General features: G+C 57.2%; 48 protein-coding genes and 3 tRNA genes. 24 read left to right on the top strand and 27 right to left on the bottom strand.

Going from position 1 to position 43,887, the window contains the following annotated elements; all coding sequences use genetic code 11:
- Both AC5I5B_RS21320 and AC5I5B_RS21315 read left to right on the top strand, forming a co-directional pair.
- Window positions 1–182, top strand: a 182-nt coding sequence (locus tag AC5I5B_RS21320; RefSeq protein WP_495752797.1) for a hypothetical protein, incomplete at its 5' end; no start/stop codon positions are given.
- 80 nt (window positions 183–262) lie between these two features.
- A complete protein-coding gene (locus AC5I5B_RS21315; protein WP_004430610.1) occupies window positions 263–634 on the top strand; it encodes a DUF1515 family protein in 372 nt (123 codons plus the stop codon).
- 348 nt (window positions 635–982) lie between these two features.
- On the opposite strand, the gene AC5I5B_RS21310 is transcribed toward AC5I5B_RS21315, so the two are convergent.
- The 4 genes from AC5I5B_RS21310 to AC5I5B_RS21295 form a co-directional block, all read right to left on the bottom strand.
- On the bottom strand, window positions 983–2,308 hold the full coding sequence (locus AC5I5B_RS21310; protein ID WP_495752796.1) for a HEPN domain-containing protein: 1,326 nt from the start codon (window positions 2,306–2,308) through the stop codon (window positions 983–985).
- 172 nt (window positions 2,309–2,480) lie between these two features.
- Complete coding sequence (locus AC5I5B_RS21305; RefSeq protein ID WP_495752795.1) at window positions 2,481–2,714, bottom strand: hypothetical protein; 234 nt, start codon at window positions 2,712–2,714, stop codon at window positions 2,481–2,483.
- A 353-nt stretch (window positions 2,715–3,067) separates the two neighbouring features.
- Window positions 3,068–3,442 carry a hypothetical protein gene (locus tag AC5I5B_RS21300; RefSeq protein ID WP_495752794.1) on the bottom strand — a complete coding sequence of 125 codons (375 nt, stop codon included), beginning with the start codon at window positions 3,440–3,442 and terminating at the stop codon, window positions 3,068–3,070.
- 155 nt (window positions 3,443–3,597) lie between these two features.
- A complete protein-coding gene (locus AC5I5B_RS21295; protein WP_495752793.1) occupies window positions 3,598–3,906 on the bottom strand; it encodes a hypothetical protein in 309 nt (102 codons plus the stop codon).
- 417 nt (window positions 3,907–4,323) lie between these two features.
- On the opposite strand from AC5I5B_RS21295, the gene AC5I5B_RS21290 reads away from it, so the two are divergent.
- The gene (locus AC5I5B_RS21290; RefSeq protein WP_495752792.1) at window positions 4,324–4,914 is read left to right on the top strand and encodes a hypothetical protein; all 591 of its coding nucleotides are present in this window, start codon (window positions 4,324–4,326) and stop codon (window positions 4,912–4,914) included.
- Here AC5I5B_RS21290 and AC5I5B_RS21285 read toward each other — a convergent pair.
- Entirely contained in the window at window positions 4,859–6,175 is a 1,317-nt protein-coding gene (locus tag AC5I5B_RS21285) for a tyrosine-type recombinase/integrase (protein WP_495752791.1), read from the bottom strand. The genes AC5I5B_RS21290 and AC5I5B_RS21285 overlap by 56 nt on opposite strands.
- A gap of 131 nt (window positions 6,176–6,306) precedes the next feature.
- On the opposite strand from AC5I5B_RS21285, the gene AC5I5B_RS21280 reads away from it, so the two are divergent.
- Window positions 6,307–6,376: transfer RNA gene (locus tag AC5I5B_RS21280), tRNA-Ser, on the top strand.
- A 443-nt stretch (window positions 6,377–6,819) separates the two neighbouring features.
- Here AC5I5B_RS21280 and AC5I5B_RS21275 read toward each other — a convergent pair.
- Both AC5I5B_RS21275 and AC5I5B_RS21270 read right to left on the bottom strand, forming a co-directional pair.
- Window positions 6,820–7,689 (bottom strand): hypothetical protein, encoded by an 870-nt coding sequence (locus tag AC5I5B_RS21275; RefSeq protein WP_162695556.1) that lies wholly within the window; start codon window positions 7,687–7,689, stop codon window positions 6,820–6,822.
- Window positions 7,690–7,779: 90 nt separating this feature from the next.
- Entirely contained in the window at window positions 7,780–8,133 is a 354-nt protein-coding gene (locus AC5I5B_RS21270; RefSeq protein ID WP_003507612.1) for a nuclear transport factor 2 family protein, read from the bottom strand.
- Window positions 8,134–8,528: 395 nt separating this feature from the next.
- Here AC5I5B_RS21270 and AC5I5B_RS21265 point away from each other — a divergent pair, with 395 nt between their 5' ends.
- Window positions 8,529–9,131: a J domain-containing protein gene (locus tag AC5I5B_RS21265; RefSeq protein WP_003507613.1), complete on the top strand. Its 603-nt coding sequence runs from the start codon at window positions 8,529–8,531 to the stop codon at window positions 9,129–9,131.
- Between the two features lie 7 nt (window positions 9,132–9,138).
- Here the strand turns inward: AC5I5B_RS21265 and AC5I5B_RS21260 are convergent, their stop codons facing one another.
- Complete coding sequence (locus AC5I5B_RS21260) at window positions 9,139–9,747, bottom strand: DUF922 domain-containing Zn-dependent protease (RefSeq protein WP_111834753.1); 609 nt, start codon at window positions 9,745–9,747, stop codon at window positions 9,139–9,141.
- A gap of 158 nt (window positions 9,748–9,905) precedes the next feature.
- On the bottom strand, window positions 9,906–10,361 hold the full coding sequence (locus tag AC5I5B_RS21255; protein WP_111834754.1) for a PRC-barrel domain-containing protein: 456 nt from the start codon (window positions 10,359–10,361) through the stop codon (window positions 9,906–9,908).
- Window positions 10,362–10,524: 163 nt separating this feature from the next.
- On the opposite strand from AC5I5B_RS21255, the gene AC5I5B_RS21250 reads away from it, so the two are divergent.
- Entirely contained in the window at window positions 10,525–10,950 is a 426-nt protein-coding gene (locus AC5I5B_RS21250; RefSeq protein ID WP_111834755.1) for a DUF1801 domain-containing protein, read from the top strand.
- 27 nt (window positions 10,951–10,977) lie between these two features.
- Here the strand turns inward: AC5I5B_RS21250 and AC5I5B_RS21245 are convergent, their stop codons facing one another.
- The gene (locus AC5I5B_RS21245) at window positions 10,978–11,946 is read right to left on the bottom strand and encodes an alpha/beta hydrolase (RefSeq protein ID WP_111834756.1); all 969 of its coding nucleotides are present in this window, start codon (window positions 11,944–11,946) and stop codon (window positions 10,978–10,980) included.
- A gap of 256 nt (window positions 11,947–12,202) precedes the next feature.
- Here AC5I5B_RS21245 and AC5I5B_RS21240 point away from each other — a divergent pair, with 256 nt between their 5' ends.
- Window positions 12,203–12,736, top strand: coding sequence for a hypothetical protein (locus tag AC5I5B_RS21240; protein WP_223564864.1), 534 nt, complete (start codon window positions 12,203–12,205; stop codon window positions 12,734–12,736).
- Window positions 12,737–12,755: 19 nt separating this feature from the next.
- Here the strand turns inward: AC5I5B_RS21240 and uvrB are convergent, their stop codons facing one another.
- Window positions 12,756–15,722 (bottom strand): excinuclease ABC subunit UvrB, encoded by a 2,967-nt coding sequence (gene uvrB / locus AC5I5B_RS21235; RefSeq protein ID WP_111834779.1) that lies wholly within the window; start codon window positions 15,720–15,722, stop codon window positions 12,756–12,758.
- A gap of 266 nt (window positions 15,723–15,988) precedes the next feature.
- On the opposite strand from uvrB, the gene AC5I5B_RS21230 reads away from it, so the two are divergent.
- Window positions 15,989–16,342 carry a DMT family protein gene (locus AC5I5B_RS21230; RefSeq protein ID WP_020009373.1) on the top strand — a complete coding sequence of 118 codons (354 nt, stop codon included), beginning with the start codon at window positions 15,989–15,991 and terminating at the stop codon, window positions 16,340–16,342.
- A gap of 108 nt (window positions 16,343–16,450) precedes the next feature.
- Complete coding sequence (locus tag AC5I5B_RS21225; RefSeq protein ID WP_003507621.1) at window positions 16,451–16,873, top strand: GNAT family N-acetyltransferase; 423 nt, start codon at window positions 16,451–16,453, stop codon at window positions 16,871–16,873.
- Window positions 16,874–16,990: 117 nt separating this feature from the next.
- On the opposite strand, the gene AC5I5B_RS21220 is transcribed toward AC5I5B_RS21225, so the two are convergent.
- Window positions 16,991–17,374 carry a winged helix-turn-helix transcriptional regulator gene (locus AC5I5B_RS21220; RefSeq protein ID WP_003507622.1) on the bottom strand — a complete coding sequence of 128 codons (384 nt, stop codon included), beginning with the start codon at window positions 17,372–17,374 and terminating at the stop codon, window positions 16,991–16,993.
- Window positions 17,375–17,529: 155 nt separating this feature from the next.
- Here AC5I5B_RS21220 and AC5I5B_RS21215 point away from each other — a divergent pair, with 155 nt between their 5' ends.
- Both AC5I5B_RS21215 and AC5I5B_RS21210 read left to right on the top strand, forming a co-directional pair.
- On the top strand, window positions 17,530–18,141 hold the full coding sequence (locus AC5I5B_RS21215) for an NAD(P)-dependent oxidoreductase (protein ID WP_080864212.1): 612 nt from the start codon (window positions 17,530–17,532) through the stop codon (window positions 18,139–18,141).
- A 12-nt stretch (window positions 18,142–18,153) separates the two neighbouring features.
- A complete protein-coding gene (locus AC5I5B_RS21210) occupies window positions 18,154–18,630 on the top strand; it encodes a nuclear transport factor 2 family protein (RefSeq protein WP_003507634.1) in 477 nt (158 codons plus the stop codon).
- 68 nt (window positions 18,631–18,698) lie between these two features.
- On the opposite strand, the gene AC5I5B_RS21205 is transcribed toward AC5I5B_RS21210, so the two are convergent.
- The 4 genes from AC5I5B_RS21205 to rlmB all read right to left on the bottom strand — a co-directional run bounded on the left by AC5I5B_RS21205 (window position 18,699) and on the right by rlmB (window position 22,049).
- The gene (locus AC5I5B_RS21205; protein WP_111834758.1) at window positions 18,699–20,063 is read right to left on the bottom strand and encodes a PepSY-associated TM helix domain-containing protein; all 1,365 of its coding nucleotides are present in this window, start codon (window positions 20,061–20,063) and stop codon (window positions 18,699–18,701) included.
- A 47-nt stretch (window positions 20,064–20,110) separates the two neighbouring features.
- Window positions 20,111–20,515, bottom strand: a complete 405-nt coding sequence (locus tag AC5I5B_RS21200; protein WP_003507644.1) for a DUF2946 family protein — start codon at window positions 20,513–20,515, stop codon at window positions 20,111–20,113.
- A 177-nt stretch (window positions 20,516–20,692) separates the two neighbouring features.
- Window positions 20,693–21,085, bottom strand: a complete 393-nt coding sequence (locus tag AC5I5B_RS21195) for an acyl-CoA thioesterase (protein WP_003507645.1) — start codon at window positions 21,083–21,085, stop codon at window positions 20,693–20,695.
- 76 nt (window positions 21,086–21,161) lie between these two features.
- Entirely contained in the window at window positions 21,162–22,049 is an 888-nt protein-coding gene (gene rlmB, locus AC5I5B_RS21190) for a 23S rRNA (guanosine(2251)-2'-O)-methyltransferase RlmB (RefSeq protein WP_111834759.1), read from the bottom strand.
- A 209-nt stretch (window positions 22,050–22,258) separates the two neighbouring features.
- On the opposite strand from rlmB, the gene AC5I5B_RS21185 reads away from it, so the two are divergent.
- From AC5I5B_RS21185 to AC5I5B_RS21165, 5 genes are all read left to right on the top strand, one after another.
- A tRNA-Tyr gene (locus AC5I5B_RS21185) sits at window positions 22,259–22,343 on the top strand.
- A gap of 25 nt (window positions 22,344–22,368) precedes the next feature.
- Window positions 22,369–22,442, top strand: a tRNA-Gly gene (locus AC5I5B_RS21180).
- A gap of 253 nt (window positions 22,443–22,695) precedes the next feature.
- Entirely contained in the window at window positions 22,696–24,906 is a 2,211-nt protein-coding gene (locus AC5I5B_RS21175; RefSeq protein ID WP_111834760.1) for a sensor histidine kinase, read from the top strand.
- The gene (locus AC5I5B_RS21170; RefSeq protein ID WP_003507648.1) at window positions 24,899–25,354 is read left to right on the top strand and encodes a response regulator; all 456 of its coding nucleotides are present in this window, start codon (window positions 24,899–24,901) and stop codon (window positions 25,352–25,354) included. Before AC5I5B_RS21175 ends, AC5I5B_RS21170 begins: the two co-directional genes overlap by 8 nt.
- Window positions 25,355–25,367: 13 nt before the next feature.
- Window positions 25,368–26,360, top strand: a complete 993-nt coding sequence (locus AC5I5B_RS21165) for a sensor histidine kinase (protein WP_003507649.1) — start codon at window positions 25,368–25,370, stop codon at window positions 26,358–26,360.
- A 53-nt stretch (window positions 26,361–26,413) separates the two neighbouring features.
- Here the strand turns inward: AC5I5B_RS21165 and AC5I5B_RS21160 are convergent, their stop codons facing one another.
- Window positions 26,414–26,788, bottom strand: coding sequence for a response regulator (locus AC5I5B_RS21160; protein ID WP_060726369.1), 375 nt, complete (start codon window positions 26,786–26,788; stop codon window positions 26,414–26,416).
- A 208-nt stretch (window positions 26,789–26,996) separates the two neighbouring features.
- Here AC5I5B_RS21160 and AC5I5B_RS21155 point away from each other — a divergent pair, with 208 nt between their 5' ends.
- From AC5I5B_RS21155 to AC5I5B_RS21145, 3 genes are read left to right on the top strand one after another with little or no spacing between them, the layout of a single operon-like run.
- A complete protein-coding gene (locus tag AC5I5B_RS21155; protein ID WP_060726368.1) occupies window positions 26,997–28,451 on the top strand; it encodes a sensor histidine kinase in 1,455 nt (484 codons plus the stop codon).
- Window positions 28,448–28,885, top strand: coding sequence for a response regulator (locus tag AC5I5B_RS21150; protein WP_003507653.1), 438 nt, complete (start codon window positions 28,448–28,450; stop codon window positions 28,883–28,885). Before AC5I5B_RS21155 ends, AC5I5B_RS21150 begins: the two co-directional genes overlap by 4 nt.
- Window positions 28,886–28,889: 4 nt before the next feature.
- Window positions 28,890–29,930 carry a sensor histidine kinase gene (locus tag AC5I5B_RS21145; protein ID WP_060726367.1) on the top strand — a complete coding sequence of 347 codons (1,041 nt, stop codon included), beginning with the start codon at window positions 28,890–28,892 and terminating at the stop codon, window positions 29,928–29,930.
- An 85-nt stretch (window positions 29,931–30,015) separates the two neighbouring features.
- Here AC5I5B_RS21145 and AC5I5B_RS21140 read toward each other — a convergent pair whose 3' ends face one another.
- The 7 genes from AC5I5B_RS21140 to AC5I5B_RS21110 form a co-directional block, all read right to left on the bottom strand.
- A complete protein-coding gene (locus tag AC5I5B_RS21140) occupies window positions 30,016–30,726 on the bottom strand; it encodes an anti-sigma factor (RefSeq protein WP_003507657.1) in 711 nt (236 codons plus the stop codon).
- Window positions 30,723–31,265: a sigma-70 family RNA polymerase sigma factor gene (locus tag AC5I5B_RS21135; RefSeq protein ID WP_003507660.1), complete on the bottom strand. Its 543-nt coding sequence runs from the start codon at window positions 31,263–31,265 to the stop codon at window positions 30,723–30,725. The genes AC5I5B_RS21140 and AC5I5B_RS21135 overlap by 4 nt, the downstream gene beginning before the upstream one ends.
- A gap of 125 nt (window positions 31,266–31,390) precedes the next feature.
- Complete coding sequence (locus AC5I5B_RS21130; protein WP_003507662.1) at window positions 31,391–31,822, bottom strand: DUF2177 family protein; 432 nt, start codon at window positions 31,820–31,822, stop codon at window positions 31,391–31,393.
- A gap of 77 nt (window positions 31,823–31,899) precedes the next feature.
- Entirely contained in the window at window positions 31,900–32,277 is a 378-nt protein-coding gene (locus AC5I5B_RS21125; protein WP_003507664.1) for a DUF2147 domain-containing protein, read from the bottom strand.
- A gap of 27 nt (window positions 32,278–32,304) precedes the next feature.
- Window positions 32,305–33,537 carry an SAM-dependent methyltransferase gene (locus tag AC5I5B_RS21120; RefSeq protein ID WP_003507666.1) on the bottom strand — a complete coding sequence of 411 codons (1,233 nt, stop codon included), beginning with the start codon at window positions 33,535–33,537 and terminating at the stop codon, window positions 32,305–32,307.
- Window positions 33,524–34,342, bottom strand: coding sequence for a DUF1365 domain-containing protein (locus AC5I5B_RS21115; protein WP_060723326.1), 819 nt, complete (start codon window positions 34,340–34,342; stop codon window positions 33,524–33,526). The genes AC5I5B_RS21120 and AC5I5B_RS21115 overlap by 14 nt, the downstream gene beginning before the upstream one ends.
- Window positions 34,339–35,712: an NAD(P)/FAD-dependent oxidoreductase gene (locus AC5I5B_RS21110; RefSeq protein WP_111834761.1), complete on the bottom strand. Its 1,374-nt coding sequence runs from the start codon at window positions 35,710–35,712 to the stop codon at window positions 34,339–34,341. The genes AC5I5B_RS21115 and AC5I5B_RS21110 overlap by 4 nt, the downstream gene beginning before the upstream one ends.
- Before the next feature lie 189 nt (window positions 35,713–35,901).
- Between AC5I5B_RS21110 and AC5I5B_RS21105 the strand changes: the two genes are divergently transcribed.
- From AC5I5B_RS21105 to AC5I5B_RS21095, 3 genes are all read left to right on the top strand, one after another.
- Entirely contained in the window at window positions 35,902–36,690 is a 789-nt protein-coding gene (locus AC5I5B_RS21105; RefSeq protein WP_111834762.1) for a DUF1295 domain-containing protein, read from the top strand.
- Entirely contained in the window at window positions 36,687–37,712 is a 1,026-nt protein-coding gene (locus AC5I5B_RS21100; RefSeq protein WP_111834763.1) for an SAM-dependent methyltransferase, read from the top strand. The genes AC5I5B_RS21105 and AC5I5B_RS21100 overlap by 4 nt, the downstream gene beginning before the upstream one ends.
- A gap of 301 nt (window positions 37,713–38,013) precedes the next feature.
- A complete protein-coding gene (locus AC5I5B_RS21095; RefSeq protein WP_003507676.1) occupies window positions 38,014–39,864 on the top strand; it encodes an ABC transporter ATP-binding protein in 1,851 nt (616 codons plus the stop codon).
- 58 nt (window positions 39,865–39,922) lie between these two features.
- Here the strand turns inward: AC5I5B_RS21095 and AC5I5B_RS21090 are convergent, their stop codons facing one another.
- Both AC5I5B_RS21090 and AC5I5B_RS21085 read right to left on the bottom strand, forming a co-directional pair.
- Complete coding sequence (locus tag AC5I5B_RS21090; protein ID WP_003507677.1) at window positions 39,923–40,117, bottom strand: hypothetical protein; 195 nt, start codon at window positions 40,115–40,117, stop codon at window positions 39,923–39,925.
- Window positions 40,118–40,234: 117 nt separating this feature from the next.
- Window positions 40,235–40,561, bottom strand: coding sequence for a BA14K family protein (locus AC5I5B_RS21085; RefSeq protein WP_111834764.1), 327 nt, complete (start codon window positions 40,559–40,561; stop codon window positions 40,235–40,237).
- 297 nt (window positions 40,562–40,858) lie between these two features.
- Here AC5I5B_RS21085 and AC5I5B_RS21080 point away from each other — a divergent pair, with 297 nt between their 5' ends.
- Both AC5I5B_RS21080 and AC5I5B_RS21075 read left to right on the top strand, forming a co-directional pair.
- Complete coding sequence (locus AC5I5B_RS21080) at window positions 40,859–41,308, top strand: hypothetical protein (RefSeq protein ID WP_060726362.1); 450 nt, start codon at window positions 40,859–40,861, stop codon at window positions 41,306–41,308.
- A gap of 651 nt (window positions 41,309–41,959) precedes the next feature.
- Window positions 41,960–42,328, top strand: coding sequence for an MliC family protein (locus tag AC5I5B_RS21075; RefSeq protein ID WP_111834765.1), 369 nt, complete (start codon window positions 41,960–41,962; stop codon window positions 42,326–42,328).
- A 469-nt stretch (window positions 42,329–42,797) separates the two neighbouring features.
- Here AC5I5B_RS21075 and AC5I5B_RS21070 read toward each other — a convergent pair whose 3' ends face one another.
- Window positions 42,798–43,430, bottom strand: coding sequence for a TerC family protein (locus tag AC5I5B_RS21070; protein ID WP_003507682.1), 633 nt, complete (start codon window positions 43,428–43,430; stop codon window positions 42,798–42,800).
- Between the last annotated feature and the right edge of the window lie 457 nt (window positions 43,431–43,887).

Raw genomic sequence — 43,887 nt, 5'->3', positions numbered from 1 at the left:
ATATCGCCAATACTTTAGGAGATTTGATTATGGATAGACCAACGCTACGGGCGATTGAAGATCACCTGATTGCTGCTCTTCGGTTGGCTGAAAAGGCAGACATAGGACTGGTAATATACTTGATAAATGTGACCCTGATGGATGTACGGGATAGGCTCTCAGTCAAGATAAAAGAAAACTAACCGGACCATCTTCATTGACGCATCGCCCTCGACCTCTGGCCGGGGGCTTTCTTTTACTCGCATCGCAAGGGTTTTTGCCGATGGCACCTGAAATAGACGCTGCAGTTCATCGGCAGCTTGGAGAACTTGTCGCCGGCCTTCGTGGCATACAAGACGACATGCGCGAAATGAAGGCCTCGCTCCAGCGGTCAGAGGATAAATCAGCAGAAAGCCGCGCAGGGGTTCACAGGCGGCTTGATGAGGCAGTTGACAGGATTGCACGCGTAGAAAGCTCTGTCGCCTCTGTGAACGAAGATGTGGCTGAAATGAAGCCCGTCACGGATGACGTCCGACGTTGGCGGCTGATGGGTATAGGGGCTTTGAGCATGATCGGGATTGGCGGCGTTGCTCTCGGCGTGTCATTCGCTGACGCCCTCAAACGAATTGGTGGTCTCCTGATCGGCCGGATTTGATGCGAGGTGTGCGGCGGAAAGTCCGCGTGGGTGAGGTAGCCATTCCAGACCGTCACCGTCATAACCATCGTAGAACGGCTAGCGAACTATTTGAGAACGTCGGCGTCCATTAGTCTAAATTAGGTTTTTCTCAACGAGAACATCGGCTTGCCTCTATCAAAACCCGCTCCAGGCTGGTGTGTGACAGACGTTGACGACGAGGCTGGCATTGGCCGCTATGTCCGGTCACGCGGCTGCAGAAGCAAATACCCTAACTTCAAGGCCATCCAGCGAGGCGCAAGGGCGCTCGGTGGGCACCTCGAAGCTGCTTGGGATGAGTAGCGAGAAGACCAGTTATCGATAATAAAATCATGTCGCGCGACTGATGAAGCCTGAATGCATCCGCTGACCGACGCCGGACGTGGGAATCCCTACCTCTGCCATAATTGCGAGATGAGAAATGGCCTTAAGCGTCTCTGTGGCGTTCCAAAGGTTTGAGCCGGAAAGAACATGCTTATCAGGCTCAAGTCTGTGCACGAAATGGTTTCGCGTCGACACAGTTGCTTGGATGAACCTTGCTCTTTGCTTTGAATCGGAGAGGCCGACTAGTTCGGATTGGAACTGTTTCAAGTAGTCTTTAAGCCGATTCCTAAGCCCCGGATCGCTACTCATCGAGAGCATACCCTTTATCCGAGCGATAACGTCTGAAGATACCTTATTTTCCTGTAGAGATGCCTCGATCGGTGCGAAATCTACTGGAGAGCTCGGCGGCAGTTGGACGGTCTTCCTGTGAAGCGATTCAATCGCTTGCATGAAAGTTAGAAACCGCAGGCTTGGGACAATTTTTTGGGTAATCCCTTGCAACTGGAGATGCACCGCATCGGCAATCTTGTCAAAATTGACCAGCCACTGATCAATGCTCTCTGCCAACTGATCGGCAGAGGGATTTACTAGTGGATGGATTGGGAATTCCGCAAGATCGAGACGCTGAAAGCCTTGGACATTAATAGCATTCTCTATGCCTTCGATGCGAAAGGATATCCGCTTCAGACCCAGTTCCTTTCCGTAGCAAATAGAGAAAAAGGCGCGAAGCTTATAGAATAGCGCCTGAGCCTTGTTCAAATCGATCTGGGTTTCGGTCTCCACGATGAGTGGGTAGCCTAATTTAATATGCGCGCCTTCTTCTTCCAATCGATTTTGAGTTATTGACTGACAAAACGACAGCCTAACGCCAGCTTTGGTGCAATCAATCACCGCTGGATCAGGCAAACTATATTTCCATCCGTAACTCTGATGATCGTTTCCGTCTCTTTCAATAGTATGCTGCAAGCCGTTAACGCGGAAAACTTTATCGAGAGAATGTATTCCAATCACCCACCTGTCGCAGACTGCCTCTTTCACGTCATCCAAATGAACGTCTTCGAGTGACCAGCGACATACGAAAGAAACTCGCGCTCCTACCCCGAACCTCGTTTTATATCCCATTTGATGTAAATCGAGCAGCGAAACGAAGCGCCGCCCGCCGCGGAAGAGTGCGAGATCGATGCGTTCAGGCAAGGAAGGCCCAAAATCAGCATCGCGGTCAGTCACTTCCAGCCGAACGGATCCATCAGATCGAAGAGATAAACTGGCTGGTAGCTCTTTGCCATTGATGGTGATGTATCCGCTGTCTTCGTTGTTGTCGTGAACGGTCATAGGAAACGATCTCCAGCATGGTCCTTGAACCGATCAGCACGGCGCACATAGGTTTCGACGGTGCGCGGGTCGCGGTGTCTGGTTACTTCCATGATGCGGGAAATGCTGGCCCTGTTCTCGGCGGCCGAGGTGACAAAGCCAGCGTGAAGCGAGGTAGAGCGCGGCAAGGTGGTCAGCGAAGTTTTACATTGAAGTGTGCCGCCATTTGTCTCGCTTCGCTTGTGCCCTTGGCCACTTCACGCTCAAAACACTTCTCATAAAGTTCAGTACCTTTTTTGTCGCGGCAGGTCCGCTCGGCATTCCTTTCTACCGCCTTTTTCCAGTCGAACGGTTCTGACTTTACCAATGGCCCTTGCTGGCAGGCGGTCAAGGCCGTCGCCGAAATAGCGAGTAGTAAGTATTTCATTAAATCCCCATGTGATCGCCGCACGATAATTCTATCTTCCTTGAATCGCACGGATATAGGCTGGCGTTTTTTGGGTATAATCCCGGTAAGTTATTCGCTTGCTGGCCACAGCGTTGAAGAAGCGATTACAGAACGTTCGCGCCACATCGCTCTTCGGGCTGACCCCCATAACTCTTGCCATACTGGCGGCCTCGCTCGCTGGCGCCGTTTTGGTTTTGGAATAGCAGGTATTGATAACATCCTTCTTGATCGCTGGACTGCCGGCAATCAGTTCCTGCCCTTGATTGAACGTTGTTTCCGACTGGCAACCCGCGAGGATGAGTGCCGAGGCGAACAGGCGATAAGGCCAACTCTCATTTGGATGTTCCTTTGTGTCCCGGTTTGCTGGGCGCGGGCACGTTGCAGCTCTTTGCCTTCATGTTTGCCTCGATCGCATTGACCTTGCCTTTGGCAACAGCGACCTGGCCTTCCTTGTCACCACCGAACGTGCTCGACATCGGTACACCGACGAGGAAGACGCCGACTGCATCGCCGGTAGCGGCGTCGTGCTGTTGCTTCGAAACGGCAGAAAGCGATGCTTGTTCTTTCAGATATTCGCGAGCCAGGGCCTGACAATCGAGATTGCTGTAGGCAGCCATCGGAACGTCCACCGGGACAATCGCGTCTGGTCTTTTTGCGCACGAAGAAACGGCCAGCCCGCAAGCCAGCAAAGGTAAAATATATCTCATGTAGTCCCCTAGTCCCCTGACGACGTAATGCATCGCCAAGCTCAAGCTTCACTACAACCCGAAAAGAGAGTCAATAACTCTCGGCAACTTGTAATGAATATTTGCGCGTTCGGCGCGGGGGGCTCAAAGGCGCCCAGCAATACCACGTTCATTTATCATGGCCAATCTCTTTTTGCCCTTGCGAGGACAAAGCTGTTTTTCTCGCGGTTCTGGCATCCGAGACAACGCAACAGCGGTTTCATGGAAATGATCGATCTGAACTTTCCATGCCTCCGCTGGATTGCCCACCTATCCAGCATGCCGACCCGCTTGCACCGCCAACACTGAGCACCGAGAACATACCATTGAGGCAGATCGGCCAAGGTGGCGGAGTGGTCGCGCTGGGGGACGAAGATGCCCGTGGGCTTTGGCGGCAGATTGTCGTTGTTGCCGCCGGTAAGATCGATCCCGCGACGATGGCGCATGTCATTTCCGCTCGGCCTCGGGTTTCCACCCTCTTGTGAAACCGTTGCCCATTGCAGCGGTCGCCAGCGCTAGCTGCAACCTCAAATGCTGGATGTCTTCCATCAGGGTTTCTATCGCAGCGCGGCTGTCTCCGTCGTGCCATGCAATGATGTGGTCAATAGGATCGGCTTCCGGTTCTCGTCTTTCTGGGCGCACGTTCTCATTCTCCGGTTCAAGAGTTCAAAACTTTCCCTGATTTTCCGATAGGCACACGCCGCCATGCCACGCGTGTTCTTATTATGTTCTGGCTTAGTAAAGAGTCAAGTTGAGTCTTTTGACGCTAAATGTCTTTGCTCGACTTAGTGCCCGCGGCGCGGATATCGGATTGATGATATGTTCATCTCATGCTTTCATGGGACACCTTACGGAGGTGCGCCATGGATCTCGCTTATCATGCGAAGTATGCGCGCGTAGCTGCCCTCTCCAGAGAGCGCGCGCACAAAACTGGTTATGTCGGACACAACAAACTGTGGTCTGAGGCCGAGTATGAGATAATAAGAAAGCTTGCCCCGGACTACGACGCCATGGAAAAGGCGCTAAACCGTACCCGTGGTGCCATAGGCTGGCAGTGCGCCCAAATGGGGCTGAGAAAGCCCGCGCATCAATGGACGGCCGCGGAGATATCAAAGCTTCGGAAACTTTACCCATCGGGTAGCATCAAAGATCTATGTGAAGCGTTCCCACACTCCAGCATTGTCAATATACGGTACGTTGCTCGCTATCATGGGATGAGAAGAAGTCGTAAGCCCTACAAAGCGACAGGGATTGCGCTCTTAGATGAAATACGAAGGCGCTGCTTTGAGATCGGGTGGACGATGATTGACCTAGACAAGGCAGCTAAGACGAAGAAATATTTCCGTAAGTCGGAGTGGTTCGGGAAAAACCGGATAAATTACAAGCATCTAGGACGAGCTATTGAGGCACTTGACGGCTTTGTTCAGGCGGAGTGGCGGGAATATGATGATTGATGGAGTTCAACCGCTTTTCCAGCTGTGCAAGATATTCCGACCAAGCCAGTAAAGCATCTCGCTTTTCGTCCGCATAATCGTAACGATTATAAACCGCTGCAACACCCCTGATGCTGCCGGATTTATGGTTGAGAATTGCTTCGACCACATGAACTGCGACGTTCAATCTTGCCATTCCGCTGGCGACAGTTCGCCGGATGTCATGGAACGTCCAAGCCTCAAGCTTGACTTTATCCGGATCTCTCCCTTCCTTCGTCGCAGTTTCCCGCGAAATGTCGATCATCGCTTTATCGACGGTCTTCTTTGCTTTTGAAAAGCCTGAAACGGGTGTTCTCCCGTTCGTGGTGAACAGAAATACGGCCTTCTTTCCTTCTGCCGGGACAATCCGCGGCAAGGAACTGATTAGGTCAAGCACGGCACTTGTCAGCGGCACGAAGTGTTCCTTCTTGTTCTTCGCCCTTTCTGGCGGGATCACCCACACCTGATTGTTCCCCTCAATCTCCAATTCTGCGAAACGGGCTCCCGCCACTTCCGTGCGGCGCTGGCCGGTAAAGAAAAGCATCTTCACCATGGGGCCGAATGGTGCGCCAATCGCGTCACACGCCTTCAAGACAAGCGCTATTTCGTCGTCTGACAAAACCCTGTCGCGGGTCTTTTCCTTGCCGGGCGGCTTGATCGATGTCATGGGCGTAAACTCGATGATGTCTCGCTCAACACACCATGCGAAAAATTTACTCAGGAGCGCCCGGACCCGGTTCGCCATAATCGGCGCGCCCCGATCAACAATCGTGTCCAGCAGCCGCAGAACGTCGCGCTTCGTTACGGCCTTGATGAGCTTTTGCTTCCAAGCCGGTTTCAGATCGGCCTCGATGATGCGCTTTGTTTCATCAATGTAAGACTGGCTGTTTTTCACCTCGACATAGCGGGTCACGAACTCGTCAAGCACCGCGGGTACCAGATCCATATGCGCCGGCCGTGCGTCGTCATCGTCGGCTTTCTCCGTTGCCGGGTCTCTTCCTTCGGAAACCATCCGCAGCGCCTTCTGCGCCACTTTGCGGGCGTCAGCCAAGCTGATGGCCGGATATCCCCCCAAAGTCATTTTCCGCGGCTTGGTGGCGTGCCTGTAGCGCACCGCCCAGCTTTTGACGCCAGACGGCTGCACGATCAGGTAAAGCCCCTGTAGGGCCCCATCCGGAATCTCTTTTCGGGATGATCCGGCTTTCGCGGATTCAACGGATTTTGCTGTGAGTGCTGCTGGCATCTGGGGTAACGCTGGGGTAACGGAATCGGATGTTATGCCTCGTTATATAGCGTTAATAACATTGCCTAAACAATCGTCGGAAGCCATTGTAATCAATGGTTTTTGGCGTTATCCACTGTTATGAGGCGTTAGCCCGCGTTATATGTCTGCACCTGATTTGTAATCAGGGGGTCACGAGTTCGAACCTTGTCGGGGGCACCAGTTTTCTCATTGTTTATCAATGTTTTATCTTGTCGTTCAAAATCATCCATTTGCTGCGCGGCGCATTTTACATTCCGTCGCCAGCGCGTTTCCTTGCGCCATGATGACGTGAAGCCGCTTGGCGTTCAGTTCTGTCCGAATGAATTCACCAAGACGCCCCAAGCAAGAAAGACAAGAATTTCGAGCGGGGCGCGGGCACGGTTTTCGCCAGGGAAAGCAAGTTTTTCGATTGGCGGGCGCGGCGGATACGACAGCCGCAGATGAAGCGGAGCGGCGGGGCTGCGTCAAAAAGACCGCGCATATGAAGTTGTTGCAGCAGCAGTTTTGAGGTAGCGCTCCTCACGACAGATAGTGTCAAGTAACAGCCTGGAAATATGCAAATGATGGATTGGGATTGGGTAGACTGGTTCCCTATAGTCGTCTTTCCGCTCAAGATTCTCGTGTTAGGCACGGGCATGTTCTTCGCCATTAAGTGGCACCACGATCAAGCGAAGAACGAAAAGAAAAACGGCGGATCGTAAGCGCCCGCCGAATATGTCCTTGGTGCCTCGGATTGGTCGGCCGATCCAGTGATGCGGCGACAATTCGCCCAACAGGGCGACGGGATTGCCGCTTAGTCTGGGGCGCGAGACAGGCCCCTTTATTGCCTGGTCTTTCAGGATGATTGTAAAGCCTGCGGGTTTAAGCATATTGTTCAGCGATAAGTTGAGCAACAGCGGGCGCTTCCAATGGATGCATACGGTCATTTGCGGATATTGGTTAGCCTCATCCTCGGCCTTGCAATCACCAGAGTGTTGTCTGGTCTTTCCAGAAGGCTGCAGGAGCCGCAAAAAACCGATCGCATGCACGCGCAGATCGTCTGGTCGATTGTCCTGCTTCTTGGAGCGGTCCACTTCTGGTGGTGGGAGTTTGCCCTGCGGCTCATCCATAACTGGAATTTCTGGATCTACATCTTCGTTCTCGTTTACACGTCGCTCTTCTTTTTGATGTCGACGCTGCTTTATCCCGATCACATTCAGGAGTTGTCCGAGCGGGAAAGTTTTTTCGTGCGCAGGCGGCATGCGTTTTTTGCCTTGTTTGCCGCGTCGTTCGTCTTCGATCTGATGGACACCTACATTAAGGGGAGGGAACACTTTGAACAGCTCGGGCCATGGTATCTGGCAAGGATAGTCGGCGGCCTGCTGATTGCTGTTGTGGCAATGAGAACCGATAGCAGCCGCAAAATTATGTGGCTCGGTGTTGTCTGGCTCTTCGTTAACGCGCTCTGGATAACGGCGATCTACAGCGATCTGTTTTAGTTCTTCCAGCGGCAAAGCAACCAGAATCGCAATTATGGCCCGTCGCTGAGAGTAGAACGCGAGCGGGCAGAAGCGCACAATGCGGGGTGGCGGTTTTAAAGATCCCTATGGCTTTACGTGATAAAGCTTGTGCACGATCGACCAGTTGCCGTCGCGTTCCAGCAGGGACAAATATTCATAAAAATCCATGCCGTCGAAACGGGTCGTCAGCTTAACCGAGGCGCTGTCGCCCTCCTTGTCGATACCCATGATTTCGAAAGCGGGATCATGATCGGGGAGGCCGCGTTCGCTTTTGCGCATGTGGTCAACAAAGTCCTCCAGGGATAACCATTCGATTTCGCCTTCGAAGGTTCCGACGATGCTGGCGCGCGGGTCGAAAACGTCACGCATCAGGCTTTCATCCGCATAGGCCATGGCATGGATGTAGTCCGTGACGGTCTGGGTAATGGTTTGCGGCATCGGATCGTCCTCCCTCAAGATCCAAAAGCCAAGCTTACACCCGTTGGCGAGGTTCCACCATAACCTCCTGAAAACGCGCCGGTAACGCTTTTCTTCAGGATGGTTTTGGGCCGGCTGCGGCAAATGCGGTGCTGCAGGGGCGGCATGTTTTGCCGCCGCTTTCCACAATTTTGTCCTGCCCGTCATTATAGTCGCCTTGGGTCCGACAAATTTCGGCCTCAAGGGCTTTCCGCCGGTCGTCCTGCCGCCTGCGGCAAGGCTTTTGTGTGGGCTTTGCCGGTTTAACCGCCGGGGCGGGGTGCCGTGCCGGGCGGATTTGGCCTATGATCCACTCGCAGGCCTTATGAGGGTGGCATCAGGTGTGCGGGTAACAGTTTGCGTTTGAAGGTGTTTTTGTGATTGATCCCTATGTTTTGCTTGGCGTGGAGCGCGATGCCGACGAGGCGGCGATCAAATCGGCTTACCGCAAGGTGGCCAAGGCCGCCCATCCCGACAGCGGTGGCGATGCCGAGCAGTTCGCGCGCCTGCAAACCGCCTATGAGCTTCTGAAGGATCCGGTGCGCCGCAAGGTGTTCGACGATACCGGCTATGATCCGCAGCTTGCCGACGCCAAGGACCTGAAGGGCCTGCTGATGCTGGAAACGCTGGTCAATGAGTTCATTCTGGACGAACGCGAGCCCGGCAGTTTCGACCCCGTGGCCGCCATGCGCCGCAAGCTGACCGATGATATTCTGAAAAGCCGTTTCCATATTCTCGAACTGGAACGGCACCGCACCCGGGTTCGCAAACATATGGACCGTCTTGGCCGCAAGCCGGAAACCGATGTGCTGAGTTCCATGCTGCGCGCCCGCAGCCAGTCCATCGCTGAAGCGATCCGCAACGCCGAAGCTCAGATCGAGGCGATCGAACAGGCCTATACGATGCTCGAGGGCTATTCCTACGAGCTGGAAAGCGTGATGCTGGCCGAGCCCTTGCTGAAAGGCGAGGCGGCGGAGTAAGCGCCCGTCACGGACCGTTGACGAGGGCGAGAATGAGCTGGTGCACCCGTCCGCCCGGGGAAAGCTCGTCGCGGTCGAAATCGCGGCCGCGCTGGCGCTGTTCGTTGGAAAGCTCGCCCAGCCGCTGCTGCAGCACGACGCGTACCTTCTGGCATTTGGGATCGTTTTCCGCCCTCAGGCCGGTGCTGAAGGCCTCGATCTTTTTCACCATGTCGAGGATGTGTTCGCCATGGACGCGCTCATGGGTTTCCACGCCGGAAATGAAGGTCTTCCAGCTGGCGGCGACGGCGGGCGGCAGATTGGCCGGCGCTTTCGGCCAGGTATAGATGATGGTGAGATTGGGCCTTGCTGTGGCGAGAATACAGGCACCATCCGGCTGCGGGCGGTAATCGCGCCGCCATGTCAGCCTGAAGGTGGTGTGGGCAATGGCCTGCACGCCGGCAGTGGGGCCGCGCTCGCCGATCGACTGGTAAAGCGCACCACCCGAATTACCGCTGATGGCATAGGTCTTTATCTGCTCGGCGGGTTTCCAGCCGGCGGACTGCGCTGACAGCGGAAGGGCGCTCAGCAACAGGGCGGTGCTGACGGAAAGGGAAAAAAGACTATGGGCGGGCACGCATCGATCCTTGGTGGTTTGCGCGCCGAAGATAGGCGAGGGGCATGCGGTCAGGCAAGGGGATGTGGGCGAGGATCGCCGGCTCCTGCGCGGAATAATCCACACGAAAACCCCCGCGCCTCGGCGCGGGGGAGACAAGTGTACGACTGCAGGGGTAATCAGTCGTCCAGCTTGTCGTAATCGAGCTTGGGTGCGTTCTGCAGTGCGTCCTTGGTGGTGTCGACATAGGCCTTCCAGGTGCCGTTGTCGTTGTGGACGGCGACGGAGGCCGGATCGAGCACCACATAGCTCTTGTCGATGCCGAGAAAGCCGCCGACGCTGGCGACAAGGCCGATCACCGACTTGCCGTCGCTGATGACGACATCTTCGATTTCGCCGATGTTTTCGTTCTGGGCGTTATAGATGTCCATGCCGTCAAGCTGGGAGGCGGTGAGATCGGTCTTCTGGACATTGACGAACTTCAGCGGGCCGCTGGCCTTGGTGCCCATGGTGATGCCGGGGCCGGACAAAGTGGCATCCGCGCCGGCAGCAGGAGCCGTGGTTGCCGTCTGGGCAAAAGCCACGGAAGAGGAGAGCGCTGCTGCGGCAGCGAGAGCGATGACATTGATTTTCATGATGTTTCTTCCCTTTGTATGCTGAACGTTGCGTTCGGGGAAGAAACGGTGAAGGGCGAATTTGGTTCCGCATGGGAGCGCAGGAAATTTTGGTCTATGCTGAAAACCGGAACAGATGTGCAGCAGGCCGGGAGCGGCGGCGCGGCGAAATCGGGAGGGTATCATGGCAAAAACTGTGACGGAGAAAGCTGCGGAAGAGGCTGCGGCGTCCGAGATCATCGACCGGAAAATTGCGGAGCTGGGCGACTGGCGCGGCGAGACGCTTGCGCATATCCGGGCGGTGATCAGGACGGCCGATCCCGAGGTTATCGAAGAGGTGAAATGGCGCGGCGTGCCGGTCTGGTCGCATGCCGGTATTCTCTGCACGGGTGAAACCTACAAAAGCGCCGTGAAGATGACATTTGCGAAGGGCGCTTCGCTGGAGGACCCCGCGGGGCTGTTCAATTCAAGTCTGGAGGGCAATACCCGGCGGGCGATCGATTTTCACGAGGGAGATGTCGTGGATGAGAAGGCGCTGGCGGCGCTGATCCGGGCGGCGGTGGCGTTGAATGTGGCGGTGGCAAGCGGGAAGAAACGGGCCGGAAAGTGATGAAACCGGTGGTGGGAGGGCGATGCCTCAGTCCCGGGCTATGTCTGCGGCCTTGTCCCACTCCCCATCGATAAACTTCAGTGCATCGATGATCGAAACTTTCCATACCGACCAGACGTGATCGCCGTCGGTGACCCGCAGTTCGGATTTGCGCTTGTCGGCCTGCAGCGTCTCATGCAGGGCGATTGCGCCGCGCCAGAGGAAGAAGCCGTCATCGTCGCCAACGGTCAGATAGGTGGCGGGCAGATCCTGACTTTCGGCGACATGCTGCGCCACGAGGGTGAAGACGTTCTTTTCGTTAAAGAGCCTTGCATCGAAAGGCGTGCCGAAGGCGCCGGAGAAATGATCGCCGGTTGAGGGCAGCACGATGCCGCTTGTAACGGTGGCGCGGTCAACCCGGTGAAAGAAAGCACTGTCCTGAATGAGCTTAAGTTCGGCAGGTGTCTTGTCGAGATCGGCGGCAGGGACATTCTGCCAGATGGCGCCCGACAGGCTGGCGACGGCGCCATAGAGGTCCTCGTGGCCATAGGCGAGATGCAGGGCGCCGAAGCCGCCCATGGAGAGGCCGGCAATGGCGCGGCCTTCCCGATCTTTCCGCACCGGCAGTGTTTTTTCGATCTGGTGGCGCAGATCGCCGGTCAGGGCGGTTTCGTAATCGCCGGGACCGCCCACGGCGGCGGAATCCACATACCAGCTGTTCTTGACACCGGGCATGACGACGACAAGCGGGCGTATGGCGCCGGCCTCGATGAGCGTATCGAGCGTCTTTTCGATATTGCCGAGATCGCGCCAGCTATTCTGGTCACCATCATGGCCGTGCAGGAGGTAGAGCACCGGCCAGCCGTTTTCCGGTGGAGCGCCATCCGGGCGGTAGATATTGACGGGAAGCGGCGCGTTGAGGGCCGCGCTGTGGAAGGTGGCATCCTCGATCTGGCCGGCAAAGCTCGGGGTGCAGGAGAGGAAAAGGTATGAGAGCGCCAGATTTCTGAGATGCATGCCGTGTCTCCATGCTGGTTGCCATTCCATAAGGGCGGTCAACGTTCAAGGGAACCGTGAGTTCCGGAAGACGTAACTCTGCTGCAATGTCATTCCCTCACATCTGCGGACCGGTATGACGGTCTCAGTTCCGGGAAGGATTGTTCCCGCCAAGGCCATTGCGCGCATTTGACAATTTTGGATTTAAAACATGGTGACATTGATATTATCGCGTTTCACACGCTCGCTTATTTTACTTTTTCTCCTTACCGGCTGTATGACCACGCCCATCTCGAGTATTCCCAAGCTGATGCGGCTCGACTTTCTGACGATGAATTTCGAGCATGTGCGTGTAGGGCTGCAGCTTCCTGCCCATCTGTCATTGGGTTCCGGTGATGCGGTGATGATTATTCGCAGCGTTACAGACGGCGTAAAGGGCGAGACTGTCGAGACGTTTGCGTTGATCGAGGATAAGGACGCCGCCGCCCGCGCGCAGTTCCACGCGGAAAAGCGGGAGGGAACCGCCACAAGCGTGTGGAGAATAAAGCCTGAGGAGGTTTCAAGGCTTGCAACATTGCAGGAGAAGGTGCGCCTTTCCCGCATCGAGGGGCCGCGCATCAGGGGGAGTACGGAGATCGAGATATTGCGCGCCTGTGTCACAGGCGTTCTCCCGACCGGCCCGGTCTATTTCTCGACTTACATCAAGCCTGCGGAAAATGAAGACTACATTGCCATGACCGTGGATGCGGATCTGACGAAAGTGTTTGGTGCGGGCCAGGTCGCGGCGCGGATCAGACAGTGCGAAAACTGATCGCCGTTGCCGGGGCGCGTTAGCGCCCCGGTCGGCCCGTCTTGCCCTTCGTCCGGCTTTTGCGCTTCTGCTCGCCGGCGTCTTCATAGGACCCCGCGCCGATCTTGCCACGCACCAGTGGTCGCGGATCATCGGTAGCACGCTCCGGCTGGCCTTCCATGAGCGGTGAGAAGCGTTTGCCGGATTCGGTCTCGGGCTTGTCTGGTACTGCGCTGCGCACGGGCTTTTCGGTTCTGCCCACGGTCATCTCGTCCAGCGTGTTCCTGCGGAACAGCGGTTTTCCCGCATCTGAGCCGGGGCCCATTTCATCCAGTGAGGGTTTGGTGAAAAGGGATTTGCCGCTTTCGTTCGGCGCGGCGCCCGCCTCCGTCCTGCCGGATGTCTCCCCCTCAGGCGGGGAGATCGACAAGTGGCTGCGTCTGTTGTTTTTTCCGCCGCCTTCGATGGCGCGGGCCTCTTCCTTCGCCATGGGGTCGTCCATGGTGGCGAGTTCGGCGGCCTTGAGGCGTTTGATTTCGTCGCGCAGGCGGGCGGCCTTTTCGAAGTCCAGATCTGCTGCGGCGTCGCGCATGGATTTTTCCAGCGCGTTGAGATGGGACTGCAGATTGTTGCCGACCAGATGGCCGCCATCGGCGAAGCCCTTGCCGGAAGCGCCTGATATATCGGCCCTTACGTGGTCGCGCTCATAAACAGAATCAAGAATATCCGAGATTTTCGCCTTGACCGATTCCGGCGTGATGCCGTGTTCGGCGTTATAGGCCATCTGCTTTTCGCGGCGGCGGGAGGTTTCCTCCATCGCCCGCTTCATCGAGCCGGTGATGTTGTCGGCGTAAAGGATGACCTTGCCGTCGACGTTACGGGCGGCGCGGCCGATTGTCTGGATCAGTGAGGTTTCGGAGCGCAGGAAGCCTTCCTTGTCGGCATCGAGGATCGCCACAAAACCACATTCGGGAATATCGAGACCTTCGCGCAGAAGGTTGATGCCAACAAGCACGTCGAAAGCACCGAGGCGCAGGTCGCGGATGATCTCGATGCGCTCCAGCGTGTCGATATCCGAGTGCATGTAGCGGACGCGAACGCCCTGTTCGTGCAGATATTCGGTCAGGTCCTCGGCCATGCGCTTCGTCAGCACGGTGCAGAGCGTGCGGTAACCCTTGGCGGCGGTCTCGCGGATTTCGCCGAGAACGTCGTCCACCTGGCTGCGGGCGGAACGCACCTCCACCGGCGGATCGATGAGGCCTGTCGGGCGGATGACCTGTTCGGCAAAGACGCCGCCGGCCTGTTCCATTTCCCATGAGCCGGGGGTGGCCGAAACCGCGACCGTCAGCGGCCGCATCGCATCCCATTCCTCAAAGCGCAGCGGGCGGTTATCCATGCAGGAGGGCAGGCGGAAGCCATATTCGGCCAGCGTCGCCTTGCGCCTGAAGTCGCCGCGATACATGCCGCCGATCTGGCTGACCGAAACGTGGCTTTCGTCGATGAACAGCAGCGCGTTGTCGGGGATATATTCGAACAGCGTCGGCGGCGGCTCGCCGGGATTGCGGCCGGTGAGATAACGCGAATAGTTCTCGATGCCGGCGCAGGAGCCGGTCGCCTCCAGCATCTCGATATCGTAGCGGGTGCGCTGCTCAAGCCGCTGGGCTTCCAGCAGTCGCCCGGCCTTTTCCAGTTCGGCGAGGCGGACTTTCAGCTCTTCCTTGATCGACTTGATCGCACCGTTCAGTGTCGGGCGCGGGGTGACATAGTGCGAATTGGCGTAAATCTTGACGGATTGCAGATCGCCGGTTTTCTGGCCCGTCAGCGGGTCGAATTCGGTGATGGAATCGATCTCGTCGCCGAACATCGAGATGCGCCAGGCGGCATCCTCAAGGTGGGCGGGGAAGATTTCGATGGTATCGCCGCGCACGCGGAACGAACCGCGCTGGAAATCCATGTCGCGGCGCTTGTATTGCTGGGCCACAAGGTCGGCCAGAAGCTGGCGCTGGTCCAGCCGGTCGCCGACCTGCATCTGGAAGGTCATGGCGGTGTAGGTTTCCACCGAGCCGATACCGTAGATGCAGGAGACGGAGGCGACGATGATGCAGTCATCGCGTTCCAGCAGTGAGCGGGTGGCGGAGTGGCGCATCCGGTCGATCTGCTCGTTGATCGAGGATTCTTTCTCGATGAAGGTGTCGGAGCGCGGCACATAGGCTTCCGGCTGGTAATAATCGTAGTAGGAGACGAAATATTCCACCGCATTGTCGGGGAAGAAGTTCTTGAACTCGGAATAGAGCTGCGCGGCCAGCGTCTTGTTGGGGGCAAGGATGACGGCCGGGCGCTGCGTCGCCTCGATCACCTTGGCCATGGTGAAGGTCTTGCCGGAGCCGGTGACGCCGAGCAGGACCTGGCTGCGCTCGCCGGAATTGATGCCTTCCACGAGGTCGTTGATGGCCGTCGGCTGGTCGCCGGCGGGCTGGTACTCCGAGTCCATGCGGATGGTAACGCCGCCTTCGGATTTCGGCGGCCGGGCCGGGCGGTGCGGCGTCCACAACTTGCCGTCCTTGAACAGCGGATTGCCGCTTTCGATCAGCTTCGACAGCGCGTCCACCGTTGCGGTGACGGCGCCCGGCGCGAGGTTGGCGGCATCCTCCAGCGATACGTCCATACCGGCGACCGGATTGAGGCCGGCGGCGGCGCGGGTTTTCGGATCGCTCGATGCGCCGATGGAAACACCGCGCGCGGTCTTGGAGGCCGTGGTGTTCTTGGCCGTCTTCGAGGCGGCCTTCTCCGCGTCCTTGCGTGCTTCGATCTCGATCTTCTTGCGGTGCTTGCCCGCCTTTGAGGCGATTTCGCGCTGGGTTTCCACGGAGGATGCCTCCGCTTCCGCCTCGAGCTGCTTCACCCAATCGGAGACGCTGCCGCTGAGCGGCGCACCTTCGAATGACGATTGCGGAGCTTCCTCGAAGCCCGAGGGCGAGGAGGTGGAGTTTTTCGGTGATCTGGCCATGGGCGAAATATGGAGGTAGTCACGCACAAAGTGAAGGGGATGCTGCGAAAAAATGAGTACAAAAAGGAAACGAAGCGTGCGGAACAAAATTCGGCCGGATGCGTTGCGTAGCGGCTGAAAACAGCTTTGCTAAAATCTGCAGAAAATCGATTCCGGTTTTCGGGCGGATGCGCTAGAGCAAATCCATACGGGCAGAATGACGTTTACCTTCAGACTGCTTTTTATACTGCATTTCACGACATCCCTCCCTTTTTCCAGGACCCATCATGCCGTTCTCAATCAGCCCTGCCCACATCTGGCCTGTCCTGATGCTTATCGCCTCCAATATTTTCATGACCTTCGCCTGGTACGGCCATCTCAAGCACAAGGGCAGCGCGCTCTTCCTGGCTATTGTCGCCAGCTGGGGTATCGCGTTCTTCGAATATGTGCTGGCCGTTCCCGCCAACCGCATAGGTTCGGAGGTCTATTCCACCGCGCAGCTCAAGACCATTCAGGAAGTCATCACGCTCGCGGTCTTCGCGCTGTTTTCGATCTTCTGGCTGAAGGAAAGCATCACCATCAATCACGTGATCGGTTTTGCGCTGATCGCCTTCGGCGCTTCCTTCATTTTCCGCTCCTGAAGACAAACGAAAGAGACCGGCGCTTTGCCGGCCCGAAACCAGTCGCAACGGGTATGAGGTGATGTATCGATGAAAATACGCCCTGCAAGAGTTGACGACGCGACGGGAATGGCGGCGGTCCAGAACGAGATATTCTCGGCCGGCCTCCGAAAAGCGCCGACGGATATTACGGCGGTGCTGGAGAATTATATCCAGCACACCGATCGTATCGAGTGCTCGGTCGCCGAGGATGAGGACGGGCGCATTATGGGGTTCCAGTCGCTGCGTTATGCGCGGGCAGACAATCCCTATGGCGTGGCGGAAGGCTGGGGCATCATCGGCACCCATGTCAGCCCGCAGGCGGCGCGAAGAGGAGTAGGATCCGCCCTCTTCGCGGCAACGCGAAGGGCGGCAGAGGCGCGGGGCCTCAAGAATATCGATGCCAGCATCGGCGCGGACAACATGCTCGGGCAGGGTTATTACGACGCCATGGGCTTCACGACCTATCGCCAGCCGGAAGGGCTGGTCTGCAAGGTCTACCGGCTGGGCTAGGGCACGTCCGGTTTAAACGGAAGCGTCGGACGTGCTCCATCTCTTTGTTTATCGCATTATCCGGACGTAAAACCGCTACGCACTTTTACTGGAAATGCTCTGGATGCCTGCTTCCTGTCAGCTGCGATTGTCGTTTTCGGAATATTGCAGCCGCGCCTTGCAGATACGGACGTGGTTCTCATCGGCCCATTGCACCAGCAATTGCATCGGCACCAGAAACGAACGGCCGAGATTGGTCAGTTCGTATTCCACGCGCGGCGGTACCTGCGCATAAAGCGTGCGGCGAATGAAACCGTCTTCCTCAAGCCGCTTCAACGTACGCGACAACATCTGCTTGGAAATATCGTCGATCTTGCGGTTCAATTCGTTGAAACGCAGCACGCCGCCCTGAAGCGCTTCCAGAACCAGCAGGCTCCATTGATCGCCGATACGATCCAGCACGTCGCGTATGGGGCAGGGCTGGTCGAAGACGAAGATTTCTTTGGTTTGCATATCCGGCATTTTGCCTCGCCCTTTCCATTTTCTTACCCCTTCAGGTCATCGCCGTGTGACCTGATCAGCGGCGGCTGACTTCTTGCGGCCGGGGTTGCGATATCATAGCTTTCATTAGCGGTCTATTATTTAGACCAATAACGATACCGACAAAGGAAGAAGTCATGGCTAAAATCGCGCTCATCGGAGCCTCCGGCAATGCCGGATCCCGTATTCTGAAGGAGCTTTCCGACCGGGGCCACAAGGTGACGGCGATCGCCCGCAGCCCTGAAAAGATCGCCAGCCTGCCGAACGTGGTGGCAAAACAGGGCGATGTTTTCGATCGGGCAGGGCTTTCGGAGCTGCTTAAAGGTCACGATGCCGTGATCAGCGCGGTGCACTTCACCGCCAGCGATCCCGTGACGCTGATCGAGGCCGTGCGCGCCTCCGGCGTTCCCCGTTACCTCGTGGTGGGTGGTGCCGGCAGCCTTGAAATCGCACCGGGTCAGCGCGTTGTCGACCTGCCGGATTTCCCGGCCGCCTACAAGGCCGAAGCGACCAAGGGCGCGGAGTTTCTGGACCGCCTGAGAGGGGAAAAACAGCTCGACTGGACCTTCCTGTCGCCATCGGCCGAATTTGTGCCGGGGGAAAGAACCGGCAAATTCCGTCTCGGCAAGGATGGGCTTCTCAGCAATACCGAAGGCAGCCGCATTTCCTTCGAGGACTACGCCATCGCGCTTGTCGATGAAATCGAGAAGCCGCAGCATTCCCGCCAGCGTTTCACCGTCGGTTATTGAGAGGTATCACCCATGAATTTCGTGACACGTCGTCTTGCCATCGCCGCTCTCGCTCTTGCGCCTGCATTGATGGCCGCTCCGGTCCTGGCCGAAACCGCCAAGCGGGATCTCGCCCAGGAAGAGGCCAACCGCAAGCTGGTGATCGAGTTTTACGATACCGTTTTCAATAAGCATGAAGTGGAGAAGGGGGCTGCCGTCATTGTCGACAGCTATAAGCAGCACAACCCCATGGTGCCGGATGGCAAGAAGCCGTTCGTGGATTATTTCACCGGTCACTTCAAGGAAAACCCGCAGTCGAAGGCGCGCATCGTGCGCAGCGCCACGGATGGCGATCTCGTCTATCTGCATATTCATTCGACCGAAAAAGACGGCGATCGCGGTACGGCCATCGTCGATATCTTCCGCGTCACCGACGGCAAGATCACCGAGCACTGGGATGTGATCCAGCCCGTTCCGGAAACGGCGGCGAACAATAATACGATGTTCTGAGGGCAGCCCCTCGACGCCTCACCGATGACAAGGGAACAGCCGGGATTTTCGCCCGGCTGTTCCCATTTTCAGATTGTGCGCCGTTTCTGACGGGACTGTATGATCAGGTCTAGCACGAGCATGACCAGCAGGCTCGCGCCCACCAGCGGGAAAATGACGCCGCCGATGGCGAGCATGACCAGCAGGCCGCGAAGCACGCGTTTTTCCTGCGGCAGGGGCGGCACTCCGAGCGACCCTTTCGGACGGCGTTTCCACCACATGACGCCGGCGGACACGGCAAGCAGCACAATGCCGATACAGGCCGCCAGAAGCACGATCTGGTTGGCGAGGCCATATTGCTGTCCCAGATGCACGTTGATGCCCCATTCCAGCGCCTTGCCGAGCGGGCCGTAATCGGCGTAGCTCATGTCGATCAGCGGCTCTCCGCTATATTGATCGAGGTGCACAACGCGCTGTTGACCGAGATCATCGGGATAGACCGAACCGCTATAGACGCCGGTCGGTTTTCCCGGCAGGGCGACGGCATAACCGGCGGCAAGGCCGAGTGCATCGAAACGTGCGATCGCCTCGTCGATTCCGATCGGCTGGCCTTCGGAGGCGGCGGTGGATTCCGGTATTTTTGCCTGCTCCAGCGACCAGCTTGTCTTCGCCACATGATCGAGATGGTCTCCGGACATCGGAACATCGGTACGGATGCCCGCCGGGTACCCGAAGTTGCTGCCATTCGCCCATTCATTGATCTTCGCGCCCCATACGCCCGACCAGGGCATGCCGGTAACCGCAAGAAAGACGATGAAAAAGCCGACGAAAATGCCGGTGACGGCATGGGTATCGCGCCAGAAGACCCGTTTTTTTGGCGTGCCGCGCACGGTGACGACTCCACCCGTCTGCTTTCGCGGCCACCAGAGATAGATGCCGGTGGCGAAAAGAAGGATGGACCAGCCGGCCGCGATCTCGATCAGATAGCGGGCATAGGCGCCGAAATATTTCGGGCTGTGGAGATAACGGATCGTCCACATGATTGTGCCGCGATCCGGCAGGGAACCGGCCACCTCAGCGGTGTAGGGGTTTACGTAGACGGCCTGCTTTCCAACCGCGGTACTGACGGTGATTTCCGTCGAAGCACCCGGATCGGCCGGTGTCGTATATTTGACGGCGGTGCCGGGAACGGCCGCGAGCGCTGCGGCAACGATCTCGGAAGGCAGGGCTTTTGGCGCGTTTTGCGCTACCTCGATGCGCTTCAGGTCGGAATGGATGAGATTGTCGAACTCGTCCCGGAAGAGATAAAGCGCGCCGGTGACGGCGAGCGATATCATGAAGGGCAGGACGAGGAGACCGGCATAAAAATGCCAACGCCACACGGCGCGGTAAAGATTTGCGGACGAGGAATGCGCAGGCGCACGCTCGCCCTCGAAAGAGGTCGTAACGGACATGGATGTCTCCGCAAGAGAATGGATTTTCCGGCAGGCCGGACGGTGTTCTAGCGTTGCGGAGCGAAGGGCGGCGCGCGTGGGCGCGATTCCAGATTGGGCGGCGATGGCGACAGCACCGCGTCGAAATTCAAAAAGGCGACTTCGACCGCCGGGAGAATATTGTCCGCGCCTTCGACGGGAATAACCGGAAGAGCGGCGGCCGTGGCCGAGGCCAGACGGCAGAGCGTGCCGCAACAGTCATCGGCGATCTTGCCCGCCGGGTCGTGTTTGTCCGAGCCGCCTTCAGGCATATGGCTGGAACAGATGATCTCATCCGCCGCCAGCGCGGCCATCGCCATATTGCCGCTGGTCAGGCCATTGGCGAGACCCTGCAAAAGGAAAAGCAGAACCGCCAGCATGGCGATGGCGCCAGCCGAACTTCTATCCTGCATGATCCTGCGAATGAATCCCATGGGATCGGAATGTCATATTTGCGGCGAGATGTCACCGCGACACAATGACGGCAGGGGAGAGACAACAGGGATCGCATCGATGAGGAATGATCCTGACAATGCGCGAGATGTCTATGCTGCCTGCTGTATATGGCGTTTGAGCTGAGAGCGGCACTGGAGCCCAGTGCCGCAACGCGATTATTCCGCTGCGGGAATGGGCGTGGGTTGTCCGTTTTCGTCCATTGCCACCATGATGAAAGTTCCGGCGGTGACTTTCTCCAGCTTGTCATAACGCGACCGCTGCGCCCAGGCTTCCACCGTGAGCGTGATGGACGTGCGGCCAACGCGGGCGATATCGGTATAGATGGACAGCGTGTCGCCGATCTTCACCGGCAGTTCGAAGGCCATTTCCTTGACCGCTGCCGTGACCACACGACAGCGGGAGCGTTCCGCGGCGCGGATGCCGCTCGCCAAGTCCATCTGTGACATGACCCAGCCGCCGAAAATATCACCGGCCGGATTGGCGTCGGCTGGCATGGCGAGCGTTCTGAGAGTCAGCTCGCCGGTCGGTTTGATGGTCGGGTTGGTCATGTTGAGATTTGCTCCATGCGAATGACAAAGGCGCAGCATGCGTTGCGCTTTGCGATTTCGCAAGGAAGGGCAAGCGTCAGGACGACGCTTTGCCCAGAAATTGCTGCGTTGCATAAAGGGCGATGGCCGCCGCATTCGAAACATTGAGCGATTTGATCTCGCCCGGCATGTCGAGACGGGCAAGCGCCGAGACGGTTTCGCGCGTCTTCTGGCGCAGGCCCTTGCCTTCGGCGCCCAGCACCAGTGCGATTTTTTCACCGCTAAAGGTCTGTTCGATGGGGGCGGGGCCTTCCGAATCCAGACCGACGGAGAAGAAGCCGAGCTTGTGCAGCTCGCCCAGCGCATCGGCCAGATTGGTGATCTGGATATAGGGAATGAGTTCCAGTGCACCGGAAGCCGATTTCGCCAGCACGCCTGACTCGGTCGGGCTGTGGCGCATGGTGGTGATGACGGCGCCGGCGTTGAAGGCGACCGCCGAGCGCATGATGGCCCCGACATTGTGCGGATCGGTGACCTGATCGAGCACGAGGATGAGCGGGCTGTCCTTCAGCGCGCCGAGCCGCTTGACCGGCAGGGGCCTGGTTTCCAGCATCACGCCCTGATGGATCGCCTCGGGGCCGAGAACCTTGTCGATGTCCTGCGGCGAAACCATCTCGACCGGGAAGGGCTGGGCATCCGCCTCGCCGATATCCAGACGCGCGAAGGCGTTCTGGGTGACGGATAGCTTGATGAGTTGCCGTTCGGGATTGGCAAGCGCCGCGCGCACGGTATGCAGGCCGTAAAGATGCACCTGATCGGGCGCAAGCTGCGGCGGCTTCCAGTCATCAGCACCGCGGTTCCGGCGCTTCGGCTGCTGCGGGGTCGGAATTTCGCCCCGCTCGCGTTTGGCGTCGCGCACGGCACGGCGCAGGGTGGCATAGTGCGTGTCGCGGGTGGATTTGTTGTTGGGATCGTCTTTGCTCATGGCGCCTTATATCTCTGCAAAGAGGCGCGCACCAGCCCCCGCGATAATCCACAGGGCTGCAAACAGGTTTGAATTTTTTCCCGAAAATTCGTGAAAGGGCGTGTTGACAGAAACGAACGAGGCCGTCATATACGCGCCACAGACGACGCAACGGCGCTTCGCCGCAGCGAAATCTGAAGAGCTTGGTTGCTCGATCCTAGCAGAAAGCTGGAGGGATGCCCGAGTGGTTAAAGGGGACGGACTGTAAATCCGTTGGCTACGCCTACGTTGGTTCAAATCCAACTCCCTCCACCATTCTGCACGGATCGAAATCACCACCGCGGGTATAGCTCAATGGTAGAGCAGCAGCCTTCCAAGCTGAATACGCGGGTTCGATTCCCGCTACCCGCTCCAGTGACTTTTCCAAAAAGATCATTGACGTCCAACAAGCGCCGATTTTGCTGCGCCAGCGCCCGGATTTCTTATCGCGTGATTGTTTCAATCTATGGCCGCGTGAACGTCCTACGTTTGCGTAACCGGAAATCCGGTGGAAATCATTCGGCAATTTTGCGAAAACGAGCGTTTACATCCCCGCAATAATCAATAGGTTGGCCGCATCTTTTGAGCAGGTCGAACGTTCTCGCAAAAAGAGCGGCTGGAGAAAGTTATGAGTTCAAATACGCCGAAACTGGATAGTTGCGGCGCAGAGCCCATCCACATTCCCGGTGCTATTCAGGAACATGGAGCCCTTTTGGTTCTGTCCGCGCGGGAACTCTCCGTTGTGCAGGCGAGCGATAATCTTGCCGATTATATTGATGCGGCCCTACCAATCGGTGCCGTCGTCACCGAAACAATCTTGCCGTTCATCTCTGAACTTTCCGTCTGGTATTCCGGCGAAGAGAGCAATTTCCGATATGCATGGGCTGAAAAGAAACTCGTTGTTTCGGCGCATCGATCCGGGACTTTGGTTATTCTCGAGGTCGAAAAGGCAAGAGAGGGCGAGTCGGCTGAAAAGCTGATGGGCGAACTTACGAATCTGGCGCAATATCTGAACAGCGCGCCGTCGCTGGAGGATGCGCTTTTTCGGACGGCGCAATTGGTGTCTTTGATCAGCGGTTATGATCGTACGCTGATCTATGACTTCGGACTGGACTGGAGCGGTCATGTCGTGGCGGAAGCCGGAAGCGGGACTTTGCCGTCTTATCTCGGACTTCGCTTTCCGGCGGGCGATATCCCGCCGCAGGCGCGGCAGCTCTACACCATCAATCGCCTGCGAATGATTCCCGATGTCGATTATAAGCCCGTCCCGATCAGGCCGCCGGTGAATGCGGAAACGGGAGCAGTGCTCGATATGAGCTTTTCTCAGCTTCGCAGTGTGTCGCCGGTTCATCTCGAATATATGCGCAATATGGGTACGGCCGCTTCGATGTCGGTGTCGATCATCGTCAATGGCGCTCTCTGGGGCTTGATTGCCTGCCACCACGCTACACCCCATTCGGTATCCCTTGCCGTCCGTGAAGCCTGCGATTTTGCCGCGCAGCTCCTGTCGATGCGGATCGCCATGGAGCAGAGTTCCCAGGATGCATCCCGCCGGGTGGAGCTTGGCCACATTCAGGCGCGCCTGCTGAAGGGGATGGCTGCTGCCGAAAAATGGGTTGATGGACTGCTTGCGGGTGACGATGAAAAAAACGACCTGCTGAAACAGGTGGGAGCGGACGGCGCGGCACTCGTTCTCGGCGACGACTATGAGCTGGTCGGCAGGACGCCGTCACGGCAGCAGGTTGAAGAGCTTGTCCTATGGCTCGGTGAGCAGGACGTTGCCGATGTTTTTGCAACCGACAACCTATCCGGCGATTACGCCGCCGCTGAGGCCTATGCCGCCACCGCAAGCGGAATTATTGCGATGCGGGTTTCGGAGTTGCACGGCAGCTGGCTTATCTGGTTTCGGCCGGAAGTCATAAAAACGGTACGCTGGGGCGGTGATCCGCACAAGACGGTGCAGGAGAGCGGGCGCATTCATCCCCGCAAGTCTTTTGAAATCTGGAAGGAGCAATTGCGCAACACGTCATCTCCCTGGTCGGAGCCCGAGCTTGCGGCAGCGAGGGAGCTTCGCAGTGCGATCATCGGCATTGTCCTGCGCAAGGCCGAGGAGATGGCAGATCTGACGCGGGAATTGCAGCGGACCAATAAAGAGTTGGAGGCCTTTTCCTATTCCGTTTCGCACGACCTGCGTGCCCCGTTCCGTCATATCGTCGGGTTTGCGCAGTTGTTGCGGGAGCGCAGCAATGCCCTGGACGAGAAATCCTCGCATTATCTGCAGATGATATCAGAGGCGGCGCTGGGCGCCGGCAGGCTGGTGGATGATCTCCTGAATTTCTCACAGCTTGGTCGCACGCAACTGTCCCTGAAACCGGTGGATATGCAGAAGGTGGTGAGCGAAGTTCGTCGCTCTCTCGGGCACGCCGTTGCCGATCGCGAGATCGAGTGGCGCATCGGCGAGTTGCCGGTGATATTCGGGGATGCGACCCTGCTGCGGCAGGTCTGGTACAATCTCATCGAAAATGCCATCAAATATTCGTCCCGGGAGCCGGTCTCGATCATCACTATTTCTGCGGTCGAAACCGAGGACGACGTCACTTACTCGGTCGAAGATAATGGTGTTGGCTTCGATATGGCCTATTACAGCAAGCTTTTTGGTGTGTTCCAGAGATTGCAGCGGGTAGAGGATTTCGAGGGAACGGGCATTGGACTTGCGCTGGTCCGACGAATTGTCGAACGCCATCACGGTTTGGTCGGTGCCGAGGGAACTGTCGGTGAGGGAGCCACGTTCTTCTTCACATTGCCGGTTACGAAAGTTGAAGAGGAAAAAATTGCCTGAACTCAGACCCATTCTGCTGGTGGAAGATAATCCACGCGATCTGGAACTAACGCTGACCGCTCTTGAGAAATGCCAGCTGGCGAATGAGGTGGTGGTGGCACGCGACGGTACGGAAGCACTCGACTATCTGAATGTAACCGGTAGCTATCATAACCGCCCGGGCGGTGATCCGGCCGTGGTTCTTCTTGATCTCAAACTCCCGAAAGTGGACGGGCTTGAGGTTTTGCAGACGGTCAAGGGCAGCGATCACTTGCGGCATATTCCAGTCGTCATGCTGACGTCGTCGCGAGAAGAACAGGATCTCGTCAGGAGCTACGAACTCGGCGTGAACGCATTTGTCGTCAAGCCTGTGGAATTCAACCAGTTCTTCAAGGCTATACAGGATCTTGGCGTCTTCTGGGCTCTCCTGAACGAACCGCCGCCGGGTGCACATCGCAATGGCGGATGAGACTGTGTCGCGAATGGAGGCAAGCAGACTTCTTCTCCTCGAAGACAGTTCGGTGGATGCCGAACTGATCGAAGAACAGCTTTCACGTCTTTCGACGCCGCCTGCGGTAACGAGGGCCGTTGGCAAGGCATCGTTCATCGAGGCGTTGGAAAAACAGCAGTTCGATATCATTCTCGCGGATTTCTCTTTGCCGGACTTCGATGGCATGTCGGCGCTCGATGTCGTTATGGCGACAAGACCCGATACGCCGTTCATTTTCGTGTCCGGTGTTTTAGGTGAGGATGCGGCCATCGATGCATTCCGGCGCGGCGCGACGGACTACGTCCTCAAGCAACGGCTTGTGAGACTGCCATCCGCTGTGGAGCGCGCCCTGGCGGAAGCTCGGGAGAAACAGGAGCGAAAACGGGCGGAGCTGCACAAGGAGCTGCTCGTCCGCGAGCTAAGCCATCGTGTCAAGAATACGATGGCGATGGTCATATCGATCATCCGCAGAACGGCGAAAGGCAGCACCTCGATCGAGGATTATCAGGAACGGCTGGTGGCCCGCGTAAGCGCTCTGGCCGAAAGCCACGCCCTGCTTTTTCAGAGCAATTGGGGTGAGACGGATTTGAGAGATGTCGTGAAGCGCGCGATCGAGCCGCATAATACCTTCACGAGCAGGGTCGAACTCGACGGTCCGGATGGCGTTCATGTATCGCCAAAATCCGCTCTGGCGCTGGGAATGATCCTGCACGAGCTGGTGACTAACGCGCAGAAATACGGTTCCCTTTCCGGTGCGAACGGAAAGGTTGACGTTGTCTGGAAAAAGCTTCGTGACGGAGACGGACGCGACCGTATCAATCTGCGGTGGCGGGAAAGCGGAGGCCCGCCGGTCTCAATGCCGGAAGACACGGGCTTTGGAACCACCCTTGTAACAAGGGGCGCGCAATACGAATTGCAAGCGGAAAGTGAAATTCGCTACGACCGCGATGGCCTGCAATATCAGGTCATCTTTCCCCTGGACTAAGTCGCCACATGAAAAGAAGCGGCTTGGGGCACCGGACCGAGATTAGCCCCGCCCTAGTTGGTCAGTAAAAACTCATTTGCCAGAACATGCGAGAGATTGTCGAAATCGCAGGGTTTGGAGACGACGGTAAGCCCGTCCAGCTGCGCACGCACTCCGGGTATTTCCGCATATCCGCTGCATATGACGAAAGGGATATTTGCCGCCTTGAGCTCCTCGATGACCGGGAAGGACAATTCGCCTCTCAGATTGAGGTCAATGACTGCGCCGTCCAGATCAGTGGCGTTTATTTTTTCCAAGGCCGCGCCAATGTGCGAAACGGGCCCGACGACGTTGACCCCCAGATCGGAAAGAAAATCCTCCATATCCATCGCCAGAAGCGCGTCGTCCTCCAATACGAGGATTTGTTTTCCCTGGAAATTATAGCTCATCGTTATCGCATTCTCGTCAGTTCGGCTCAGTCGGGCACTGCCAATCAACATTGCAAAACCCCTAAGTCCCAAACTGGTTCCTTCCATAAATAAAAAGAAAACAGTCGCCTCTGATGTCGTCGTATTCTAGTTTGCAACTTTAATTCGTGCCTACCGGGAATGTATTTCTGTGATTGGTTTTTCACCGTTTGCCCAACGAAGCCTTTTGATGCTTGCCGTGGGTGTTGCGATTTTGATTGGCATGGTCTCCATGTCGCTGTGGCTGGTGCAGGTGAATAACCGCTATTCCCAGGAAACAGCGGAACTCCGACGTTTTCGTGCCGCTGTTTTGGATGTGCTGACGACGATGCAGGACATCGAAACCGGCCAGCGGGGATATCTGCTGACCAATAATCGCGATTATCTCGTGCCTTATGAAGAAGCCCTGCGTGGCTTGCCCCAACGCCAGTCAAGACTTTTCGATCTTCTGACGGAAGACGAGCAATACAAGCAGTCTCTTTCGGGTTTGAGGCAGACAATCGACGCGAAGCTGGCTGAAACCCGTGAGACCATCGATTTGCAGCGTTCGGGCCGAATAACGGAGGCGGTTGAGGTCGTCCGTAATAATGACGGCAAACGCTTCATGAACGAGATCAGGAGTATTCTGTCGGACCTGCAATCGGACACAGATGATCGCCTGCGCATCATCGTTGCGGATCAACTCGGGGCTGCCAATAAGCTGCGCTGGGTAACGGTCGGCGGTGCGCTCGCTATCCTCATTGTGGTCGGTGGTTCGATCTTCCTTGTCTTCACCTATATCCGTGCCCTGAACAGGTCGCGGGAGGATGTCGATGAACTCAATCGTCATCTTGAAGAACGTGTCGAGGAAAGAACGCGGGATCTTCGCCGCGCCAATCAGGAAATTCAGCGCTTCGCATATATCGTGACGCATGACCTGCGCGCGCCGCTCGTCAATATCATGGGCTTCCTATCCGAATTCGATACTTCGCTGAAGCCGGTAACGAGTTATGTTCTCGCAGATGGCAAGTCTCTCCCGGAGGACGTTATTCGTGAGGCGCGGCTGGCGGTTGAAGAGGATATTCCAGAGGCTATCGGCTTCATCCGCTCGTCCACCCGCAAAATGGATCAGCTGATCAACGCTATCCTGAAAATATCCCGCGACGGCCAGCGAAAGCTGCAGCCGGAGAAAGTCGACATAGAAACGTTGCTCTCGTCACTGTCTGAGACGGTACGCCACCAGATCAACGCCAATGGCGGCGAGATCGAAGTCGACACGCCGAAGCTGACGATCGTGACCGACCGGATATCTCTCGATCAGATACTCGGAAATCTCTTCGATAACGCGGTGAAATACCAGATGCCTGGCCGCCCGCTGAGACTGACGGCCCGGGCCTATCCGGCTGGACGTGGAGCTATTTGTATCGAAGTCGCCGACAACGGGCGCGGTATTGGCGAACAGGACCTCGAACGGGTTTTTGAGCTCTTTCGGCGGGCGGGCAATCAGGATCAGCCGGGAGAGGGCATTGGTCTTGCGCATGTTCGTTCGCTAATCAGAAATTTAGGGGGTGACATTAAAGTCGAGTCTAAACTTGGCGAAGGCAGCACGTTTATCCTGCTGATGCCGAGTGACCTCAGACGCGTGACGAAGGAAAGCGACAAATGAAAGCGACCGGTCAGGAAGTAACGATCGTGATGATCGAAGACGACGAAGGCCATGCTCGGCTGATCGAGAAAAACGTGCGGCGCGCCGGCGTGAACAACGAGATCGTGCCTTTTACGCTCGGCGCCAAGGCACTGGACTTTATATTAGGCGAAAGTCGGGATGGGCTTGTCAGCAAGGACCGTTATCTTCTCGTCTTGCTCGATCTCAATCTCCCCGACATGTCGGGCATCAATATTCTCGAGCAGATCAAGAGCAATGAATATACACGCCGTTTGCCCGTGGTGGTTTTGACAACGACCGACGACGAGACTGAAATTCAGAAATGCTATGATCTTGGCGCGAATGTTTATATAACCAAGCCGGTCGATTATGAGGGCTTTGCCAATGCCATCAAAAATCTCGGCCTGTTCTTTTCCGTAATTCAGATACCTTGAAGGCATGATGGCTTTGCGCGTTTTGTATGTCGATGACGACCCGGCTCTGGCGCGGCTTTCCAGCCGCGTTCTCGGTCGTCACGGTATGGAGGTGGTTCATGCCACCTCCGTAGCTTCCGGCCTCGAGCTTTTTCGAAACGGGCAGTTCGATGTTGTCGTTCTCGATCACTATTTCCAGACCGCGACGGGCATGGAATTTCTTGCCGCGATCCAGACGATACCGGCAAGGGCGCCAGTTCTCTATGTGACGGGGTCCAACGAGGCCCAAATCGCCATAGATGCGCTCAAGGCGGGTGCTGCCGACTACGTCATCAAGAATGTCGGGGACGACTTCTTTCCGCTTCTGCTTACAGCCATCGAGCAGGCATTGGAAAACCATCGCCTGCGCCAAACGAAGGAAGAGGCCGATCGTTTGCTGGTAAAGGCCAAAGAGCACGCGGAAATGATGGTGAAGGAGATGAACCATCGTGTCGCGAACAGCCTGTCGCTGGTGTCGGCGATGATCCGTCTGCAAATAAACACCCTGAAATCGCAGGAAGCGGAAACCGCGTTATTGGAAACGCAAAGCAGGATTTCGGCCATCGCCGGCGTGCACCGTAGCCTCTATAATACCGCCAATGTCGGATTGGTCTCCCTGAGTTCCTATCTGACCTCTATCATCGGCGACCTGTTCCAGGCGGTGCCCGGCTCTTCTTCCGTCACGGTCGAGACTTCGCTTTGCGAAATCGATCTCAAGGCTGATCATGCCGTGGCGCTTGGTGTCATCATTACCGAGCTTCTGACCAATGCGCTGAAATATGCCTATCCTGACCAGACCGGTACGGTTCGCGTCAAACTCTCCGAGGATAGTGGGCAGTTTGTTCTGCTGGTGGAAGATGACGGCGTCGGCGTGTCGTCGGATTCGACTCCGCGTGGCACAGGCCTCGGTACCAAGCTGATCATGGCGATGGCGCAGAATATCGGTGCACGTGTCGAGCAGACCCATACACATCCCGAGCTGAGGCAGGGAACGCGTTTTACTATGACATGGCATGAGAAGCGGTAAGGATTGATTTTCCGCTCTCACCAGCGCCAGTAATGAGAGCCGCGCAGAAGCTTCGCTCAGGCGATGCTAAAACCGGTTTGAAACCTCACAGATGCCGCGCGGTGCCGACAGCGATGACTGGGCCGGTTGCCTGACCGGTCGGAGAGCCTCCGAAGGGTTCCACGCTGATTGCGAAGGTCGTGCCATCCGTTATGGTGCCGCGCATGTCGGCGGGAATGATGAGGTCGCCGTTCGTGCCCGGCTGGAAAACGCCAAGCGAGCGGGTCTTGCCGCCATCCATGACGAGCCACAATTCCAATGATTTTTCGTCCGTCTTGCCGGTTGCGACCGGTACGATACGCATCCGGCCCGATTCCGCATCGTAGGACGCGAGGAGATTGACCTGACTGTCGGTTGTCGCAAGCTCGGCCACAAGCGGGGTGGTATCCGGCCGTTGGTCGGGGAACGCAGCATAGACGACGGCAGCGACGGCGGTTGCGCTGGTGGCGACTGATATCCAGCGCCAGAAAGGCGCGGAGTTCCAGAGACTGCCATTGGTATTGACAGCCCTGCTGCCAAACAGGCGCTCTTCGATGCGGGCAAGGACAGTCGGGCTCGGTGTCTGTTCCTGATACTCGGCGTTGAAGTCGGAAAACTCCGTTTCCCAGCGCTGCACGAGTTGCGCGAAGGCTTCCTCGTCCTGGATGCGCCTTTCCACCTCGCGGCGCTTTTCGAGCGGCAGAACGCCCAGCACATATTCGCCGGCGAGGATTTCGTCGCGCGTGTGCATTCCGCCACTCTGGTCGCCCGTTGTCATCGCTGCATGCACTCTCTGAGTTTGAGAAGACTGCGCCGGAGCCAGGTTCTGACCGTGTTCAGAGGCACGCGCAATTCGTCGGCGAGTTCAAGATAACTCAAACCTTCGACATAGGCACGACGTACCGCCTGTGCGTGCACAGTCTCAAGTTCCCGCATGCAGTCATCGATCCTGCGGCCTTCATCCACCAGAACGACCTGCTGCTCGGGATCGCGGATGCTCTCATCAACGAGATCATAGGCCTCGTCAATGTCATCGCTTGCGGGTTTACGCGCACGGATGGTGTCTATCGCGTGGTTGCGGGCGATGGTGGCAAGCCATGTCGCCGGTTTGCCGGCGCTTACGGCAAATGTTCGGGCGCGCTGCCAGACCTTGATATAGATTTCCTGCAGCGCCTCTTCGGCTTCCATTTTGTCCCGCAGGATTTTTAGGCAGATCGCAAAAAGCTTCGGGCTTGTTGCCTGGTAAAGCGAGACGAATGCTGAACGATCACCCATGCCGACGCGGTTGATAAGCGTTGCGATCTCTTTGCCCTGCATTCGAACCTTCCTTGCTGTCCTTCCTTTATAGGGTCGTCTTTCGGAAGAAGACAAGAGATGCTTGGGGCGTTCGCTACATGGACTCCCTTTGAGCGTCGGGCGCAAGCCGCAGGTTATGACAAGTGTCATGACAGACCCGCCGAGTTTTCAAGCGGGCCGATGAGGCGGACCGTGACGAGATAACCGATGATGGCCGCTGCCGCCGAGACGAAGGTTCCCCACAGTAGATCGGCAACAGTCAGGGTGGTGGACCAGTTCTTCAGTGTGGCCTGATTGGTCAGATCATAGGTGGCATAGGCCATGAAGCCCACCGCTGCGCCATAAAGCAGAGCCGTGGTCCATTCGCCCGAAATCAGAGCCGGACGAACGGCGAGAAAAGTGAGGCCGGCGGCGTAGATGAGATAAAAGACGATTGCCGGAGCAAGGCGGAAATTTTCCGCCAGAAGATCGCCGATGGCTGGCCGGTAAAGACGCGACGCCATGGTGCTCAGCCAGATGAAATCGATCACCAGAAATGCGATGAGGGTGAAGGAATAAGCGGCAAGGTATGTCTTCATCGGTGTTTCCTTTGCCTTTGATCAGGCGACGTTTTTTTCGGGATGACGAGAATAAAGAGAAGCGATTTGAGTATGCGCTAGTCGATCCTGGTCCAGCTTATGCCCTTGCACAGCAGGCCGGCGACGATGCAGCCTTTCGTGGTCATGTTATTGCCCGCGACCGTCACCGTTATCTTGTAGGATTTTTCCCGTTGCGGGTCGAAGGCGGTGCCGGAATAGCTGCCCGCCTCGCTCTGCTTGATGTCCATGATCAGGCGATCACCGGTCTTTTCTTTTGCGGTGCCAGGTTTGATCCATGTATTCGTGGCGCATATTTTCTCGCCGCAGGGCGCGATCAGCACTTTCGCCTTGCCGTCGCCGCGCGCCCAGTTTCCGTCAATCTCGCCTGCTGCCGCACCGAGGCCCGCCAGCGTCGGGAAGAGGGCGGGTACAATTGCCAATCTGCTGATTTTCATTGTCTTTCTCCGCTTGTTCGCCCCGCCTCATCCGTGTTCTATCGTGTATAGGCCGACATTTATGGTTCCCTCGGCAAAACCCGCTTCGCAGTAGCAGAGGTAATAGTCCCACAGCCGCCGGAAGCGCTCATCGAAGCCAAGCAGGGAAATCGTTTGCCATCGGGCGTGAAAACGCTGGCGCCATTCCGACAGTGTGAGCGCATAGGACTGGCCGAAAAGCTCCGTCTCCGTGAGTTTCAGGCCGGTTTGTCCCATGGCTTTTTCAAGCGCTGAATCGGAGGGCAGAAAACCGCCCGGGAAGATGTATTTCTGAATGAAATCGGCCTTGCGCCGATAGGTGTCAAAGCGGCTTTCTTCAATGGAGATAATTTGCAGCACCGCACGGCCGCCGGGTTTCAGGCAGCGTTTCAGCGTTTCGAAATAGCTTGGCCAATAGGCTTCGCCGACAGCTTCAAACATTTCCACCGAGACGATATTGTCGAATTGACCCTGCACGTCGCGGTAATCCTGCAGCCTGAGATCGATCCGGCCCGCGTTGTTTTCTTTCTCCGCCGCATTTTCTGCCCAGCGCAACTGGGAGGGGGAAAGGGTGATGCCGGTCACGTTTGTATTGTGCTGCGTGGCGAGATGGATGGCGAGTGCACCCCAGCCGCAGCCGATTTCGAGTACGTTGTTATTTCCGGTCAGCTGTAGCTTCTCCGCAATGCGCTCGAGTTTCTTGCGTTGCGCGGCCTCAAGGCTGGTGGTGGTTTCGTCGAAAATCGCCGAGGAATAGAGCATCGTGGGATCGAGCCACTGCCGGTAGAACTCGTTGCCAAGATCGTAATGCGCCTCGATATTGCGGCGGCTGCCGCGTCTGGTGTTGGCATTCAGCCCGTGTGCAAGCCGGTTGATGAGACGCATGGGCAGGCTGCCGCGCATCGACCTTGCAAATGCCTCGCGATTTTGAGCGGCGAAACGGATGAGCGCTGTCAGGTCAGGCGTAGACCAGTCATTTTCGATGAAACCTTCCGCAAAGCCGATATCGCCGTTGACGAGCAGCCTGCGGATGGCCCGCCAGTTATGCAGCACGAGAATGGCTTCGCTACCTTCCGAATCGCCCGATTTTTCGATGTTTCCACCGCCAGGAAGGGTTACGCGCAGTCGGCCGCGCTCGATATTGTTCAGCAGCCGGCTGATGAGCCATGTGCCCATGCCGGCACGACCGTTGAGGCGAGTGCCCTGCGTCGATAATTCAGAGAGATTTTCAAACGGGGTCATGAATTCTGGCCTCGATTTGCGACGATGATGGATGAACGAATGAGACGGGTTCGGCGGGCGGCGGCGGACGTTTTTTGAGCCGCACGCCTTTCAGCCAGATTTTAAGGGCTTCCCAGTGAATGCCGAGAACGACCTTGAGCGTCAGGAACGGGATGGTGACGAAGGCTTTGAGCAGAGCGCGATCGGTCAGCTCGACGCGCCGGGCAAGATGACGGGCCGTCAGGACCACGCCGTCATCGTCGAAAGTTTCGATGACGATCTTCAACCTGTCACCTGGCGGAATGACGCGGAAAACATAACGTAGGTCCATGTCCATGAAGGGCGAGACATAGAAAGCCTTGTCGCATCGCTGGACGATCTCGGTCTCTTTGCCGGCCTCCACCGGGATCAGATAGGAATGCCGTTGCCCGAAGGTGTTATCCACCTCCCAGAGGATGGCTTTCAGCGACGTGTCGCGCCCATAGCAGAAGAACACGCTCAGAGGGTTGAAAGCCCAGCCGAGCAGGCGCGGCATGGTGAGAAGGCGAATAGGCCCTCCATCCACGGCGATACCCGCCGCCGTCATCGCTGTCTCTATCTGCCGGCGCAGGCCAATCGCGCTGCCGTCGCCACGGTCCCTGCGATGAAAAGAGAAGAGGTTGAACCGGTCCACGGAAAAAAACCGCAATTTCCGGTCGAGCGTCTCAAGTTCATCGAGATCGAGAAGCAGCGAATAAATCCGGTAGGCCAGTTTGTGGATTTTCGGCTTGAAGCGCGCATGGGTCACATTGCCCGGAAAAAGCGCTGACGTGAAGGGAGGCGTCATGCTGTCGCCTCCATGAGTTTCGTGTCCGTCGCAATGGTTTTCAAATCCAGGCGAATGATCCGGCCGCTATCGTCGGCAACCTTCCATGGCCGTGTCACCCCGCCTAGATCTTCGGCAACCGCAAGCCCGGCCTGAAGTCCGTCCTCGTGAAAACCCGATCCGAAATAAGCGCCGCAGAACCAGGTGTTTCGCAGGCCCTGCAAAGCCCAAAGCTCCTGACGCATCTGCTCTGTGCCGGCGTCGAAAACGGGATGGTGATAGGTTTCCTCGGCGATGATCTTTCCTTGATCCGGTTCCCGGACCGGGTTCAGCGTTACGAAAGTGTCCGGGGTTTCTCCCAGCGGCTGAAGCCTGTTCATCCAGTATGTGATGCTTGGTTGGCCCGCCTTAATGCGCGTATCGGCAACATAGTTCCAGCTTGACCAGGCAGCGCGGCGACGGGGCATGAAACTGCTGTCGGTGTGAAGCACGGCGCGGTTTTTCGTATAGCCAAAGGCGCCGAGGATGCGCTGTTCAGCGGGCGAGGCGTCCGTGAGCATATCCAGCGCCTGATCTGCATGGGTTGCCATCACCACGTCATCGAAGCGGGCAGTTTTCCCGTCCGCGGTGGTGAGTTCGACGCCGCGCGGAAGGCGGCGAATGCGTGTCACCGGTGTCGAGAGGCGAATTCGATCCGCAAATGGCGCCGTGATGCGTTTTACATATTCGCGCGAGCCACCGACAACGGTGCGCCAGACCGGTCGATCGCGCAGCAACAGCAGGCCGTGATTGCGGCAGAATTTGATAAAATGCGCAGCCGGGTAACGGCCGACCTCCATGGCCGGCGTGGACCATATGGCTGCCGCCATGGGGTAAAGATGATCGTCGCGGAACGCCGATCCGTACCGGTTGTGCGTGAGATATTCGTCGAGCGATATATTGCCCATCAAATGCAGGTCGCGAGGGGCATTGCGGTAAAACCGAAGGAGGTCCGCAACCATCGCCCAGAAACGTGGTCTGAGCACATTTCTCTTCTGTGCCAGCAGGCCAAGACCGGTTCCACCGGAATATTCAAAGTCGCCATTGTCGAGGGAAACGGCAAAAGACATGTTCGACGCTGCGGTCGGTACGTCAAGCGTTCGAAAAAGCGCGGTGAGATTGGGATAGGTCCACTCGTTATAGACAATGAACCCGGTATCGACATGAGCCGGTCCTTTATCCGTATCGAATGTCACCGTGTTGCTGTGGCCGCCGACGCGATCAGCCGCCTCAAAGACCGTGACATCGTGCCGTTTCGACAAAAGCCACGCTGCCGACAGGCCGGAAATTCCTGTTCCCACAATTGCGATGCGGTGCCGGCTATCTTTTTGTCTCGTTTCCGTGTCGGTCATCTATCCTCGCCATCGCATTACAGAAATTTGCCTTGGGACAGCGCAGATACGAGGGAGGGGGCGGATAAGTTTCAGCGGCTGGTGTTTTTTTGGAATCTTTTCCGAAACCTGAAACTCTTTTGCCGGTTCGGTCGTATTTGCCATCACGAAACCCGGTCTCCATCTGTTCAAACCGCGAGCGAAATAGTGATGTTGTCTGTGATCCTGACGCTTGCCATTCTCATGTCGCTTCTGATGGCAGGCGCGTGGGCGCTGCAGAGAGCAACCGGTTCGAGCGGCTGGATCGACACCGTCTGGTCGGCGAGTGTCGGGTTTGGCGGAGTTTCGGCAGTTTTATTCGCGGAAGGAGACGGCTGGCGGCGCGCGGTCGTATTTTCTCTTGTCGTCGTCTGGTCGTTGCGACTTGCCGGGCATATAGGCATGCGCACGCAGGGCGGCGGAGAAGATCCCCGTTATGCAAAGCTCATCAAGCAATGGGGCAGCGCAGCCCCTCTCAGACTTTTCATCTTCCTCCAGATACAGGCCATTGCCGCTTTCGTGCTCGTTCTTGCGGTTTATCTCGCTGCCGGCAACGGCCAGGGTTTTCCGCGTCTCATCGATGTTTTCGCCACGGCGGTCGCTTTTGCCGCACTGGCTGGTGAAGCGCTCTCGGATGCCCAGCTTTCAAAATTCAGGAAAACGCCGGAAGCAAAAACCGGCGTCTGTGAAACCGGCCTTTGGCGTTATTCCCGCCATCCCAATTATTTCTTCGAATGGCTTTTCTGGTGCAGTTTCCCGCTGCTCGCCGTTCAGGAGCAGGTCTTGTCCTGGGCGTCGCTTGCTGCACCCATCATGATGTACTGGCTGCTCGTCCACGTCTCCGGCATTCCGCCGCTTGAAGAGCACATGTTGAAATCGCGCGGAGAGAGGTTCCGCGTCCTGCAACGCCGCGTCAACGCCTTCTTTCCGGGGCCGCGCAAGAACGAGGAAACGCCATGAATATGCTCGCCTTCGCCATCAATGCCGCAGAACGCGCACCGCTCACTGACGCGGTCACACTGGCCGGTATAGATATGCTCTGCGTGCGAACGAAACGGCGGCTTTCAAATATTCCCGATGATGCCGAATTGGCCTTTGCGAAGGATATGGCGACGTTTCCCATCGCCAGCCACACCGACGAGGCGAACAGACAACATTACGAAGTCCCAGCGGAGTTTTTCTCGCTGGTTCTCGGAGCGCAGCGCAAATATTCCTGCTGTTATTATCCCGACGCCACGACGACGCTGGATGAAGCCGAGACCGTGGCGCTTTCCGAGACAGTGGCCCATGCCGGGCTGCGTGATGGCATGGATATTCTGGAACTCGGCTGCGGTTGGGGTTCGCTTTCCCTGTATATGGCGGGCCGATTTCCCAATGCGCGGATCACATCCGTTTCGAACTCAGCATCGCAGCGTGACTACATAATCGGCTGCGTCCGGGAGCGCGGCTTCTCCAACCTTTCGGTGGTAACCGCCGACATGAATGATTTCACGACAGGCAATCGTTTCGATCGAGTCGTGTCGGTGGAGATGTTCGAGCACATGTCGAACTGGCAGATGTTATTCGAGCGGGTTCGTTCCTGGCTGCAGCCGGAAGGCAGGTTCTTCCTGCACGTCTTCAACCACCGTGACCGATCCTACCGTTTTGACCACAATAATCCGGCAGACTGGATCGCCCGGCACTTCTTCACCGGCGGTATCATGCCTGCCTTCGATCTTCCCCATCGTTTTGGGAAGATTTTCACTGTAGAACAGGACTGGCGATGGTCCGGTCTACATTATCGACGGACAGCTCTTGATTGGCTGGCGAATTTTGACCGGGAGATTGACCGTGTCCGGCCGATCCTGAAGCGCGTTTACGGAAACGACGCGCGACTGTGGGAACGCCGCTGGCGACTTTTCTTCCTCGCAACCGCCGGGCTGTTCGGGCATCAGGGTGGGGAGGTCTGGGGTGTCGGACATTACCTTCTGATGCCCAGTTAAGGTTGAAACACTAAAAAAAAGGCGCTGTGTTCGCCCTTGAAAATCGAAGACAACCGTTAAACGTTGATTTTGCGCCGTTTTGCCTTGTCTGCTCTCCATTGCAGGCATGTTCACCCGCAATCATTTTCGCTGCTTCGACTTGCCGATGATCGGCATGATCGTGCGAACGTTTCATTTCACGCCATGTTCAGGGCGCGCACCAGCTATTCTTTACAATTGAGGTCAAGGGCCGGTCATGGTTCCATGCCGGACGCGTAGCTGATTCCTCCCCGTCGATGCCAAACCGCGATCCGAGAGGCCCATGTCGATTTCAGATACGATTTTTCGCCCTTTCGAGACGCTGATACGGCCGCTCGACATTCCCTTCCGGCCGCTGCCGTCGAAAGGCCCCGTCGCGGTGCTGTTGCATTTCATTGAGATGTTTCGCGGCGTCCTCATTGCTCTTGCCCTGTCGTCCATGGCGGTGGAAGCCATCAACCTGTCGATCATCTGGGGATTGTCCGTTATCGTTGATGGCGTGACGGCGCAGGGGGCGGAGGCTTTTCTGCGCGATGAATGGCCGCTGCTTACCGTCCTTGGGTTGTTGATCTTTCCCGCCATGCCGGTGGCTTCGTTTCTTCTCAATACGCTCAATTCGCACACGCTCGGCATCGCCATGCCGGTGGCCATCCAGTGGCAGGGCCACAAGGCCGTGGAGCGGCAGGATCTGGCATTTTTCCATGAGCTCTACGCCGGACAGGTCGCCTCGCGTCTTTCGCAGGTCTCGTCAGCCGTTCAGCAGCAGATCATCAACGCATTCCAGATCGGACCGCGTTTTCTGCTGCAGATGATCGGCTCTCTTGCGCTTCTTGCCGCCTTGTCCTGGCAGCTGGCGCTGCCGGTGTTCATCTGGATCGTGCTGAATGTGGTTCTCGCCGTCAAACTGGCTCCCGTCTTCACGGAACGGTCACGCCGGTCGGCGAAACAAAAGAGCCTTGTCTCGGGCGCGATTACCGATCTCTACAGCAACATGCAGATGATCAAGCAATTCGCTGCCGAAGACAGCGAGGCGGGCGCAATCCGCCGCATTCTGAACAAGGCGGTGCAGACGCAGCACAGGGAGCAGCGTGTCTACCGCGCGTCTGAGCTGGTCGTGGTTGCGCTCAACATGGCGTTGTGGCTGGCGATCCTGTCGGTGGGGTTTTCCGGTCTGGTGAAGGGGGTCATCACGGTCGGAGAATTCGTCGGCGCGGTCTATATATTGCAGCGGCTGTCAGGGCACACATTCACCTTCCTGCAGATGGGCCAGCAGATATTCCAGGCGATCGGCACCATCAAGGATGCCATGCCTGTGATGACGACGCCGCCGACCATTACCGACAGGGCCGGTGCGGCGGAGCTGAATGTCGCGCGTGGAGATATCGATTTCAACCATATCCGCTTTGCTTACAAGTCCGGCAGACCGGTGATCGATGATCTGTCGCTCAAGGTCCGCGCGGGAGAGAGGGTCGGGCTGGTGGGCCTGTCTGGCGCGGGAAAAACGACGCTGGTCAATCTGCTCCTGCGGTTTTACGACATTCAGGATGGCGCCATCTGCATCGACGGTCAGGATATTCGCGAGGTCACGCAGATGAGCCTGCGCCGCAATATCGGGGTGATTGCCCAGGATGTGGCGTTGCTGCACCGGTCGGTTGGCGACAATATCCGCTACGGGCGACCAGAGGCGACGCGGGAGGAGGTGGAGCAGGTGGCGAAAGTGGCGAAGGCCGATGCCTTCATCGCCGATCTCGCCGATAGTGAGGGGCGAAAAGGATATCTCGCTTTTGTCGGAGACCGTGGCATCAAGCTTTCCGGCGGGCAGCGGCAGCGGGTCGCCATTGCGCGCGTGCTGTTGAAAGACGCGCCTATCCTGATCCTCGACGAAGCCACCTCCGCCCTTGATAGCGAGTCCGAAGCCGCCATTCAGGACAAGCTCAATCTGGTGATGGAGGGCAAAACGGTGATTGCCATTGCGCACCGCCTGTCGACCATTGCACGAATGGACCGGATCATCGTGCTGGATCATGGCCGGATTATCGAAGAGGGCAGGCCGGAGGAACTGGTCGAGCAGGGCGGGCTGTTTGCGCGGCTCTGGAAACGCCAGATCGGCGGGTTTATTCCGGAAGACGAGTGATCAGCAGACGCCGCATTGGGGGACGCCGAGGCGATAAGCCGGTTGGCGGGGCGAGCGTTCAGACTGCATCGAGCGCTGACTGGATTCGCAGTTTCTCCGCATCCAGTTCGCTCAGCCTTCCCATATGCGCCGTGATTTCCTCAAAGATCGAGGTGCGATCCGTTTTCGACAGACGCTCCACGCGACGCAGGGCTGTAATGACCTCGATCAGGTCAATTCGTTCCTGCTCAAGCTTTTCCAGATTCCACAACATCGCGTTTTCTCCGTTGGCACACGGTTCAAATGGCCAGATGGGAGAAAGGTTCAAACCGGTAGAATTTAAGGTAAATTTTATCTTGTCGGAAACGGCGCGGCCCGGGCCGCAGCCGAATCAATAGGGCGAGAGACATTGCATCCGTGTGCCGCCAGCCGCCATATAGCTGTTGTCGGTGGGATGGTAGGATGTGTAACGCGTCGCACACCATTTTACATGGTTGATCTCGGCCTGCGACAGGGCGTAACCGTTGGGCGTGGCGTCTTCGCCTTTTCCTGCCGCAAAGGCTGAGGCGGGATAGCTTCGCTGGTCTGAGGTCTGTGCCTGTTGCTGTGTCTCATAGGCCGGCTGTATGAGGCTCAAAGCATGGGCGGGCACGACAAAAGCGGCAGATATTGCGACGCCAAGAGCGAGCGCGGAGATAGTCTTCGGCATCCTCAACATCGATAAATCCTCGTTATTCGTTCGGTATGCTAACGAAAACTTAGGAAATTCGTTCCGGTGAAGGGTTGACCTCACACGAACACGTGATTCTTGGGATTGGGTGCTGGGGATGCCCGGTTCCTGCGACGGGGCCTTCAAGATGACGGCGCGGTGCCGGCTTCACCACGAAGATGGTGTGTCCGGTGAGCAAGTGCCGTGCCCCGTCGATCTGAGTTTCCGTCTCTACCGCACTGCTCGTTGACAAGCGGAAAATCCGGTCAGATAGTCGGCCGGCAATCATGCACACGGGAGTCTTCAATGTTGAACAGGGTTGTCATTCTCTCATCCTTTGCGCTGCTGGCATCGGCGGCGTTCGTCTCCCCCGCAGCCGCACTCACCATGAAGGAGTGCAGCGTGAAGTATCAGGCGGCGAAAGCCGACGGGTCCGCCAAGGACGTCAAGTGGAACGACTATCGCGCCAAGTTCTGCGGCAGCGAGGCGGCCGCTGAGGATGCGGCCGACGACAAGCAGGTCGCGGCCACCACCGAAAAAGAACCCGCAAAAGCGACGATAAAGGCCCCGAAGGGCGTCGCTTTCCCGAGTGCTGTCGATAAGAAGTATTCAAGCGAGACGCCCGGCAAGGCCCGCCTGAAAACCTGCGTCGACTCCTACCACAAGAACAAGAGTGACGGCACGCTCGGCGATCTGAAATGGATCCAGAAGGGCGGCGGTTACTGGAGCCTGTGCAACACCGCCCTGAAGAGCTGAGGCAGGCGGCGGGTCAATGACCGCTGCTCCGCTATTGGCGCGTTATCCGAGATAGATTCGGATAACGCGTGTGGTCTCGGTTGCGATCGACTGTCCCGCATCGTCTTTGCCTGCGCCTCCTCGCCCATGGCCCTTTGCTGCCGTCGCCGGCATGTGAGGATATGACGTCCCATCCGCGATCAGGACCTGTTCGCGGATGGACCTGTTTCTCGATGGGGTGAAACTCCCTAGACGGGCAACCACGTTTTAGGACGGGTAAAAACTGCGAATGGCTTGAGATTCAATCTCTTGATAGAACGAATTGACCCTGCGGCTTGATCCGCATCCAGCAATTCAACGGTTACGGCTGTCTGATGACGGCTCGCCGGCAATGTGGGCGGATGACCAGACGATTTCGAAACTATCTCACGGTGCTGGCCATATCGCTGCTGATGTGGACGGTGATCCTTGGCGTCGTTTATTGGCTGTTTCGATAGGTTTTGCCCCGGCCTGCCGGACGGAATGAAAGTGCCGCATGGTCCGGTGCGGCGTTGATCTGCCGCATGTTTGCGAGGCCGGGTTTCCCGAAAATTTGATAGGCGCGAGGCGGCGGCCCCATTTCGGCTTTGCTGGCATGACCTTATGATCCGGTGACATCAGGAAAGGATCATCATGAATAAAACCGTTGCCGCGATATCTCTTGCAGCTTTTTCCGTATCGCTCGCTACCGGCGCCATGGCTGAAGACCTGGTGATTCCGCTTCCGAAGGACACGACGGTCGAAAAGGTGGAGGCGGTCTATCAATGCGCCGCCGACAAGGTGGAGGCCGTCTATTTTAATGCGGGCGAGGTCAGCCTCGTGCGACTGGGGCTGAAGGATGGCGTGACGGTCGCCGCAAATGTCATTTCGGCCTCGGGCGCCAAATATCAGGGCGGTATTTATGTCTGGTGGTCGAAGGGTGACGAGGCGGATCTTTACGATCTGATGGCGGACCCGGAGATGAAAAAGCCGGTTCATTGCGTGGACGTGAAGAAATCCTGAGCGCTGGACTTTCCCTCAAAGGAGCGGCGGCAGGGCGGTTCCTGAAAACCTTGCCATGCCGCCGGTCAGCGTGGGAGTGCGCGCGCGGCGCGTTCAGCCAAGAACGAGCGACGCAAGAAGCGCCAGCAGGATAAGAGAGCTGGCGACAACACCGAGCCTCACCCTGCGAAGGCGGCGGGTACGACCGCCGCTCCAGTCATAAGCCATTGGCAGCTTTACCTTTCTTTTTATTATTATGACTTATTGACTAGCTCCCTAGGCTTGCCCGTGGCTGACCTCAACTGTCAGAAACCACCAGCGAGAATTCACGATTCCCTGTCTTCTCCTGATGTTGCAGCAATTGCGACGATTGATTCTTCCTGTTCTGCAACGGCGAAACCGGGTGAGGGATTTGACGGTCGCAGGTCACGAAAAAGGCCCGGAAACTGGCGTTTCCGGGCCTTGTGCAAAAGCGTTTCTACTGGCGGTGTCAGCCGAGATAGGCCTGGATATAGGGCAGAACCTCGAGCGTGCCGTGGTAGAGCATGTTGAGCGCCACATAGATGATGACCATGAGGCCGAGGTAGGAAATCCAGCGATAGCGGTGCAGGAGCTTGGCGACGAAGTTGGCGGCGAGGCCCATCAGCGCGATCGACACGACGAGGCCGATGATCAGCACCGTCACGTGTTCCTGCGCAGCGCCGGCGACGGCAAGGACGTTGTCCAGCGACATGGAGACGTCGGCGATGACGATCTGGGTCGCTGCCTGGAAGAAGGTCTTGTGACCCTTGGTCAGGTCGGCCTCTTCGTCGGTCACCTCGTCTTCGATGGAACCTGCGGCGTCACGCAGTTCCGTCCACATCTTCCAGCACACCCAGGCGAGCAGCAGTCCGCCGAATAATTGCAGGCCGACAATGGCAAGAAGCTGGACGGTGACGGCGGCAAAGCCGATGCGCAGAACCGTGGCGGCGATGATGCCGACCAGGATCGCCTTGCGGCGAAGATGAGCAGGCAGACCGGCGGCGGCAAGGCCGATGACGATGGCGTTGTCGCCCGCCAGAACGAGGTCGATTGCAATGACCTGCAAAAATGCCGTGAAACCGGCAGCTGTGAAGATTTCCATGGGATAGTCCTGAAACGGATAGAGATGTCGCGAGGGAAAAGCGACGGATCGAGATATGGCATGGGATGGCGCGCGCGCCGGATTCCAATCGCCCGTCTCCCCCCGGCGATGGAATGCACTTAAGCCATCATGCCGGTGCAGGTAAAGAAGTTGTGATAGAAATATCTTGTTTAGTGATTAGCTAGGCTGACGGAGGGGGGCTCCCGGCCGACGTCTGCCTCACCCTCGCGAGGGTTTAAATGTCGCAAACCAGACACCATATACAGGCCTCAAGGCACGCTTAAGGCGCGCGCGAAGACGCTTTCATAATTAAGTCTTGCGCATTCGCTTACAAAGCCTTAAACGGCGACACCAAACCGGTGCGCCGGGGAAACTACTTCACGTTCACAGGAAGCAATTCACATGGCAAAGAGCAAGTTCGAGCGCAATAAGCCGCACGTCAACATTGGCACGATCG

This window comes from Agrobacterium sp. (genome assembly GCF_059499945.1).
The sequence above is the reverse complement of the archived record's forward strand: the minus strand, read 5'-3'. Positions and strand labels throughout refer to the sequence as shown.

What these genes read in the sequence shown, in the direction of transcription:
- AC5I5B_RS21315 (WP_004430610.1), top strand. Translation starts at nt 263, where the DNA reads ATGGCACCTGAAATAGACGCTGCAGTTCATCGGCAGCTTGGAGAACTT.
- AC5I5B_RS21310 (WP_495752796.1), bottom strand. Translation starts at nt 2,308, where the DNA reads ATGACCGTTCACGACAACAACGAAGACAGCGGATACATCACCATCAAT.
- AC5I5B_RS21305 (WP_495752795.1), bottom strand. Translation starts at nt 2,714, where the DNA reads ATGAAATACTTACTACTCGCTATTTCGGCGACGGCCTTGACCGCCTGC.
- AC5I5B_RS21300 (WP_495752794.1), bottom strand. Translation starts at nt 3,442, where the DNA reads ATGAGATATATTTTACCTTTGCTGGCTTGCGGGCTGGCCGTTTCTTCG.
- AC5I5B_RS21295 (WP_495752793.1), bottom strand. Translation starts at nt 3,906, where the DNA reads ATGCGCCATCGTCGCGGGATCGATCTTACCGGCGGCAACAACGACAAT.
- AC5I5B_RS21290 (WP_495752792.1), top strand. Translation starts at nt 4,324, where the DNA reads ATGGATCTCGCTTATCATGCGAAGTATGCGCGCGTAGCTGCCCTCTCC.
- AC5I5B_RS21285 (WP_495752791.1), bottom strand. Translation starts at nt 6,175, where the DNA reads ATGCCAGCAGCACTCACAGCAAAATCCGTTGAATCCGCGAAAGCCGGA.
- AC5I5B_RS21270 (WP_003507612.1), bottom strand. Translation starts at nt 8,133, where the DNA reads ATGCCGCAAACCATTACCCAGACCGTCACGGACTACATCCATGCCATG.
- AC5I5B_RS21255 (WP_111834754.1), bottom strand. Translation starts at nt 10,361, where the DNA reads ATGAAAATCAATGTCATCGCTCTCGCTGCCGCAGCAGCGCTCTCCTCT.
- AC5I5B_RS21250 (WP_111834755.1), top strand. Translation starts at nt 10,525, where the DNA reads ATGGCAAAAACTGTGACGGAGAAAGCTGCGGAAGAGGCTGCGGCGTCC.
- AC5I5B_RS21245 (WP_111834756.1), bottom strand. Translation starts at nt 11,946, where the DNA reads ATGCATCTCAGAAATCTGGCGCTCTCATACCTTTTCCTCTCCTGCACC.
- AC5I5B_RS21240 (WP_223564864.1), top strand. Translation starts at nt 12,203, where the DNA reads ATGACCACGCCCATCTCGAGTATTCCCAAGCTGATGCGGCTCGACTTT.
- uvrB (WP_111834779.1), bottom strand. Translation starts at nt 15,722, where the DNA reads ATGGCCAGATCACCGAAAAACTCCACCTCCTCGCCCTCGGGCTTCGAG.
- AC5I5B_RS21230 (WP_020009373.1), top strand. Translation starts at nt 15,989, where the DNA reads ATGCCGTTCTCAATCAGCCCTGCCCACATCTGGCCTGTCCTGATGCTT.
- AC5I5B_RS21225 (WP_003507621.1), top strand. Translation starts at nt 16,451, where the DNA reads ATGGCGGCGGTCCAGAACGAGATATTCTCGGCCGGCCTCCGAAAAGCG.
- AC5I5B_RS21220 (WP_003507622.1), bottom strand. Translation starts at nt 17,374, where the DNA reads ATGCCGGATATGCAAACCAAAGAAATCTTCGTCTTCGACCAGCCCTGC.
- AC5I5B_RS21215 (WP_080864212.1), top strand. Translation starts at nt 17,530, where the DNA reads ATGGCTAAAATCGCGCTCATCGGAGCCTCCGGCAATGCCGGATCCCGT.
- AC5I5B_RS21210 (WP_003507634.1), top strand. Translation starts at nt 18,154, where the DNA reads ATGAATTTCGTGACACGTCGTCTTGCCATCGCCGCTCTCGCTCTTGCG.
- AC5I5B_RS21205 (WP_111834758.1), bottom strand. Translation starts at nt 20,063, where the DNA reads ATGTCCGTTACGACCTCTTTCGAGGGCGAGCGTGCGCCTGCGCATTCC.
- AC5I5B_RS21200 (WP_003507644.1), bottom strand. Translation starts at nt 20,515, where the DNA reads ATGGGATTCATTCGCAGGATCATGCAGGATAGAAGTTCGGCTGGCGCC.
- AC5I5B_RS21195 (WP_003507645.1), bottom strand. Translation starts at nt 21,085, where the DNA reads ATGACCAACCCGACCATCAAACCGACCGGCGAGCTGACTCTCAGAACG.
- rlmB (WP_111834759.1), bottom strand. Translation starts at nt 22,049, where the DNA reads ATGAGCAAAGACGATCCCAACAACAAATCCACCCGCGACACGCACTAT.
- AC5I5B_RS21175 (WP_111834760.1), top strand. Translation starts at nt 22,696, where the DNA reads ATGAGTTCAAATACGCCGAAACTGGATAGTTGCGGCGCAGAGCCCATC.
- AC5I5B_RS21165 (WP_003507649.1), top strand. Translation starts at nt 25,368, where the DNA reads ATGGAGGCAAGCAGACTTCTTCTCCTCGAAGACAGTTCGGTGGATGCC.
- AC5I5B_RS21160 (WP_060726369.1), bottom strand. Translation starts at nt 26,788, where the DNA reads ATGAGCTATAATTTCCAGGGAAAACAAATCCTCGTATTGGAGGACGAC.
- AC5I5B_RS21155 (WP_060726368.1), top strand. Translation starts at nt 26,997, where the DNA reads ATGCTTGCCGTGGGTGTTGCGATTTTGATTGGCATGGTCTCCATGTCG.
- AC5I5B_RS21150 (WP_003507653.1), top strand. Translation starts at nt 28,448, where the DNA reads ATGAAAGCGACCGGTCAGGAAGTAACGATCGTGATGATCGAAGACGAC.
- AC5I5B_RS21145 (WP_060726367.1), top strand. Translation starts at nt 28,890, where the DNA reads ATGATGGCTTTGCGCGTTTTGTATGTCGATGACGACCCGGCTCTGGCG.
- AC5I5B_RS21140 (WP_003507657.1), bottom strand. Translation starts at nt 30,726, where the DNA reads ATGACAACGGGCGACCAGAGTGGCGGAATGCACACGCGCGACGAAATC.
- AC5I5B_RS21135 (WP_003507660.1), bottom strand. Translation starts at nt 31,265, where the DNA reads ATGCAGGGCAAAGAGATCGCAACGCTTATCAACCGCGTCGGCATGGGT.
- AC5I5B_RS21130 (WP_003507662.1), bottom strand. Translation starts at nt 31,822, where the DNA reads ATGAAGACATACCTTGCCGCTTATTCCTTCACCCTCATCGCATTTCTG.
- AC5I5B_RS21125 (WP_003507664.1), bottom strand. Translation starts at nt 32,277, where the DNA reads ATGAAAATCAGCAGATTGGCAATTGTACCCGCCCTCTTCCCGACGCTG.
- AC5I5B_RS21120 (WP_003507666.1), bottom strand. Translation starts at nt 33,537, where the DNA reads ATGACCCCGTTTGAAAATCTCTCTGAATTATCGACGCAGGGCACTCGC.
- AC5I5B_RS21115 (WP_060723326.1), bottom strand. Translation starts at nt 34,342, where the DNA reads ATGACGCCTCCCTTCACGTCAGCGCTTTTTCCGGGCAATGTGACCCAT.
- AC5I5B_RS21110 (WP_111834761.1), bottom strand. Translation starts at nt 35,712, where the DNA reads ATGACCGACACGGAAACGAGACAAAAAGATAGCCGGCACCGCATCGCA.
- AC5I5B_RS21105 (WP_111834762.1), top strand. Translation starts at nt 35,902, where the DNA reads ATGTTGTCTGTGATCCTGACGCTTGCCATTCTCATGTCGCTTCTGATG.
- AC5I5B_RS21100 (WP_111834763.1), top strand. Translation starts at nt 36,687, where the DNA reads ATGAATATGCTCGCCTTCGCCATCAATGCCGCAGAACGCGCACCGCTC.
- AC5I5B_RS21095 (WP_003507676.1), top strand. Translation starts at nt 38,014, where the DNA reads ATGTCGATTTCAGATACGATTTTTCGCCCTTTCGAGACGCTGATACGG.
- AC5I5B_RS21090 (WP_003507677.1), bottom strand. Translation starts at nt 40,117, where the DNA reads ATGTTGTGGAATCTGGAAAAGCTTGAGCAGGAACGAATTGACCTGATC.
- AC5I5B_RS21085 (WP_111834764.1), bottom strand. Translation starts at nt 40,561, where the DNA reads ATGTTGAGGATGCCGAAGACTATCTCCGCGCTCGCTCTTGGCGTCGCA.
- AC5I5B_RS21080 (WP_060726362.1), top strand. Translation starts at nt 40,859, where the DNA reads ATGTTGAACAGGGTTGTCATTCTCTCATCCTTTGCGCTGCTGGCATCG.
- AC5I5B_RS21075 (WP_111834765.1), top strand. Translation starts at nt 41,960, where the DNA reads ATGAATAAAACCGTTGCCGCGATATCTCTTGCAGCTTTTTCCGTATCG.
- AC5I5B_RS21070 (WP_003507682.1), bottom strand. Translation starts at nt 43,430, where the DNA reads ATGGAAATCTTCACAGCTGCCGGTTTCACGGCATTTTTGCAGGTCATT.